Origin of the sequence: Rhodococcus sp. ARC_M5, assembly GCF_022810405.1 — a bacterium.
Classification (GTDB): domain Bacteria; phylum Actinomycetota; class Actinomycetes; order Mycobacteriales; family Mycobacteriaceae; genus Rhodococcoides; species Rhodococcoides navarretei.
In genome coordinates this window covers 1-56,541 of the sequence record NZ_JALGQE010000013.1, presented here as the reverse complement: position 1 = coordinate 56,541, position 56,541 = coordinate 1, and the positions used below count along the sequence as shown (strand labels likewise).

Here is a 56,541-nt window from a genome sequence, read left to right as displayed (position 1 = left end):
GGGCATACCGAGTACAGGGTTGCCCAGCACTACGTCCGCGAAGCACGCCGAGTCCGAGCCGCGTGTGCTCACGGTGTAGCCGCCCTGCTGGACGGGCTCACTCTCGGTCGAACGAAGAGCGCTGTCGACGTAGGTGAGTTCGACGTCGAGCATGGCCAGTGTGTCCTCGAACTTTGTCGAGGACACCATGAAGTGGCAGTGGTACGGATCCGAGGTGGGGTTCCATCGGTCCACCGTCCAGGTTGCGGGTAAGTGTTCGAGGACGCTGCACGGATCTTTCGTGGCCAGCGGAAGGTTGTACTTGGAATCGACGCGTAGGGGTGGGTCGGCCAGCAGGCCGAGGGCTGTCTCGGCGAGGGGTTTCGCCGCGGTGCACGCGTCGTCGTCAGCGCGAGACACGTCGATCATGGCGAAGCTGCGGCCCGACTCGGTGGGCCCTGAGGTGGGCGTGTCGAACTCGTCGCGGATAGGAAAGCTGATGCGACACAGTCCTTCCGAAATTTCGTCGAGATATACCTGCTCGCCGCCGATCGTGATCTGTTCGAGGTCGGCGTCGTCCTGCATCGGCCGAATTCCGTCCAGGTCGATCGTGACGGAGTCGGTGACGCTCGATCGCTCGGTGGCCAGGTCGGCGATGCACGTGCTCAACTCGCCATCGGGCCGCAGCTGCACCACTGTGCCCAGGGCGGCGAGATCGTCTTCGGTGAGAAAGCCGCAGGGGTCGAGGCTGCGTACGAACTCTGCCGAATCCGTGAGGTACCGGTCCGCCTCGGACATCTCGAACCCGTACCGGTTCTGCGGCGGAGAACCGCCCGCCGAGGACGCGTTACCCAGCAGGACCACCGCGCATCCACTCGTCGATACCGACATCGCCAGCGCAACCGCCGCGAACAACCAATTTCTACGCACCGTTTTCCCCCGAACTCGAATCAACCGATCATGGGGTTGGACGCGCGGGGACGGGAAAAGGTTTCAGTCTCCGTGGAGTTCGTTCTCGACGCGATCGGCGGCGATAGCGGGGTCCTCGTGTTCCCAGATGCGCACCACGCGCCAGCCCTCCGCGAGCAGCTTCTCGTCGGTATCACGATCGCGTGCGACGTTGGCCGCCAATTTGTCGGCCCACCACTGCGCGTTGTTGCGGGGTTTGGTGGCGTGCACCGGGCAGCTGTGCCAGAAGCAGCCGTCGACGTAGACCGCGACCTTGCGTTTGGGAAAGACCAGATCTGCCCGACGCCGCATGCCCTTCAGCGGCGCGCGATCGACGAAGTAGCGCAGGCCTCGTCGGTGCAGCGCTCGCCGCAGCGCCACCTCGGGTTTGGTGTCGCGACGTTTCTGCTTGCTCAACCGCGCACTGGTTCTGGCGTCGGTGGCGGGCCGGTCTGCGCTCACACCGGAACCCGATCGGCGTACCCGCCCATACGCTCGAGATGGGCGTCGAGGTCGTCGAGAAATCCTGGGGCGAAACGCAGGCTGCCGGCTCGGGTGCGCTTGAGGAAGCCGGCCGTCGCGCGTGCCGACAGCAGTTTCGAGTCGTCCAGAAAGCCGATCAGATCCTCGTAGGGCTCGTGCACCGGCATGGTCGACACGGCGACCCGGTAGCTGGTGCGATCACGGCCCCACGCCGCTGTCGGCCAGGCCTGCCCGGGAAGAAGAGCCGGATCGTTCGAGGCGTCGTACGGCTTGGGATCGTCGAGTGCGCTCGCCGCCCATGACGCCATCCGCACACTGACGGCGTTGCCGACGAGCTTCCACCGATGCCCACTGCGGACGCCCGGCTGCTGGACGGCGGGCAGTGTCCACTCGGGATCGAAGCCCTGCAGTCGCTCGGCCCCGATGATGCCGGGAGTGACGATCTCCCCGGACGGCAGCCGAACGGCCGGGGGACTGGCGATGCCCAGCGAGGATCCGCCCTTGAGGGTCGGGACCGCATTGACGGCCCAGCCGAGGCCGCGAATGCCCTCGGTCCAGTAGAAGCCGCACGGCTGGGTGCTCGGGTCGCCGTCGGGCAGCGGGCCTGCATCCTGCGCGAACAGCACCTCGCGCGGATCGTCGGTGCGCGAGGCCAGCATCACCACCCGCTGCCGACGCTGCGGCAAACCGAACGCACGGGCGTCGACGACGCGGTAGGCCCACATGTAGCCGAGGTCCTCCAGCGCGTCGGTGATGTGTCGCATGGCGGCCCCGCGGCCGAGCTGCAGCATGAACGGCACGTTCTCCATCAACAACCACCGCGGACCGCGTCGACGCGAGACCAGCCGAAACACCTCGTCCACCAACCCGGAACGGGCACCGGTGATACCTGCCGTGCGTCCGGCCTGGGAGAGGTCCTGGCACGGGAAGCCGGCGGCGACGAGTTCGGTGCCGGCGGGCAGGCTTCGGAGAGTGGTGATGTCGGTGTGCAGGGGTATCTCGGGCATCCGCGCTCGTAGGACGGCTCCGGCACCGGGATCGATCTCGCACAGCAACTGCGTCGTCCACCCCGCGTCGGCCAACCCCAGCTCGAGCCCGCCGATCCCCGCGAACAACCCGACCATCGACCGTGCGCTCACGTGTGCCCTTCTCTCGCCCGACGGTCCTACGGTACTCGAGAGTCGGTGCGCTGAGTGTCCACTATTTGTGCCCAGAAGCGGGATGCCGTGGGCGGGCCCGAATTGTGGACATCGACGGTAGTCGCGCTTGACCTCGACCGTGCTCGAGGTTTCACACTGGAATGCGAGGGCCGAAAAATCGGTTGGAAACTGAGCCTGTGCAATGAAATCATGCGAGCACAGCAATAAGGAGAAGAACCTGTGTCTACGGGTGTGCTCGATCCCGAAACCCGAACCCTCGATCAGTCGTACCCGGACACCGCGAAGCCGCCCAGCTCACTGCGTCGTTTCGCGCCGTTCCTGCTGCCGTACAAGTGGTTCTACATCGGCTCCATAGTGGTCTCGTTGATCGCGACCATGACCGGTCTGGTGATTCCGCTGGTGATGCAACGCGTCATCGACGGCCCCATCACCGATCGCAACTTCTCTGCCGTCTGGTGGCCCGCGGCGTTCGTCCTGCTACTCGGCACCATCGACGCAGTCGGCATCTGGGTTCGCCGCTATCTGGTCTCCCGCCCGTCGAGCCAATTCGAGATATCAGCGCGCGCAACGGTATTCGACAAGCTGCAGCGACTCTCGGTCTCGGCTCACGAGAGCTGGGAATCGGGTCAGCTGCTCTCGCGTGCCATCGCAGACCTCGGTTCGCTGCGGCGGTTCATGGCCTTCATCGGCCCGTTCATCATCATCAACTCGGTGACGCTCGTGGTGGGCATCGGCGTATTGCTGGTGCAGTCCTGGCAATTGGGGCTGATCATGCTGGTGACGTCGATACCGCTGCTGATCGCCTGCACAAAGTTCGAGACGCTGTATCGCGTGGTGGCCCGTGAGGCTCAAGATCAGGCGGGCGACGTCACGACGACGGTCGAGGAATCCATCCAGGGTATTCGTGTCCTCAAGGCCTTCGGGCGAAGTGCGCACCTGGGCAAGCAGTTTCTGCTGCAGGCTCGTACTCTGCGCGGGACCGAGCTGAAGAAGGTGCGCTACCTCGCGATCATCTGGGCCGTCATTGTCGGGCTGCAACCGATCACCATCGGCGCGATTCTGGCTGTGGGGACGTACTCGATCGTGCAGGGCACGATGACGGTCGGCACGTTGGTCGCGGCCATCGCCATCGTCGCCTTTCTGCTGTGGCCCATCGAATCGTTCGGCTACCTGCTGGCCGAGCTGAACAACGCACGTACGGCAGCAGATCGCTACTGGGAAATCATGGACACTCCCGAGACCGTGACCGATCCGGTCGACCCCGTCGAATTGCCCGAAAGAATCCGTGGCCGAGTGCAATTCGATCGCGTCGGATTCACCTTTCCCGACGCGTCCTCGCCGCTGCTCACCGGCGTCAGCTTCGTTGTCGAGCCGGGGGAGACCGTCGCACTCGTCGGCAATACCGGCAGTGGAAAGACTGCGCTGACGAACTTGGTACCCCGTCTGTTCGACGCCACCGAGGGATCCATCACCATCGACGGCATCGACGTGGCCTCGATGCGGTTGGCCGATCTCCGCTCGATCGTCACGGTGGCGTTCGAGGACCCGGTGTTGTTCTCGGCCAGTGCGCGCGAGAACATCGCGCTCGGTTCGCCCGGCGCATCCGATGCCGAGATCGCCGAGGCCTTGGAGATCGCGCACGCAACGGATTTCGTCGAGCAGCTGCCCTGGGGTCTGGCCACTCGCATCGGTGAGCAGGGCATGAGTCTGTCCGGCGGGCAGCGGCAGCGGCTCGCGCTGGCGCGGGCGGTGCTGGGCAAGCCTCGGGTATTGGTGCTCGACGACCCGCTGTCCGCGCTCGACGTGGACACCGAAGCAAAGGTGCAGAAGGAATTGCGGCGCGTGTTGGCGCACTCGACGACAGTGCTGGTGGCACACCGGCCGTCGACCGCTGCGTTGGCCGACCGCGTGCTCTATCTCGAGAACGGAACAATCGTGGAGCAGGGAACACACGAGGGACTGCTGGCGTCGTCGCCGCGGTACCGCGAGGTGATGGGGTCGGTCCATGGCTGAGCAGACCGCAGTTGCGGATTGGCGTGGCGTCGGCGGCGAGGAGACCGAGGTCGACGCCACCGGAAACCTGGTGCTGGCCGGACGTTCTCGTCGGTTGCTCGCCTCGCTGGTGCGCCCGTACAAGAAGCAGGCCCTGCTGTCTTTCCTGATCATTCTGGTCGACAACATCACGTACGTTGCCGGTCCGTTGTTCATCGCGTACGCGCTGGACAACGGCGTCGGCGCTGCGGAACAGGGTGATTGGGGTCCCATGCTGTGGGCTGTCGGCGGTTACACCGGCTTCGGTCTGCTCGGGATGTTGACCACCTACGCATTTCTCACCGTCTCCGGCCGACTGAGCCAGAACATCCTGTACGACCTGCGCGGACGGGTGTTCGACCATGCCCAGAAGCTGAGTCTGTCCTTCCACGAGAACTACACCTCGGGACGGCTGATCTCGCGACTGACCAGCGATGTCGAATCTCTGCAGACACTGCTCGAGAGCGCGCTCAACGATGCTCTGACGGCCATCCTGTCGATGGTGTCGATCGCGATCATCCTGGTGTACCTCGACGTGCCGATGGCGATGATCGTGCTGGCCGGATTCGTTCCGCTGGTGCTCGTCACGCGATGGTCGCAGCGGCGACAACGCCAGGGATACCGTCGAACACGGGTGGCGATCGCACGCGTCGTGGTGCACTTCGTCGAGTCCATGGGCGGCATCCGCGCGGTGCAGGTGTTCCGGCGCGAGGGCCGCAACGATGCCATTCTGAACACCGAGGATTCGGAGTATCGGGACGCCACCACCGCAGCGCTGCGCGGTATGGCGAGCTACACCGGCATCGTGCGGTGGATCGGCAACGTCACGCTCGCGATCATCCTGGTGTTCGGTAGCTGGCGAGTGATCAACGGCCACATGGACATCGGTGTACTCGCGGCCTACGTGCTGTATCTTCGCCGGTTCTACGGGCCACTCGACGAGCTGGCGATGGTGTTCAACGCCTACCAGTCGGCCGCGGCTGCGCTGGAGAAGATCTCCGGGGTACTCGAGGAAGAGCCGTCGGTGGTTGCCCCGAAGAACCCGGTATCGATCGGAACGGCGAAGGGCGACATCACGTTCGACGACGTCCACTTCTCCTACGGTTCGGAACGCGTCGTGCTGCCGGAATTCTCGCTGCACGTACCCGCAGGTCAGGTGGTCGCGATGGTCGGAGCCACCGGAGCAGGCAAGTCGACACTGGCAAAGCTGTTGGCGCGCTTCTACGATCCGACGGCCGGAGCCGTGCGCCTCGACGGCGTCGACATGCGGGAGATCGGTGACGAGGACCTGCGTCGCAATGTCGTGATGGTGACGCAGGAGTCGTTCCTGTTCTCCGGATCGGTGGCAGACAACATTCGACTCGGACGCCCCACGGCGACCGATGCAGAGGTGCAGGCAGCTGCGGACGCCGTCGGACTGACGGAATTCATCGCCTCGTTGCCGGAGGGAATCGACACCGACGTGCGCAAGCGCGGTGGCCGATTGTCCTCGGGCCAAAGGCAATTGGTGGCCTTCGCGCGGGTGTTCCTCGCGGCACCGTCGGTGATCGTGCTGGACGAGGCGACGTCGAGTCTGGACATCCCGAGCGAGCGGCTGGTGCAGCGCGCGCTCGAGACCATCCTGCAGGGGCGGACGGCGCTGATCATCGCGCACCGACTCTCGACGGTGGCGATTGCGGATCGGGTACTGGTCATGGCCGACGGCGACATCGTCGAGGACGGAACGCCCGAGGACCTCATCGCGGGCGAGGGACGCTTCGCGCACCTACACGAGGCGTGGGAAGACTCGCTCGTCTAAGTCCACGGGGTGATCGGCGGCTTGACCCACATGATCTTCTCGTCCGCGTGCTGGGGCGTCGCACCGTCGTGGCCTGGGTGCTCGGCTGCCCACGCGGTTTTGCGGTCGAGCAGCCCGGCCACGATGGTCCACGTTTCCATCGTGCTCGGTGGGTGCAGGTCGGCGGCGCGGGCCAGCTTCCTGCGGACGGCGTCGGTGAGGTCGAGCAGCTCGGCACCCGTGATGCCGCGATCCCACACGTAGCGCGCCAGAGCTGTCGCCTTGTCCTGTCGACTCTTCGCGGCCTGCTCGGAGTGCGCGAAATCGAACTGCCCGCCGCCGGTGTTCTCTGTCGTCACGGGCACAACCTTAATGAACTGCGAGAAAAGGCACGTCCGCTTGATCTTCTGGGGGCCTCGTCGCCTACCGTAGGTGGGTGATCACTCAAGCATCGGGTGCAGAGCATGTATCCATCCCCGCGACCGACTCCACAGACGCGAAAACCTGGCCGTCGATCCTGACGTGGCGAGCGCACGACGTTCCCCGCATGGAGTCCGTGCGGGTCCAGCTCGCGGGCAACCGCATCAAGGCTGCCGGGCGCATCATCGGTGCCGCGTGCAGCGATCACCCCGCTTTCAGCGCGTCCTACGACCTGGTGACCGACGAATACGGCGTCACCAAGCGGCTCTCGGTCCGCACCTCGCTGGCGTCCGGTGACCGGCAGGCCTCCGTCAGCCGCGACGACGAGGGCTACTGGATGGTCGAGAACAGCGCCAGCCACCAGCGCTCGACCTACAGCGGCGCGCTCGACGTCGACATGGTGCTCAGCCCGTTCTTCAACACCCTGCCGATCCGCCGATTCGGTCTGCACACCCAGGTCCAGGACCTCGAGGTGCCCACGGTGTACGTGAACCTGCTCGACCTCAGCATTCAGGAGGCCACGCTGACCTACAGCAGCGGTTCCGAGGGCATCCACGTCATCTCACCGGTGTCGACGTCGTCGGTCACGGTCGATGCCGACGGCTTCGTTCTCGACTACCCGGGACTTGCCGAGCGGATCTGACGTACGACGCCACCGCGTCGACCCGCGTCCTGCAGTTTTTCCCGCCACCCCGGCTCGCCCGGGGTGATGTCGTTGATCTCGAAGCGCTGATGCTGCTCGTACTGCAGGCGCGCTGCGTTCCCGGCGTCGACCAGGGTTTTCGTCGAGCCTTCGTTCAGTTCTTCCCGCGCGGCAGTGAGCGCGGCCAGTGCCTCGTCAAGCGCGGTGCGCAGAGCGGCGGCGTTGCCCTCGGTCATCGCCCGGACGAGATTCGGCGACGACGACGCCACCCGCGTCCCGTCCTTGAAGGAGCCCGCAGCCAGGCCCAACGCCAGCGGTCCGCCCGCCGCCCCGACTATCGCCAAGGCCTCGGCCAGCAGATGCGGAAGGTGCGAGATTCTGGCGACGGCTCGATCGTGCTCGACGCTCTCGGCCGGAACCACCACCGAACCGCAGTCGAGGGCGAGTTGGGCCACCCGGACCCACACGTCGGCGTCGACTCCGCGGTCGGTGGACACCACCCACACCGCGTCGGTGAACAGGGTGGGGTCGGTGGCCGACCACCCCGACTGATTGGTGCCTGCCATCGGATGCCCGCCGACGTAGCGAGCCTGTAGTCCGCGAGCAGTCACCGCGGCAGCGACCTCCGCCTTGACGCTGACGACATCGGTGAGCGGAGCAGTGGGTGCATGCTCGGCGATGGCTGCCAGAACCGAGTCGACGGCAGGCATCGGGACGGCGATGACGATCAGCGCATCTTCATCGGATGCCCTGGTCAAAGCAGCTTTCAGGTCGGTACCCACGTCGTAGCCGTCGGCTGTAGCACCGGCGATCGCGTCGGCCGATCGGTTCCAGCCCCACACCGGCCGGCCGGCATCGTGTGCTGCGCGCAGGATCGACCCACCGATCAGTCCGAGACCGAGAACGCACACCGAGGAAGAAGTCACCCGATCAGATTGGCACAGGTGGGCGCCGTCGATGGGAGGTGGACTTCGAATACCGGCCCCTACCGGACTACCGTTGCGCGCATGGCCGCACAGCGCGCGAACAACAACCGCGCATCCGCACCGGAATACGACGACCTCGAGGGATTCGGCGTTGCAGTTGTCCGAGAGGACGGCAAGTGGACCGTGACGCCGCTGTCCGACGACGCACTGACCAGCCTGTCGGCGGCAGAGACCGAATTGCGTGAACTGCGCAGCTCGGGAGCAGTGTTCGGACTGCTCGACGTGGACGAGGAATTCTTCGTCATTCTGCGTCCCGCACCGAACGGCACCCGCCTCCTGCTGTCCGACGCGGTCGCCGCCGTGGACTACGAAATTGCCGCGGACGTTCTCGACGCGTTGAACATCGAGATCCCGGACGTCGACCCCGACGAACTCGACGACATCGAACCCTACGAAGAAGGCGACCTCGCCCTGCTGGCCGACCTCGGACTACCCGAGGCCGTGCTCGGCATCATCGTCGCCGAGACCGACGACTACCCGGACGAGCAATTGCAGTCCATCGCCGAACGACTGGGCTTCGAAAGCGAGTTCGCCGCAGCGGTGAACAAGCTGCGGCGGTAACCGATGCCGGTGTCCGACGCGGACATGATCCGCGCAGCGCTGTCGGCCGCGGCCGAGGCATCGGATGCCGACGTCCCCGTCGGAGCCGTCGTGTTCGACGCCTCGGGACGTGAGATCGCCCGGGGCTGCAATGCGCGGGAGGCGTCGGGCGACCCCACCGGGCACGCTGAAGTGATCGCGTTGCGTCGAGCAGCGGCTGTCCACGGTGACGGCTGGCGACTCGAAGGCTGCACGCTGGCCGTCACGTTGGAACCCTGCACGATGTGCGCCGGGGCGTTGGTCCTCGCCCGCGTCGGAGCAGTGGTGTTCGGGGCTTGGGAGCCCAAGACCGGAGCCGTCGGCTCGCTGTGGGACGTCGTGCGAGACCGTCGACTCACCCATAGGCCTCAGGTTCGAGGCGGTGTCTTGGAAGCCGAATGCGCCGAAGTCCTGACGCAATTCTTCGCCCGCCAGAGATAACGATCTCGTCACATGCTGGCCGCGGACCGCGAATGTGTGGACTGTAGAAGGCGGGAGCGCAACGACGTGCTTCTACTTCTGTGAAGGAGAAAAGTATGGGCATCGGCGACAAGATCTCGAACAAGTCCGAAGACCTCGGCGGCAAGGCGAAAGAAGCCGCAGGTTCGGCCACCGGAGACAAGGACCTCGAAGCAGAGGGCAAGGGCGATCAGACCTCGGCTGCATTCAAGGACGGTGCCGAGAAGGTCAAGGACGCAGCCTCGAACATCAAGGACAAGCTCACCGGCAACTAGATTTGCGCGGGAGTGGAGCCTGCGAAACGACCCATTGGTCAGCTGAGCAGGCGATTTAGCCTCAGGCCGTCATTCCGGTACAGTCTTCTGCGGTGGCGTGTCCGAGCGGCCTAAGGAGCACGCCTCGAAAGCGTGTGAGGGTTCACCCCCTCCGAGGGTTCAAATCCCTCCGCCACCGCCACAGCTCCCCACCCGATCCGTCGGGTGGGGAGTTTTTTTGTGCGCGTGGGGTGGGGGCTGCGCCGGGCCAGGTTTCTTCGCAAACGCGCGCGCATTCGTCAGACGCGAGCAAGTTCGCTGCCTAGACCGCGAGCGTTTGGCAAATGCGCGCGCGTTTGCGGGATCACCGGGGCGGGATCACTGTGCGGAAGTGGGCGCACTGAGGAGTGCGCGGGTATCTGGTACACCGTTGCGGTTGGCGGTCCTCTGCGTCCAGGTTTCTTCGCAAACGCGCGCGCATTCGTCAGACGCGAGCAAGTTCGCTGCCTAGACCGCGAGCGTTTGGCAAATGCGCGCGCGTTTGCGGGATCACCGGGGCGGGATTGCCGGACCGGGCCCAGCCGGGCAGAACTCCAGCGACTCAGACGCTCAGCATTGCCCCGCACCGGCGGCGTCGAGGCCACGCAGAATTTCGTTCTGATCGCCGGGCGGTACGTCGTTCCAGCTGGGCGCGGTGGTCATTTCGGTGCGCAGACCCTCGACCGACTTGGCGCGATCGGAGATTCCGGTTTGCTCCAGCGCATCGATGGACGGCATGAACTGGGTACAGGTCTGCTGGTAGAGCGCTTCACCGGTGACCCCTGAGGTCGCATCCGTCGGAGCTGCAGGCTCGGCAGCAGGCGGCGGCTCGACGGCCGGAGCCGGGGCCGGTGCAGGAGCGGGTGCAGGCGCGTCGACCGTGGTGGTCTCGGCGACCGTCGTGGAGGCGGCGGCAGTGGTGGTCGTGGCGACAGTTGTAGTGGTCGACGCTTCCTCGCTCGACGGGTCGCTGCTACATCCGGCCACCGAGACGGCCATGATCAGCCCGAGCAATCCGGTCACGATTCTTCGTTTCATCGCAACTGTGTACCACCTGGACCTCAGAGCAGGGTCTGCGCCCGCCCCGTGATGGTGCTGAGCGTCGTCGACCAGGCCACGTTCTTCGGGTCGAGGAACGCGCCGTGTCCGGCTCCGGGCAGAACGACTAGCTCGGGGTCGGTGCTGCCCGCCTTCGTGGCGGCGTCGACGTAGACGCGGCTCTGGTTGACCGAGACGGTTCGGTCGGCGTCACCGTGCAGCGCGGTCAGCGGAACGTCGAGGGGGAGGTATTCGATGGGGGAGGCGATCTTGTAGCGCCCGGGCACTTCGTTGGGCATGCCGCCGAGAAAGGCGGGGACGAACTTGTCGCCGCCGATGTCGGCGGCTCGTTTCATGTCGAAGACGCCGGCCATGATGGTGGCGCTGCGTGGCCGGATTCTCGGTTCCGCTCCCGGCGCATCGACCGGCATCAGGTGTCGAGCGGCCACCCACGCGGCCAGCTGCCCACCGGCCGAGTGTCCGGCGATGTGGACGCGATCGAGATCGAGCCTCCCGCCTGCTGCGTCCTGTACGACGGTTGCCAGCGCCTCGGTGGCGTCGTCGACGTCGGAGAGCGTGTTGGCCCAGTTGTTCGGCCCACGCCGATACTCGACGTTCCAGACGGCGATGCCCTCGTCGGCGATGGCCGTCGCCATCTGCTGGAAGTACGACAGGTCTGGTTCTTCCTGCCACCCTCCGCCGTGGATCATCACCACCACCGGGAGGGAGATGGCGGTGTTGTCGGGGAGGTAGAGATCGCCGATGTTGTCCGGCTCGTACCCGTACTTCAATCTGAGTGGGTCGCTGGTCGGACTCGAAACCGGTTGCAGCGCTGCCGAATAGGTCTCTGCGGTGCTCGGTGAGGAGTCGGTGTCGGCCGAGCTGCAACCGACCAGTGCGACCGTCAGCACGCAGGAGAGGAAGTGGCGACGGTTCACGCGCGCCGAGCCGTCCACTCGAGCAGTTCGGCGAGCGGCCAGGTGTTGATCACGCGCTCAGCAGGGACGCCCTGTGCTTCGGCGCGGATGCAGCCGTAGCCCTGCCAGTCGAGTTGCCCGGGTGCGTGCGCGTCGGTGTCGATGGAGAACAGGCAGTCGCGTTCGAGGGCGATGTCGATCAGTCGCTCGGGGGGATCCTGGCGTTCGGGTCTGGCGTTGATCTCGACTGCGGTGCCGAATTGACGGCAGCCCTCGAACACCACGGGGGCGTCGAACGTCGATTCGGGTCGGGTGCCGCGTCCGCCCTCGACGAGCCGTCCGGTGCAGTGGCCGAGGACGTCGACATGAGGGTTGGCGATGGCGGTGACCATGCGTTTGGTCATGGTCTTGGAGTCGGCTCGCAGGTTGGAGTGCACGCTCGCCACCACCACGTCCAGCTCGGCGAGCAGTCCCTCGTCCTGGTCGAGCGAGCCGTCGTCGAGGATGTCCACCTCGATCCCGGTGAGGATGCGGAACGGTGCGAGCCGCTCGTTGAGTTCGGCGACGATGTCGAGCTGGGCGCGCAGACGCTCGGCGGTGAGGCCGTTCGCAACCTTCAGGCGTGGGGAATGATCGGTCAGCGCGCAGTACTCGTGACCAAGCCCCGCAGCCGTGCGCATCATCTCCTCGATGGGGCTGCCGCCGTCGGACCAGTTGGAATGGGTGTGCAGATCGCCTTTCAGTGCGGCGCGAAGATCGTTGTCGCCGATGGGCTCTGCGGCAGCCCGTTGCTCGAGCAGGTAATCAGGGACGTCCTGGGTCAGAGCCTGTCGAATGATCAGCGAGGTCTTGGCTCCGATGCCGGTCAGTGAGGACCAGGTGTCTGCCTTCTCGTGCTCGGATCGCTGTGCGGGACTGAGGGATTCGACCACATCGGCAGCCCTGCGGTATGCCTTGACGCGGTGGGTGTCCGAGCGTGATCGTTCGAGCCAGAAGCCGATCTCTCGAAGCGCGCCCACCGGATCCATGTGGACCATTGTGCCTGCCGGTACCGACACATGTTCACGGGGTAAACGGACAAAACTCTCAGGGAGTTGCCAGGCCGCTCGTTCCCCACCGGCTTGAAGCTGCAACTACCATCGGCAGTCATGACCAAGAAATGGTGGATCGTAGGAGTAGTTGTCGTCGCCGTCGTGGCGCTCGGGCTGTACTTCGGCCCCAAGATCTATGCGTCTCTGCAGGAAGACGACGCACCGGCAGCATCCGTGTCGACCTCCGGCGCGCAGGCCGCGAGCACCGAGAGCATCGACGGACGGTGGATCGTCACCCCGGGCGACGCTGCCAACACGACCGCCGCGGGCTATACCGTCGACGAGCTGCTCAACGGCTCCGACGTCACCGTGGTCGGATCGACGACCGAGGTGGCAGGCAATGTGGTCATAGCCGACGACACCCTCACCGAGGGCCAGGTGGTCGTGATGACCAACTCGATCAGCACCGACAGCGATCGTCGCGACGGCCAGTTCCGCGGCAACATCTTCGATACCGCCACCTACCCGACGGCGACGTTCAGCATCGACTCGCCGATCGATCTGTCCGACCTCCCTCGGGACGGAACCACCATGACCGTCACCGCGGAGGGCACGTTGACGCTCAAGGATCAGACGCGTCCGGTCTCGGTCGAGATGGAGGTACTGCAGTCCGGTGACACGCTCATCGCGTCGGGTGCCATTCCGACGACGTGGTCCGACTACGAGATCGAGCCGCCTTCACTCGGTTTCGTCACGGTCGATCCGTCCGGGACCATCGACTTCCTGATCAATCTGAATCAGCAGTAGCGCGTTCTCGGGGGCCGGCAGGCGTCCATCCCGGCGGTCCGACGAGATATCCGACGCGTTCCTTCCATGACCGCGATGCCGCAACATCTCGCGCGATGTTGCGGTATTCGTGTGTCTGGAGGGTCCAGATGTTGAACGTGTCGACCGGTTTCGTCAGGCCGTAGTTGGGGCGCTCGACCTCCTCGGCGTACGTGCCGAACAGGCGGTCCCAGATGATCAGGATGCCGCCGTAGTTCTTGTCCAGATACTGCGGATCGCGGCCGTGATGGACGCGATGATGTGAGGGCGTGTTGAAGACGAACTCGAACGGACGCGGCAGCCGGTCGATGCGCTCGGTGTGTACCCAGAATTGGTAGACGAGGTTGATCGAGAATCCGACGAACACCATCCACGGCGGCATTCCCAGCAGGGGGAGCGGAAGCCACATGATGACCTCGCCGCTGTTGTTCCACTTCTGACGCAGCGCCGCGGCGAAGTTGAAGTACTCGCTCGAGTGGTGGGCCTGATGCGTCGCCCAGATCAGTCGGGTTCGATGCGCGATGCGGTGATAGCCGTAGAACAGCAGGTCGACGCCCAGGATCAGGATCACCCACGTGTACCAGGCGTCGGCCGGGAGATGCCACGGCGCGACGTAGACGTAGATCGCCGTGTACCCGATCAGGGCGAGTGCCTTCCACGCCGTGGTGGTCGCGATCGACACCAGGCCCATGCTGAGGCTGGCCCGCGCATCCCTCGCGGAATAACTGCCCCGCGAACCGTCCTCGAGCTTTGCGGCTGCGATCCACTCGATCGCCAACAGCAGCGCGAATGCGGGAATGGCCAGCGCCACGGGATCGCGCAGCGGCTCGGGCAGTGCGTTCCACGCCGTACCGATCCACTCGTACATCGAACCTCCAGTGCGTGACAGCCAGGTGAAAAGTGTAACGCTGCCTGTCCAGCTTTCCTACGGCTCGTACCGTGGAAGGTGCGCACCTATCGGCAAAGAGAGCGGAGTCGGACTTGTTGCAGAAAATCGCGTCCACGGCCGGACAGGTAGTCGAGTCCGTGGTGGGTGTCGTCGGAATTCGGGTCGGCACCGAGGAACCACCGCACACGAGCCGGCGACTGACCGATGCGGTGGAGATTCGTCGCTACGAACCACGCATCGCGGCCCAGACCACCGTCGACGCCGATGAAGACGAGGCGCGCCAGGAGGGTTTTCGTCGCCTGGCCCGGTACATCTTCGGCGGAAACGGGGGTAAGCAGAAGGTCGCGATGACCGCTCCTGTCAGCCAGTCGTCCGCAGGCTCGCAGAAGATAGCGATGACGGCTCCCGTGTCGAGCACGTCCGGCAGCGACGGCTGGGTCGTTCGGTTCTTCATGCCGGCCGAGTGGACGATGGACACGCTGCCCACGCCCGACGACGACCGCGTGACGTTGACGGCGGTTCCGGCGGAGACAGTGGCCGTGCTGCGTTTCAGCGGTGGCCGCAGCCGGGACGCTGTCGAACCGAAGCTGGCGGCGTTGACCGACACTCTGCGCGCCCACGGCATCGAGATGGTGGGTGAGCCGATGACCTGGTTCTACGATCCGCCCTGGACCTTGGCACCTTTCCGTCGCAACGAGGTGGTCGTCGCGATACCGGACGGTTCCTGACAGCTCGGCTCACTGCGGCAACTGCTCGCCACATTCCTATCGGAATGATAGGAATTGAGCGTGCACATCACGGCCAAGGCGGACTACGCGGTCCGGACGCTCGTCGAACTCGCGGCCGTCGGCGGGCAGCGGCCGGCGAAGGCCGAGGCCCTGGCCGCCGCGCAGGGTATCCCGCACAAGTTTCTCGAATCGGTGCTCTCGGATCTCCGTCGCGCAGATCTGGTGTGCAGTAGACGGGGACCCGACGGCGGATACTGGCTGGCGCGGGAGGCGTCGGACATTTCTGTTGCCGACGTGATCAGGGCAGTCGAGGGGCCGCTGGCGTCGGTGCGCGGGCAGCGGCCCGAGGACGCGGAATATGCCGGCCCCGCCGAGCCGCTCACCCGGGTCTGGCTGGCGGTGCGCGTCAATCTTCGCGCGGTGCTCGAGGCGGTGTCGCTCGCGGATATCGTCGAGGACGATCTGCCGGGCTTTGTGAAAGAGCTGGTCAGCGAGCCGACCGCATGGGCGCGTCGATGACCTGAGTCACATCTGTTGCCAGCTGTGTCGGGATCGACAAAATTGCACTCCACTGCAAACTTGCAGAACCGTGCAAGTTCCGTAGGTTGGTAAGCGTGACTTCTCCGACGGGCCTTCGCGATCTGAAGAAGGCTGCCACCCGCGACGCCCTCGGCATGGCCGCCGTGCGTCTGGGCAAGGAGCACGGCTTCGAGGCGGTCACCGCCGACGCCATCGCGCACGAGGCGGGAGTGTCCACCCGCACGTTCCACAACTACTTCTCCAACAAGGAAGAAGCAGTTCTTCATCACATCGAGGTGTCTGCCCTCGAGTGGTTCGAGCTCCTGCGCGCCAGGCCGTCGACCGAACCGATCTGGGACTCGTTGCGGCACATCGCAATCAACCTCGTCGCGGACCCCGGCCGGGATCTGGACGACACCTTCGCGGCAGCACGGCTCATCGAAGCCAACCCCGCCCTGATGGCACGCAAACTCGAAATGCACCAATCGCTGACCCGCAAACTCGGCGAAGCCATCGCCGAGCGAACCGGCACCGATATCGACACCGACCTCTACCCGAACCTGCTCCAGATGGCCGTCGGTGGTGCCGTCACGGCAGCACTGAACATCTGGGTCACCGACTCCGCAGGCGCATCGACACCGAGGGCCCTCATCGAGGACGCCTTCGACCAACTGCGCGCCGGCCTGCCAGAACCCAAGGGTCGTTCCGCAGGCTCCACTCCTGACCCCGAACCTCACACCCCCACGTCCGAACACAACCGAGGAGCTTGACCGTGGCCACCTATCTCTACCGAATCGGAAGATTCGCGTACCGGCGTAAGGGCATGGTCCTCGGACTGTGGCTGGCGATTCTGGTTCTCGCCGGAGTGGGCGCAGCAACGCTGTCCGGCCCCACAGCAAACTCGTTCAACATCCCGGGCACACCGGCACAGGCCGCACTGGACCTGCAGGAGGAGCGCTTCGGCAACGCCGAGGATCCGCTCACCGCCGTCAACGCCGAGTACGTCTTCCAAGCCCCGGACGGGCAAACGCTGGACACCCCGCAGTACACCTCGGCCATCGATGCCACCATCGCCGAGATCGAGAAGATCGACGCCGCCAAGCCTGCGGAAGGTGCTCCGCCGCTGGCCAATCCGGTCGCTGCCAATCAGTCCACCATCGAGCGATACACCGAGGCAGCAGCGGAAGCAGGTACCCCGGCGGACGAGGTAGCAGCCGACGCCGCAGCCACATCACCGCTGAGCCCCAATGGCAACGTCGGAACGGTCACCGTGCCGATCGACGTCGAGCTCGCGGACGTCACCGACCAGATCCGCACCGAACTCGACGAGGCAGCACAGCCCGCGCGTGACGCCGGCCTGACCGTCCTGCTCGGCGGAACCGTCGCGCAGGACACCGCCCCGCCCGGCGGAACGTCGGAACTCGTCGGTCTGGCCGTGGCCGCCGTCGTGCTGCTCATCATGTTCGGATCCGCCGCGGCCGCCAGCCTGCCGCTCATCACCGCCATCGTCGGCATCGGCATCTCGAGCCTGGCGATCACCACGGCATCCGGCTTCGCCGATCTGTCGACGTTCACACCGGTGCTCGCCATCATGATCGGTCTGGCCGTCGCGATCGACTACTCCCTGTTCATCCTGGCTCGCTACAGACACGAGTTGACGCTCACCGACGACCGTGAGGAGGCCGTCGGCCGGTCGGTGGGAACCGCAGGCTCGGCCGTCGTGTTCGCCGGTGCCACCGTGCTCATCGCCCTCGTCGCGCTGCGCGTCGTCGGCATCCCGTTCCTGTCGCAAATGGGTCTGGCAGCCGGATTCGCGGTGTTCATCGCGGTACTCATCGCACTGACATTCCTGCCCGCCATGCTCGGCCTCTACAAGGGCAAGGCCTTCGCAGGCAAGCTCAAGTTCGTCAACACTGCCGACCCGGAATCTCCCGATGCCAAGCCCACCAACGGACTTCGGTGGGCCAGGTTCTTGGTCAAGCGTCCCGCGGTCGGCCTGATCGGCGGCATCGTCCTGCTCGGCGTCATCGCAGGACCGGCCACAGGTCTGTCGCTGGCTCTGCCGTCCATCGCCACGTCCGATCCGTCCACCCCCGCGCGTCAGGCCTATGACGTCGTCGACGAAGGGTTCGGTCCCGGACGCAACGGACCGCTCCTGGTCATCGCCGACGCGTCGAGCGTGACAGAGGCCGATCGGACTGCCTCGTTCGGCAAGGTCGTCGAGACGATCACCGAGCAGTCCGACGTCACGAACGCGCAGATCATCGCCGTCAACCCGGCCGGTGACACCGCGCAGATCCTGGTCACACCGTCATCCTCGCCCAACAGCGAGCAGACCAAGACCCTGGTGGCGAATCTGCGCGACGCCGAGCCGGGCGTGCAGGCCAGCGACGGCGTTTCCTACGGCGTCACCGGGCAGACGGCACTCGAGCTCGACGTCTCCGAACGGCTGCAGGACGCCTTGATTCCGTACCTGGCAGTGGTCGTCGGCCTGGCCTTCGTGCTGCTGATGCTGGTGTTCCGCTCCATCCTGGTGCCGCTGACTGCAACGCTCGGATTCCTGCTCAGCGTGCTCGCGACCTTCGGTGCCACCGTGTTCATCTTCCAAGAGGGCGGGCTCGGCCTGATCTCCAACCCGCAGCCGATCGTCAGCTTCATGCCGATCTTCCTCATCGGTGTCGTGTTCGGCCTCGCGATGGACTATCAGGTGTTCCTCGTCTCGCGCATGCGTGAGGAGTTCGTCCACGGTGCCGCCGCAAAGGATGCCGTCGTCAACGGCTTCAAGTACGGCGCACGAGTGGTCACCTCGGCCGCGGTCATCATGATCTCGGTGTTCGCCGCGTTCATCGCCGAGCCGGACTCGTTCATCAAGTCCATCGGCTTCGCGCTCGCGGCGGCCGTCTTCTTCGACGCGTTCGTCGTGCGCATGGTGCTGATTCCGTCGGTGATGGCGCTGCTGGGCGACAAGGCCTGGTGGCTGCCGAAGTGGCTGGACAAGATTTTGCCCAACGTCGACATCGAAGGTGCCAAGCTGAAGACGGCCCCGGAGAAGACTGCCTAGTTCCCGCCGGCCGGTCGGCCGAAGATTACCCGCAACACTCGAAAAACGGAGAGACTGTTATCCATGTGTACGAGTAATCTTCGGCCGTCATGCTGATCCCCCTGCTGCGCACGTATCTGGCTCCGTACAAGATGCCGATCGTCGCGCTGGTCCTGCTGCAACTCGTCGCGACCTTGGCGGCGCTGTTCCTGCCCAGCCTCAATGCCGACATCATCGACAACGGTGTGACCGTCGGCGACACGGGCTACATCGTGTCCGCCGGCGGAGTGATGCTGTTGGTGTCGGGAGTGCAGATCATCAGTTCTGCCGCAGCGGTGTTCCTCGGTGCTCGCACGGCCATGAGTGTCGGACGTGACCTGCGCGGGGCCATCCTGCACCGCGTCGGCACGTTCTCTGCTCGCGAGGTCGGCCAATTCGGCGCCCCGTCGCTGATCACCCGCAACACCAACGACGTGCAGCAGGTGCAGTTGTTGATCATCATGGGCTTCACCATCGTGGTGATGGCTCCCATCATGTGCATCGGCGGCATCGTGATGTCACTGCGTGAGGACATCAGCCTGTCGTGGATTCTGCTCATCGCAGTGCCCGGCCTCGCGATTGCAATGAGCTTGATCATCGTTCGGATGGTGCCGGCGTTCCGCTCCATGCAGAAGCGCATCGACGCGGTCAACCGCGTATTGCGCGAACAGATCACCGGGATTCGCGTCGTGCGGGCCTTCGTTCGCGAACAGTTCGAGGTCGACCGTTTCGGTGCGGCCAACACCTCGTTGACCGAGACGGCACTCAAGGTCGGTCGGTTGATGGCCTTGATGTTCCCGACAGTCATGCTCATCAGCAACGTCACCAGCGTCGCCGTCATCTGGTTCGGCGGTCACGCCATCGACAACGGCACGATGCAGATCGGTTCGCTCACTGCGCTTCTGAGCTACATCATGCTCATCCTGATGTCGGTGATGATGGCGTCGTTCATCGCGATGATGGTGCCGCGCGCATCGGTGTGTGCCGATCGCATCAGCGAGGTTCTGGCCACCGAATCCTCGGTGGTGCTGCCCGAGAATCCCCGGACGTTCGTGTCCTCACCGGGCACGGTCGAGCTCGTCGGGGCCGAATTCTCCTATCCCGGAGCCGAATACCCGGTGCTGTGCGGGGTGAATCTGACTGCCGAGGCAGGCAAGGTCACCGCCATCATCGGCGGCACCGGATCGGGTAAGTCGACTCTTGTCAATCTGATTCCACGGCTGATGGACGTCACCGGCGGTCAGGTGCGGGTCGGCGGTGTCGACATTCGCGAACTCGATCTGGACCTGCTGCGATCGGAGATCGGATTCGTGCCGCAGAAGCCGTACCTGTTCTCCGGCACCATCGCCAGCAATCTGCGGTACGGCAAGGCCGACGCCACCGACGCAGAATTGTGGGAGGCGCTCGAGATCGCCCAGGGTGCCGACTTCGTGCGCGCGATGCCCGACGGCCTCGAGACTGCCGTCGCGCAGGGCGGCACCACCGTATCGGGAGGTCAGCGCCAGCGGCTCGCCATTGCCCGGGCGCTGGTACGCAAGCCCAAGATCTACCTGTTCGACGACTCCTTCTCCGCTCTCGACCTCACCACCGACGCCAACCTTCGCGCGGCGCTGCGTCCGGTGACACGAGATGCATGCATGATCGTTGTGGCTCAACGAGTGTCGACCATCGTCGACGCCGACCAGATTCTCGTGCTCGACGACGGAAAGCCGGTGGGCGTGGGTAACCACGAGCAACTGATGGACACGTGCCCCACCTACGCCGAAATCGTCGACTCCCAGCGGCAAGTCGCAGGTGCACTGTGACCGACATCGACACCACCAAAGATTCCACAGCCGGCAAGGATTCCGCGGCCGAGCCTTCCACCGAGAAGAAGAAGGGCAGCCGCGTCGCGAAGGCGCTGCCGGCCACGAAAGCCAAGAACTTCAAGGGCTCGTTCAAACGCGTCGTCGGTTTGCTCGCTCCGGAACGATTCCTGCTGAGCCTGATGCTCGTGCTGGGAATTGTCAGCGTCGTCCTCAGCGTGGCTGCGCCGACCGTCCTCGGGCACGCCACCAACCTGATCTTCAACGGAGTCGTCGGCGGAGATCTCGAACCGGGTCAGACGAAAGAACAAGCGGTCGAGGGCCTTCGGGCCGCCGGTAACGACACCGTCGCCGATCTGGTCTCGGGCATGGACGTCACACCCGGTGCGGGAATCGATTTCGGTGCCGTCGGAACGGTCCTGCTCTGGGTGCTCGTACTCTATGTGGCGTCTGCACTGCTGGCGTGGGGGCAGGGCTACATCCTCAACATCGCGTTGCAACGTCGAATCCTGTTGCTGCGCGGCAGCGTAGAGGCCAAGGTGCATCGCCTGCCGCTGCAGTACTTCGACAACAATGCCCGAGGCGAGACGCTCAGCCGCGTCACCAACGACATCGACAACGTCTCGACAAGCCTGCAGCAGACACTGAGCCAGCTGATCACCGGCATTTTGACCGTGCTCGGCATCCTCGGCGTGATGATCTGGATCTCACCGTTGCTCGCTCTGGTTGCGCTGCTGACGATCCCGGCCTCGTTCCTGGTGACCGCGCTGATCGCCAAGAGGTCGCAGCCGCACTTCGTGGCGCAGTGGCAGCACACCGGCAAGCTCAACGCCCAGATCGAGGAAACCTACACCGGCCACGAGATCGTCAAGGCGTTCGGCCGCCAGGCGGAGGTGGAACGCGAGTTCGGTGACCGCAACGAGAAGCTCTTCCAAGCAGGCTTCCGGGCGCAGTTCATCTCCGGTCTGATCATGCCGATCATCATGTTCCTCGGAAATATCAACTACGTCGTCGTCGCCGTCGTGGGCGGTCTTCGCGTGGCGTCGGGAACACTGAGCCTGGGCGAAGTGCAGGCGTTCATTCAGTATTCGCGGCAGTTCACTCAGCCGCTGTCGCAGGTCGGCGCGATGATCAATCTGATTCAGTCCGGAGTCGCGTCCGCCGAACGCATCTTCGAGGTGCTCGACGCCGACGAGGAAGACCCGGACGTCGTGCCTGCGTCCAGCCCGACGGAGCGTCGCGGACGCGTCGAATTCGACAATGTCTCGTTCAGCTACTCGCCGGAGCAGCCGCTCATCCAGAATCTATCGCTCACCGCCGACCCGGGACATCTGGTGGCGATCGTCGGACCGACAGGAGCCGGCAAGACCACACTGGTCAACCTGATCATGCGGTTCTACGAGATCGATTCCGGCCGAATCACACTCGACGGTGTCGATACACGCCAGATGACGCGCAACCAGCTGCGCTCACGAACCGGCATGGTGTTGCAGGACACCTGGTTGTTCGGTGGCACTATCCGCGACAACATCGCCTACGGCGACCCGACCGTCAGCGAGGAAGAGATCCTCGAAGCAGCTCGGGTCAGCTATGTCGACAAATTCGTCCATTCGTTGCCCAACGGATACGACACGATCATCGACGAGGAGGGCAACAACGTCAGCGCCGGTGAGAAGCAGCTCATCACCATCGCCCGTGCCTTCCTGGCCAAGCCGCTGATCCTCATTCTCGACGAGGCCACCAGCTCGGTCGACACTCGCACCGAGCTGCTGGTGCAGAAGGCGACGGCAGCGCTGCGAAACGATCGCACCAGTTTTGTTATTGCGCATCGCCTCTCGACCATTCGTGATGCCGACACCATCGTCGTGATGGAGAACGGCAGCATCGTCGAGCAGGGCAATCACGAAGGATTGCTCGACGCCAAGGGTGCGTATTACCGGCTCTACAGCAGTTGAGTGCGCCTCCGCCGCAGTGGCGTGAATAAGTGCCGCAGAGGGCACTTAACCGCACCACTGCCGCGCAGCGGCATACTGACGCGGTGAGTTCCTCCAGTTTCGGCTTCGATATCGGCACCCGGCTCGACGGTGAGCTCGGCCGCACCGGCACCATCCACACCCCGCACGGTGACATCGCCACCCCCGCGTTCATCGCGGTGGGAACCAAGGCGACCGTCAAAGCGGTGCTGCCGGAGGCGATGAAGGAGCTCGGCGCGCAGGCTGTGCTCGCCAACGCGTACCACCTGTATCTGCAGCCGGGCTCGGACATCGTCGACGAGGCAGGCGGGCTGGGCAAGTTCATGAACTGGGACGGGCCGACGTTCACCGACAGCGGCGGATTCCAGGTCATGTCGCTCGGCGTCGGGTTCAAGAAGGTCATCTCGATGGACGCCACGCGCGTGCAATCCGACGACGTCATCGCCGAGGGCAAAGAACGTCTCGCGCACGTCGACGACGACGGAGTGACGTTCAAGTCCCACCTCGACGGCTCCAAGCATCGGTTCACCCCCGAGGTGTCGATGCAGATTCAGCATCGCCTCGGAGCCGACATCATGTTCGCGTTCGACGAATTGACGACGCTGATGAATACCCGCGGTTACCAAGAGAAGTCGGTCGATCGGACGCAGGCGTGGGCCAAGCGGTGCGTCCTCGAGCACGAACGTCTGACGGTCGAGCGTGCCGACAAGCCGTACCAGGCGTTGTTCGGAGTGGTGCAGGGCGCGCAGTACGAGGATCTACGACGCAAGGCCGCGCACGATCTGGAGACGATCACCGGAGAGACGGGACGCGGCTTCGACGGCTATGGCATCGGCGGCGCACTCGAGAAGCAGAACCTGGGCACCATCACCCGGTGGGTGAACGAGGAACTGCCCGAACACAAGCCGCGGCACATGCTCGGCATCAGCGAGCCGGACGATTTCTTCACCGCCATCGAGAACGGTGCCGACACGTTCGACTGCGTCAATCCCTCACGCGTGGCGCGCAATGCGGCGATCTACGTGCCGTCGGGACGTTTCAACATCAACACCGCCAAGCATCGACGCGACTTCACCCCGATCGACGAGAACTGCGACTGTTACACCTGCGCGCACTACACCCGCGCGTACATCCACCACCTGTTCAAGGCCAAGGAAATGCTTGCGTCGACGCTGTGCACCATCCACAACGAGCGTTTCACGGTCAAACTGGTCGACGACATCCGAGCCTCCATCGATCAGGGACGCTTCGCGGAATTCAAGACGGAGTTCCTGGGTCGCTTCTATGCATCGAAGACTGCGTGAGCTGATTCTCGAGCTCCGAAATGCGCTGTAGCAGTTCCTGTTCCCGTTCGGCTGCTTTGCGCTGGTAGACCTCGGAGAGGTCCGCGAGGTATGCCGCGTCGTAGCGGGGGATGATGCTGCGGGTGCAGTTCCAGTCGAATGCCTCGACGTCGATGACGACGCTGCGTTCACACGTGGCGGCGACGGTCGTGTCGCCGATCTTTCGCAGTCGGTCCAGCAGTTCGGGATCGTCGGTCTTCTCGACGGTACGTGCCCGTCCGTAGAGCTTGAGGCGTTGACGCAGAGGGTAATTCACCAAGAGCAGGGCGACGCGGTCGTCGTGATCGAGATTGGCGGCGGTGACGTACTGGTGGTTGCCGGCGAAGTCGGCGAAGCCCAACGTTCGGTCGTCGAGTACCTGCAGGAAGCCTTTCGGCCCACTTCGATACTGGATGTAGGGCCACCCGGTCTCGGCGACGGTGGCGATCTGGAACTGATCCAGCGCGCGAATCATGGCCTTCTCGCGAGTGTCGAGAGGCGTCGGGCCGTCATCGGGTCGCTCGGTCTGTGAGCCGTAGGCGGTGTAACTGCCGTCGACCTTCTGTCGCGCAATCGCAGCGGGACCGAACATCAGATGGTGATAGTGGTTGCTCTGCAGCACGGGTGTCACCTTAGGGCAATCCCCGTGTTGTGCGACTTCAGGCCGCTGCCGGGTGCCGGCGACACCTGGCCGCTGACTCGGCGAGGTAGCCTATTACTACCGAGTGTGTAGTAACAGAATCGCCGTGGGGGTCCACCATGAACGACGACGTCTTACCTGTGAGTTCGTCCCAGGCCGACATCTGGATTGCCCAACAGTTCATGCCGGACGTGCCCTTCACCATTGCGTACTACGTCGACATCATCGGCGCTGTGGACGTCGACGTGCTTGTCGAGTGCGGTAGTCGGGCGCATCGAGAGTTCTCGTCGTCGACGATGCGAATCATCGAGGTCGACGGCAGTCCGAGGCAGCGGTTCGAGCCTCGGGAGACCGAAAGGGTCGAGATCCTCGATCTCCGCGGACACGACCGTCCGGCCGATGCGGCCATGCAGTGCATGAACGACGATTGTCGGACGCCCTTCTCGATGGACGGGCAGCTGGTGCGGTTGCGGGTCCTCCGCGTCGGGGACGATCGCGTCTTCTGGTACACCAGAGCCCACCACATCGCGCTCGACGGTTATGCCTCGATGAAGGTGCTCGAGCGGGCCGCGGCCCTGTATGCCGCCGCGTCTGGTGGCGTCGAGCCTGCGGCCATCGATCCGACGACCCCGGCCGCGCTTGTCGCCGAGGACGAGCGCTACCGCACCTCCACCCGCGCACGACGCGATCGAGCGCATTGGGAGTCGACCGACCTGGGCTATGCCGAGCCTCTCGGGCGGACGGCTCGGCCTGCGTCGGTGCCGATCGTCGTCGGCGAGGATCGATCGGTTGCTCCGACCGCTTCGGGTCATGCGACGTCGACGGTGGTGATCGCGGCATTCGCCGCGTACCTGGCGCGTATGAACGACACCGACGACGTGGATTTGTCGTTGCCGGTCTCGGCGCGGCCGACAGCGATGTTGCGCCGGGCCGGGTCCTCGCTGTCGCATGTGGTGCCGTTGCGGTTGCCGGGCGTCGGAGCGGCGACGGTGAACAACGTGATCAAGGCCACCGAGGTGGCCATCGGTGGCGTGCTCCGGCATCAGCGCAGCAGGCCGCCGGTGTCCGAGAGTGGGAATTCCCTGCACGCAGGGCGTTTCGGTCCGACGATCAACGTGATGATGTTCGCGAACACCGTGGCCGTCGGGGACTTCGACGGCGAGATCAACATCCTGACCACAGGCCCCGTGTCGGATCTCGCCGTCAACATCTATCCCGGTCGAGGCGGAGCGCGTCCGCGCATCGACTTCGAGGCCAACCCTGCCGCGTACACACCGAGCGACCTCGCCCGACACCACGAACGGTTCCTGCACTTTCTCGACCGTTTTGCCGAATCCGGCTGCGGGGACACCGCGGTAGCAGACCTCGACCTGTTCCTGCCCGAGGAGCCACGAACGACGCCCGCGTCGGTGGGCGCGACCACGACGGAACAGGGATCACTGAACGAGGTGTTCTCGACGGCAATCACACAGCACAGCAATCGAATTGCACTCCAGGACGCCGACGTCTCGATCACCTACGGAGAACTGGCCGCACGAGTCTGCGCACTCGCATCCACCTTGACTGCCCGAGGGATCGGTACGGAGGACCGGGTCGGTGTGCGCATCGGCCGATCTATCGAGGGGGTCGTCGCGTTCTGGGCGATCGCACGCGTGGGTGCGGTGTACGTTCCGGTCGACCCGAATCATCCCCGCGAGCGGGCACACTTCGTGTTGCGTGACAGCGGGGCGGTGTTGGGTCTGTGCACGGGCGGCGGAGAGCTCGGTGAGGTGGAGTGGCTGAACCTCGATGATGTTCTCGCGGAGGGAGGCCCGGACGATGAAGCTGCGCCGACGACACCGCACCACGCGGCATACGTCATCTACACCTCCGGCTCCACCGGCACTCCCAAAGGCGTCGTCGTGACCCACGATGGCATCGCTGCTCTGGTGCAACAGATTCGGAGCAGCTACGACATCGACGCCGAGTCACGAGTCTGTCATCTCGCCTCACCCGGATTCGACACCGCCATCGTCGAAGTGCTTGCTGCAGCAACCGCGGGCGCGGCCGTGGTGATCGCACCGCCGGATAGCTACGGCGGCGCAGAACTGTCGGATGTGATTGCTCAGCAGGCAATTACCCATCTGCTGATCACGCCCTCGGCTCTGGCGACGTTGGATCCTGCGGCACTGGCAGGTGTCGGGACTGTCATCATCGGCGGTGAGGCGGCACCGCAGGACGCGGTCGACCGCTGGTCGGTGGGTCGACGACTGCTCAACGCCTACGGCCCCACGGAGACGACCTGCAGTGTCACGATGACCGAGCCACTGCATCCGGGCAGCGCGGACGGGATCGGACGAGCCATGGTGGCTGCGGTGATTCACCTTCTCGATCGCACTCTGCGGCCCGTTCCGTTGGGCGCGGTCGGCGAGATCTACATCGAGACTCCCGGCGTTGCGCGCGGATATCTCGGCCGCACCGCGGACACAGCGGCGCGTTTCGTCGCGAACCCGTTCGGCAGCAACGGGAGTCGGATGTTCCGCAGTGGAGATCGGGCGCGTCTGCGCGGCGACGGTACGCTCGAATTCCTCGGCCGCACCGACGATCAGATCAAGATCCGGGGAAATCGCGTCGAGTTGGGCGAGATCGACGCAGCGTTACGGGCGCATCCCGAGGTGGCTGCGGCGTCATCGGCATTGCGTCGCAGTCGGACTGGCGACCTGCGTATCGACGGTTACGTCGTTGCCGCGAGCAGCGAACACGTGCTCGACACCGAGCACATCCGCCGGGAGCTTGTGGGGCGATTGCCTGCGCACATGGTGCCGGCGACCCTCTCGATACTCGACGAGATTCCGCTGACGATCAATCGAAAGGTCGACCGCGGCGCACTCCCTCTTCCGGACCTCGCCCCGTCGACGACCGGTGCTCGAACCGAGCCGTCCGGTGCCACCGAGGAGATGGTGGCCGTAGCGTTCGCGCGCGTGCTCGGAACGGACGGCATCGATTGCGCTGCGTCGTTCTTCGACCTCGGCGGCGACTCGCTGGCGGCGACCAGAGTTGTCGCATCCGTGCGGGCCGAGGCCTCGGTGGACATCGGCGTGCGCGACCTCGCCGGTGCGCCCTCCGTTCAGTCCTTGGCTCGATGTATCGACGATCGTAGACGTATTGGGAGGCAGCAGAATTCGCGGCCCGAACGCGGAATAGCGGAGGGCGTAGTTGCAGTTCCGCTTGCGCCGCAGCAACGCCACATCGATCGAAGCGCACGGCTTCCGCTGTACAACCTGCCGTTCACGGTCACGATTTCCGGGGAGTTCCACGCAGCGGCAGCCTTGCAGGCGATGACCGACCTGATCGATCGGCACCACACCCTGCGGACGCTTTACCCGGATATCGACGGGGTTCCGGTGCAGATAGTCGAGCCTGATTCGTCGGGGGCGGCGGTACCGAACCTGGACGTTGTCGACTTCGATGACGCCGCGGTGGTGCACACGCTCGAGCACCCCTTCGACGTGCGCACCGAGTTTCCGATCCGAGCTCGCCTGTTCGCAGTAGCGCCCGATCACCACGTGCTCGCATGCGCTGTCCACCACAGTGCAGCGGACGGGTGGTCACTGGGGCTGTTGGCGTCGGATTTCGTACTGGCTTATCACGCCAGGATTGCCGGAACGGCACCGTCGTGGCCCGAATTACCCTTGCAATACGCCGATTACAGCGTCTGGGCCGCTGACCGCGATGTGTCGGCCGATCTCGACTTCTGGCGCGCGGAATTGGCGGACATACCCAGCTCCAGGGGCTTGCGGTTGGACCGCAGTCGCACGCAGGACTGGGACTTCTCCGGCGCTCGCACGTCGCTTCGGTTCGACGCAGACACCACCGAGAGAATGACCGATCTGGCACAGCGTTGCGGGACAGGACGATTCACCGTGCTGCGCGCAGCACTGTTGATTCTGCTCGCCCGGACGACGGAATCCACCGACATCGTCATCGGTACCCCGGTTGCCGGTCGCGACGACCCGAGACTCGAGCAACTCGTCGGAACCTTCACCAACACCGTCGCCATCCGGACGAAGATCGCCGCGGCCGCGACGGTCGGGGACGTTGTGCAGTTGGCCCGTGCGAGCGAACTACGGGCCTTCGACCATGCATCGGTGCCGTTCGAGGATGTCGTCGCCGATCTCGCTGCTGACTCGACGGATGGGCGGCACCCGATCTTTCAGGTGGCGCTGTCGTGGGACGTGTTCAATGCCGCGACTTTCGACGTCGGGGACGTGCGCTTCGAGATCACACCGCGGCCGATCGATATCGCCAAGTGCGACCTTCATTTTCACGTCACCGAACGTCGGGACGGCGAAGGGAAGACAGGAGTGGAGCCCGCGGAACGACCCAGGGGCGCTATCGGTACGGACATCGATATCGTCTATCCCACAGAATTGTTCGACGCGAATTCCGTTGTCGCACTGGGGCGACGTCTGGAGCAGATCTTGCATGCGATGGTTGCAGCACCCGACTCGGCATGGCGAGCCCTGGCAGCTCTCGAACCGTCGGCGCAACTACTACATGATGTGTAGCATGTGCGGTGCGTGAGGTGCACGCGACTTCGAATCAGCGGGAGAACGCATGTCCACCTTCAACGGTCTACCGGCCCACATTCTGCTCGTTCACTTCATCGTGGTGCTGGCACCGTTGACCGCGCTGCTCGCCATCGCGGCGAGTATCTGGTCCGGTGTGCGCAGCAGGCTCGTGTGGCTCATTGCGGCCCTGGCGGTGTTCACGTTGGTGTTGACGCCGCTGACGACCGAGGCCGGTGAGTGGCTGGAGAAGCGAGTGCCCGAGACCGCTGCGGTCGAACAGCACACCGAGATCGGCGACTGGATGATCTACTTCTCCGTCGGTCTGGTCGTCGTCGCCGCGGCACTCGTGTTCCTGCATCTGCGTGAGCGTCGCGGCAACGCGCCCGTGCGGTGGCAGTCGATCGCGGTGGTGGTCTTGGCAGTGGTGATCGGAGCGACCACAATCGTCCAGGTGTACAGAATCGGTGAGTCCGGCGCGCGCGCCGCGTGGGACGACGTATCGGTGACGGCCGGCGATGAGTGAGCCAGAGCCAAGCCTGCACGAGCACGAACCGCACGGAGATCTGTCCGGTCGGCTGAACTGGCTACGGGCCGGGGTGCTCGGTGCGAACGACGGCATCGTGTCCACCGCCGGTCTGGTCGTCGGTGTCGCAGCCGCCACCACCGACAAAGGATCGCTGCTGACCGCGGGCGTTGCCGGCCTCGTCGCAGGAGCCGTGTCCATGGCGCTCGGGGAGTACGTCTCGGTGAGCACACAACGTGACGCCGAGCGTTCGCTGTTGATCAAGGAACGCCGAGAACTCGACGAGCAACCCGAGCAGGAACTGGCCGAGCTCGCGGCACTGTACGAGGCCAAGGGCCTGTCGGCCGACACTGCGCAGACCGTCGCTCGCGAACTCACCGAACACGATCCGTTTGCCGCACACGTGGACGTCGAGCTGGGAATCGACCCGGATGCGCTGACCAATCCGTGGCAGGCGGCTGCGTCGTCGGCGGTGTCGTTCATCAGCGGGGCACTGCTCCCGTTGCTGTCCATCCTGTTGTTGCCTGCTTCGCTGCGTATCCCGGTGACGTTCGTCGTGGTGCTGCTGGCTCTGGCGTTGACCGGAACCATCAGCGCACGCCTCGGTGGAGCGCCGAGTCGCCCGGCGGTGACTCGCATCGTGATCGGTGGTGCGATCGCGATGGCCGTCACCTATGCGATCGGCCAACTCGCGGGCGTCGCGGGTATCTGAGATCAGCGGAAAATCGAGGTGGCGGCTTCTCCGGTTTCGGGTGCCACCACATCTTGGACCACGTCGAACAAGCCCACCGAGATGACGGTGAACGCAAGGATCAGAACCACTCCGGCGGCGAGGATTCCGCGGTCGGGCCGGTGCCGTGCTGGTTCGCTGAGGGCCTGCACGCGGCGAACGACGTCACCGCCGGTACTGGCGAGGGTGCGGGTCTCGTGGTCGAGATGAGCGCGAAGCAACGCAGTCCTGGCGATGGCAGACAACGTATCTCGACGGCCGAGAGTCGCTGCGCTCTCGTCGGCCTGACGCTCGGCGGCGTGCCGGACCTTCGACGGAACCGGCCGAAGAATCGGATCCAGTCGAGCCGCGATTTCGCACATCTGAATCCACACGCTGTGGCGATGCCGTAGGTGCGCACGCTCGTGTTCGACCACGGCGCGTAATTCGTTGTCCGACAGAGCTTCCGCGAGGCCGGTGGTGATCACGACGGCACCTCCGCCGGAGGGGACGGCAAAAGCGTCGGGAACGTCGGAGTCGACCACGACGATGCCGCCCGTCGCCCGCGCTTCGTCGCCGAACTCGGATGCGATCGACGCGCCGACGGCAACGCGTCGAACATGGCGGGCGACCTCGACCACACGCCAGACCATCCACGCGGAGATGATGATTCCCACCGCTATCCAGGCAAGCTCGCCTGACGCCAGCAGCACCGCGGCAACCGCGGCCAGAGATGCGGCGACTGCAAACGCGGTGACCATCGACAGGATGGGCAACAGGACGACGGCGGTCGACGGATTGAGTCGACGGTCGAGTTGATCGGCTCCGAACCCCAGCACCAGCGACAGCACCCACGGCAGGACGGCCACGACCAGGAGCAGGGTCATGGGTGGTGCTCGGCTGCATCCGACTTGGCCAGCAGCTCGCGCAGCGTCGCCTCGTCCTCCGGATCGAGTGCGGCCACGAAGTTGGCCAACACATCCGCTCGTTCGGCTCTCGTGTCGAGTTCGGTGCGCATTCGCATCGCGGCCCGAAGCGCGGGGATCTCGTCGACCGGGGCGTTGAGGGTGTAGACGAAGGACCGCCCACGCCGCTCGCGATCGACGAGGCCTTTGCCGTGCAGGCGCACCAACGCGGTCATGACCGTGGTGTGGGCGAGCTCGGAGTCCAGATGCTCGCGGGCCTGGGCCACCGAGAGTTCCGTGTGCTCGCCGAGCAGCTCGAGGATCGACTCCTCCAACTGTCCTGACGCTCTACGCACTTCGATTCCTCACTCGATCCGACTACGTCGAGGATAGTTCAGCGGGCGGCGGTATCGACACCCGAATCGAGGTCGACTACCGCGGAGTCCAGATCAGGGCGACTCGGCCGTGGTCCTCCAGTGCGTCTTCTAGGTAAGGAGGTCTGCGTGGTCGGTGCTACGGAGGAAGTCGATGACGGCATCGCGGCTTTTCTCGAGGCACACGATTCGGTTCTCCACCACCCGCAACTCACGCGCGAGCTCCTCTGCAGCCGCGCGACCACCCATCGCCGAATAGCGCTCCGGCTCAGGAGTTTCGATGTCGAGGACGATCTTGATCATTCGCGTGGAAAGACCTGCCTCGACGAGCGCGCGCACGTGGCGTGCGTGCTCGATCTGCTCGTCGGAGTAGTCGCGGTACCCGTTTGCCGACCGCGCAGCGTCGATGAGTCCCTGCTGCTCGTAGTACCGCAGCATCCGTGCCGGCGCTCCGATCGCATCCGCTGCCTCACTGATTTTCATGCCGGGGTCCTTCCGTCGGTGGCCACCGATTTGACCTTGACAGTGATGTCAACGTTTATGGTCGCAGACGTGTTCGGCACCCGATCCTCGGGGAGCCGAAGAAAGGAACACATGACCAACGACTGGAATGGCCCGTCACGGAAGATCCTCGTCATCGGAGCCGGTGAACTCGGCATGCCCGTCCTACGTAATGTCGTCCGTCGAGCCGCTGGCGTCGCGGAATCTGCCGTCGACGTCTTGCTCCGTGGGACCACCATAGACTCGACCGTCCCGGCCAAGCAGCACGACGTCGCGGAGATCCGCGAACTCGGGATAGGCATCGTTCGTGGTGACTTGGTCGAAAACACCGTCGATGACCTCGCTGCGGTCTTCGCCGACTACGACACCGTCATCGGCTGCACCGGGATCACCGCAGGACTGGACACTCCGATGAAAGTCGCGCAGGCGGCCTTGCAAGCGAAGCTTCCGCGATACTTCCCGTGGCAGTTCGGTGTCGACTTCGACGTCATCGGCCGGGGCAGCCCCCAGGACATCTTCGACTCCCAGCTCGACGTGCGGGATCTCCTCCGTTCACAGCACGACACCGAGTGGGTGATCATCTCCACCGGCATGTTCATGAACTACCTTTTCGATGCAGGCTCCGGGATGGTCGACCTCTCGAACGACACCGTCAATGCCCTCGGGACCGTCGACACCGCAGTGACCGTGACCACGCCGGAGGATATCGGCGCGCTCACCGCGGAGATCCTCTTCGCCGAGCCGCGCATCCGTGACGAGATCGTCTTCGTCGCCGGGGACACGATCACCTACGGCCAACTCGCCGAGACCCTCGAAGCAGTCCTCGGCCGTCCGTTCGCGCTCCAGGTGTGGTCGGAACCGCTCCTGATGGCAGAACTCGGTGCAGACCCGGACAACATGACCCGGAAGTATCGTGCCGTCTTCGCGCAGGGACGCGGTGTCTCATGGGACAAGGCCGATACGTTCAATGCCCGGCACGGGATCCCGACCACGACGCTCCGCGAGTGGATCGCACAGAACCTCGCCGAGCGCACCACCACCGTTGTCGACCGTTGATGGACGCGCCGATCGACTTACTTACGGATATCTAGCGGGCGGCACATATGTGTAATACGGTGGACTCACCAGCCCACCACCTCGAGGACGATCCATGAGCGTCGAAGCCAATACTCGCGCGATAGAAAAGACTGTCGTCACCGACTTCAGTGACCGCATGAGCTACGGCGCGTACCTGGACCTCGACACGTTGCTCAGCGCCCAGAAGCCGGTCAGCACCCCGGAGCATCACGACGAACTGCTGTTCATCATTCAGCACCAGACCACCGAACTGTGGCTCAAGCTGGTGCTGCACGAGACGCTGGCCGCGCGGGCGGCATTGGATGCCGACGACATCGGTACCGCGCTGAAATGCGTCGCCCGCGTCAAGCACATCCAGAAGACACTGACCGAGCAGTGGTCCGTCCTCGCCACGCTCACTCCGACGGAGTACTCCCAGTTCCGCGACTTCCTCGGCAACTCCTCGGGCTTCCAGTCGTACCAGTACCGGGCCGTGGAGTTCGTCCTCGGCAACAAGAACGCTGGCATGCTGACGGTCTTCGAGTCCGATCCCGCTGCGCACCAATTGCTTTCGGCTCTGTTGCACGAGCCGAGCCTGTACGACGCCTTCTGGCAGTCGTTGGCGCGGCAGGGGTACGAAGTACCGGCATCGGCCCTCGACCGTGACGTCACCGCGGCGTACACGTTCAACGAGGGCCTGATGCCGCTGATCAAGTTCGTCTACGAGAACCACACCGAACATTGGGCGGTGTACGAGGCCTTCGAGGAGCTCGTCGATCTCGAGGAGAACTTCCAGCTGTGGCGCTTCAGACACATGCGCACGGTGCTGCGAACCATCGGAATGAAGAGCGGGACGGGAGGCTCGAGTGGCGTCGGATTTTTGCAGAAGGCACTCGAACTCACCTTCTTTCCCGAATTGCTGGCTGTCAGAACGGAAATCGGACGATGACGGAACGTGCGCTAGAGCTCGACAACAAGGACCCGCTCCGGAGCTATCGCGAGAAGTTCCTCGGTAGTGACGACCCGTCGATCACCGCATATCTCGACGGAAACTCGCTGGGCCGGCCCACCAAGGCCAGCGTCGAACGCATCAATGCCTTCATGACCGACGCCTGGGGCGGACGGTTGATCCGCGGCTGGGACGAGCAGTGGTTCGACCTCCCCGTCACCATCGGCGATGCCCTGGCCGACGCCACCCTCGGGGCTGCGCCCGGCCAGACCACCATCGGCGATTCGACGACGGTACTGCTGTACAAGCTGGCGCGGGCGGCGATCGCCCTGCGGCCTGGCCGCACCGAGATCGTCATCGACCGGGACAACTTTCCGACCGACCGATACTTGCTCGAAGGTATTGCGGCAGAGTCGAATATGACTCTGCGATGGATCGAGACGGACCGCCGCGGTGGTATCGAACCGGAACAACTCGCCGAGGTGGTGGGGGAGAACACCGCCTTGGTGGTGATCACCCACGTCGCATACCGGTCCGGCTTCCTCGTCGACGTGGCCGAGACAACCCGTATCGCGCACGCAGCCGGCGCGCTGATGCTGTTGGACGTGTGTCATTCCGTCGGATCGGTACCGCTCGAACTCGATTCTTGGGGAGTGGATCTGGCCGTCGGGTGCACCTACAAGTACCTCAACGGAGGACCCGGATCGCCGGCCTTCGCGTACGTGCGCAGTGATCTTCTGGGCGATTTCGTTCAGCCGATCTGGGGGTGGATGGGCCGGGCCGATCCGTTCGAGATGGCGCAGGGTTACGTTCCGGCACAGGGTATTCGACGCGTCATCAGTGGCACACCGTCGGTGTTCGGGATGATCGCAATGCAGGACACTATCGAGATGATCGCCGAGGTGGGGATGGACGCGATACGCGCGAAGTCCGTCGCACTCACCGAATACGCCCTCGAACTGGTCCGCGAGATGCTGGTACCGCTCGGGGTGGAGATCGCCTCACCCGAGGACTCGAATCGACGCGGCGGTCACGTCACCATCGACCATCCCGAGTTCAAGGCGATCACCGCTCGCCTGTGGGAGCACGGCGTCATCCCGGATTACCGCGCGCCGCAGGGTATTCGACTGGGACTGAGCCCCCTGAGTACCTCGTACCGCGAGGTGTATCTGGGAATCGTGGCTATCCGTGACGAACTCCGCGCCTAGCACTGCCGGGGCCATCCTCGACGACTTCGACTCTCGTCCGGGCAGCGCCACCTCGTTGGTGCGTACCGTACTCGGGGCATACGTTCGCCCGCTCGGAGGCTGGTTCGCCATCGCCGACTTTGTCGTCTGGATGGACGCGCTCGGGGTGCCACCGGAGAGCACGCGCATCGCGGTGACCAGATTGAAGAAGAAGGGCGTCGTCGAATCGAGTAATCGAGACGGCCGCAGCGGCTATCTCATCACCGAGCAGGCTGACGCGATGTTCGCGCGCGGTGACGGACGGATCTTCGGCTTCCGGCGGATGGCCGACGGCGATCCGTTTCGGTTGATCTCGTTCACTATTCCCGAGGCTCAACGCGCCGCACGCCACCAGCTGAGGCGTCGGCTCACCGGAATAGGCTGCGGCACAGTCTCACCCGGTCTGTGGATCGCACCGGAATATCTCGCAGACGAGGCCGCTGCCATCGTCGAGGCGTTGGAGCTGTCGCAGTACGTCACGACCTTCGTTGCGTCCGAGATCGCGGCTCCCGCCACGCTGCGTGAGAGCGCCGAGCTGTGGTGGGATCTGGCCGGCATCGCCGATCGTCATCGGGCATTTCTCGAGGCCTTCGACGGCGGGTCCGCGGCTCGGAATCCCCGCGACGCGTTTGTCACGTTCGTCCCGTTGCTCGACGAATGGCGCGTCATTCCCTACGTCGACCCTGGCCTTCCGCCGTCCATGACGCCGGAAGACTGGCCGGGCACCCGGGCCGTCGCCACGTTCGAGACGGCCCGGGAGCGTTACTTCGACCTCAGTACGGAATGGGTCGCGTCCTAGCCATCCTGGTACGACGGTTCGCGCTTCTTGATGTACGCGATGACGCGGTAGGTGATGGGCAGGACGAGGACCTCGACGAGTGTCTTCCACAGGAATCCGACGACGACGTAGTTGATGAAGTCGGTCCATGTGCTGATGCCGATGACGCCTGCGGCGATGGCGCAGAAGATCAGCGTGTCGAAGAATTCGCCGACGACGGTCGAGCCGATCAGGCGCGCCCACAGGTGCTTTTCCTTGGTGCGTTCCTTGATCTTGACCAGGACGTAGGAGTTGAGCAGCTGGCCGACGGCAAAGCCGGCGAGGCCGGCGAGAACCAGTCGGGGCACGACACCGACGACGGTTTCGAGTGACTCTTGGTTCTCGTAGAACGAGGCGGCGGGAAGTTCGATGGCGATCCAGAAGCACACCGAGGTGAGGATCAGGGAGCCGAAACCGAGGTAGATCGCGCGGCGAGCTGCTTTGAAGCCGTAGACCTCGCTGAGGACGTCGCCGAGGATGTAGGCGAGGGGGAACAGGAAGAATGCGCCGTCGGTATTGATCGGCAGGATCTGCAGTGGTCCGAGCATGACGTCGGAGGAGGCGAAGAAGGCGACACCTTTGCTGGCGGCCACATTCGAGATCAGCAGCGTCGCGACGAAAAGCGCGACGATGGTGGGGTAGTAGCCCCGGCTGATGTGAGCGAACGTGGCCTGCCCAGACTCGGTGCCGCCGTTGGCGGCGGTGGGTTCGGTAGTAGTCACTGCTCGATCCAAGCACCGAGACGACGATGGGCGCGAATCCCCGGTGAGGGATGCGCGCCCATCGAGGCGGATTGCACGTCAGGCGACGCGGCCACCCACGGTGACGCGGTAGGCGTAGGTGCCGGCGATGATCGTGATCGGGATGGAGGCCAGCAGGCCGATGCCGAGCAGGAGTGCGCCGACAATGTTGATGCCGACCAGGGCGAGGGCCAGCACGAAAAGGGTTCCACCGTTCGAGGCAATCGCCTGAGCGCTTGCCTTGATGGCGGGAATCGGCTCGTCGCCGCGGTCGATGACGAACTGGAAGGTCCACCATGTGAAGAACGTGATGACGATGCCGGGGATGATCAGCAGGACGAAGCCGATGCTGGTGGCAATGCCGACGAGGACGCCGGCGATGATGACGGCGGCAACATTGCCGAACTGGAAAAAGGACCCGAATGCAGGCTTGATCCCGTCCACCTCGTGCAGAGCGCCGCGGACGAGTGCCGCCTGAATGAGGAGCGCGACGACGCCGACGACGACACTGAAGATCAGGCTGAAGACGACGTTGTCGGAGCTCAACACGACGTTCAAGACGCCCTGGATGATCGCGGCGACCAGGACGATGCCGACCCAGACGAGGGCGTTGTCCTTGAACTTGTTGAAGGCGTAGCCGATGGCCGTTCCCACGGACAGCTGCGTCGGCATAGGTGACTCACCGAACGCCGGAGGCGGTGGATAGTTGCCCTGCGGGGGCGGTGGGTAACCACCGGGTGGTGGGTAGCCGCCTTGCTGGGGGTAATCGCCGGGAGGAGGCGGGTAGCTGCCCGGAGGTGGGTAGTTGCCCTGCGCAGGGGGTGGGTAGTTGCCGGGTGGTGGGTAGCCGCCGCCCTGCGGCGGGGGATAACCACCGGGGTTCTGTGGATCCTTGTCGGGGTCGTAGCCGCCTGAGGTCATGGTGTCCTTCTCCCTCGGGATGAGTTGTCGCGGTCACTGTACGTCCGATTCGTGCGCAGTTGGGTCCTGTCGCGTTGCAACGTGATCTCGATCGGTCGGTAGGTCAGGTATTCGCGGGGTCGAACACCCACGGTTCGCGCGGTACCAGCGTCGGCTTCCACTGTTCGAGCAGTTCCTCGGCGTTCTTCGCATTCGGTTTGCCGAGCGAGGCGGTGATGAGCGACCACGCGTCGGGCCGCTCGCGCAGTGTCACCGCGCCGTCCCGCTTGGCCAGGCGCTTGCCCTCGACGTTCAGAGCCAGGGGCACATGAACGTACGTCGCGGGGGTCAGGCCCAGGAGTTGAGCGAGGTAGCCCTGCCGTGGCGCGGAGGTGAGAAGGTCGTCGCCGCGCACGATCTGGTCGACGCCTTGTGCGCCATCGTCGACGACGACGGCGAGGTTGTAGGCGGGTACACCGTCGGAGCGACGCAGGACGAAGTCGTCGACCTGACCACGGAACAGGCCGTGCAGCTGGTCGACGATGGTGAATTCGGTTACCTGCGAACGCAATCGGATGGCCGGTGGGCGGTCCTTCGCTGCTTTCTCGTCAGCGGTCAGGTTTCTGCAGGTGCCGGGATACGCGCCGTCGGGTGCGTGGGGCGCGGATGCGGCCTGCAGGATTTCCCGACGCGTGCAGAAACACTCGTACGTGAGCCCCGCGGCGGTGAGCGTGCGAATCGTGGCGTCGTAGATCTCCCGACGCTCGGATTGACGCATGATAGGCCCGTCCCAGTCGATGCCGATCGCGGCGAGGTCGTCGAGTTGACGTTGCTCGGAGCCGGCTTTCACGCGATCGAGATCTTCCACGCGCATCACGAACCGTCGTTCGGTGGAGCGGGCGAAGAGCCAGGCTAGTAAGCCGGTCCGGAGATTGCCGAGATGCAAGTCGCCGGAGGGACTGGGAGCGAAGCGTCCGGCGGGCATGGGGACAACTCTAGGTCGCGTGCTGCAGTAGTTGCTCGAGGTGGAGCAGAGAGGTCGCCTCAAGGTCCGGTGTGCTGAAGTGCTGCGGGTGGGTCCCAACCGTTGCTCAGGGTGATCAGCCGGATGTCGAGCGCGGCCAGTGCTCGGATGCCGTCAACTCAGAAGAGCGGGACCACGCTTGTGCTCCTATCGAGACCGAGGCTGTCGGCTGCGTTGTGTACCGTCCTGGCATGGCCAAGTTCCCCAAAGTTCGAGAGCAGCACATTGCCGTATTCGGCGAGAGCGGCTCGGGCAAGACCGTTCTTGTTTCATCGTTCTTCGGACCGACCCAGGAAGGGTCCTTCAAGAACGATCTGTGGGATCTCGTCGCTGATGACGTCGGACAAGGGGTTCGGCTCTACAAGAATTACCTCGGTATGCGGGACAAAGCATCTGCGCCGATACAAACCCGCTTCAGGAGCACGACCTACTACTTTTCGGTCAAACTTAGGGGCGGAGACAGCGACGCAGCCAAGAAAAGGCCGTTTGACGTCCTGCGTCTTGCGTGGCACGACTATCCCGGCGAGTGGTTCGAAGAGGAGCCCAGCAGCGGTGAAGAACGCGACCGACGTACCGACACTTTCCGTTCCCTGCTCAAGTCCGATGTCGCAATTCTTCTGGTAGACGGGCAGAAATTGCTCGATCATCGAGGCCAAGAACAGCTGTATCTGAAGTCGCTGATGTTCAACTTCCGTCAAGGGCTCCTCCGACTCAAGAACGACCTGCTGGAGGACGGTCCCATCGTCGAGTTCCCCCGAATCTGGATCCTGGCCCTGTCGAAAGCTGATCTGCTGCCGGATTGGAATGTCGACACATTTCGCGATTTGGTCATCCTTGAGGCGGCAGAGGACATCGAACACCTTCGATCAACCATCGCCGAATTCATCGATACTCCGGCCGCCTTGTCAATCGGTGAAGACTTCATGTTGCTCTCGTCCGCCAAGTTCGAGCTGAGGTCCAATGATCAGCAACCGATCGACATCGACCTGACGAAACGCGTTGGTCTCGATCTCGTACTCCCGGTTGCGTCTCTTCTTCCGCTGGAACGTCGCGTGCAGTGGCAGCAAAAGCACAATATTCCTTACAAAGTGCTCAAGTCGCTCGCTGACGGTGCCGAGCTGTTGGCGGCCGGCCTGGCAGATCAGAAATTCGCGCCGATCGAGAAGTTGCTGGCCAAAGCAGGCAACGCCGGCAAGGTCGCGGCCGTGGCGCTCCCGATGTTGAAAGAAGCAGTCAAGCTGGTAGGACCGAAACTCGAAGAAATGAACGAGCAGGCGCGCGCGAAGCATGACTACCTGCGAGCGACTCTGACGCAGTTCAAGCTCGATCTCGAGCATGGCGTCATCGATAAAGTGATCAGGAATGCGAAGTGAGTGACAGTACCGCACATCCGGAGAGCTTGATCTGGGCGACTCGGGGTCGGACCTGGGGCTTCCGGTTCCTTCTCGATGCCGGACTGAGCGATCCTCTGCTGGCCTACGAACAGGTCTTCGGTGACCTGTCAGACGCACCGAGCGCGTGGAACCGGCAAAACGGTCAAGTCGCGCTGCGAATTTCAGATCCGCTCGGGCGGCGCGATTCAGCACGTCGTGTAGTACCCCACGAGTTCGTCATCTTCGGCGACCTCGCCGCTGCTGTGGACTCCGTGGAGGACGGTCTAAACGAAGTGTGGCCGTTGGTGTCTGAGATGTACGCGCGCATTTGGGATTCCCCCAACCCACCTGTCGGCTGACGGCCAATTTCGGGCCGTCATGACACTTTGGACCCTGTACACGGCGTCCGAGGATCAGGTCATGACTTCCTGATAGCGAACATGAGTGGTGTGGTTCGGGCCCGTGCACCATCCGATTCGTGATCAACGAATCTCGTTGTCTCCATGTCGGATTAAACCTTAATTTTTAACCATTCGGTGGCTGTGTCGGTTGCCTTAGTCACCCGGCCGGCATCGCGGTTGAAGTTCTCAGTGACTCGCAGGCAGTCCCAGCTTGTCGAAAAACGCACGATTCCGTTGTGAGGCTCCGTTAACGAGACCATCAAAACTGATGACCTCGATGTACACGCGTCGCGCATCGTTGAACCCAAAGTATGAGAGACCGTCCTGGGCCGGACGCAAACTCGCCAATTCGCAACGGTCGATCATCTTAGGAGTGAGGTCCGCAATTATGTAACAGAATGCGGGTGCTTCCTCCGACCTCGGGATCAGTCGGCCTTCGCTCGTCTTGGCACCCCCTTCGCGGATCTGTTTCACGTAGCCCAAGCACTGATCGATCGGATTGTTTCCCTCCGAGGCATCGATCCGCATGGGGCGCTTGATCTCTACGACGACAATCGAACTGAGCGGGACCGTCTGGCGTTCGGCAGCAAGCACGGCGCTACCGGCGAGCCGCGTGGCGATGATGTCCGGCTCCTTCGTCGACTTCGAGTCTGTGATGGGCATGCTGTTGAACGTTTTGTCCGACGCGAGGTAGTCGTGAAAGGCCAGTCTCTCATCGATAATCCACAGGTTCGAGGCGTCTGTCCCGATCTCGTTGGAGTCCTTCCGCATCGGTATCAGCAGATTGTGAATCTCGTCCTCGCGGCAGTACTTGCCTTCTTCATTCGAGCGGATGAGCTTCTCGAGGACCTCGAGGATCACCCGCCGCCGTGCCACATATGCCGCAAGGTCAGACTGGTTAATGTCAGTGACCTTCGCCAGGTACCCGTCGAGTCGCGCCTGGTACTCTGCGGGCCGCTCGGCACCGTGCTCGGCGAAAATCTGTTGTGACTCAGCAAGGGTCTCGGCTTCGAGCTTCTGGAGTTCGCGGTGAAGGAGCACTTCCAGCTCAGTGTCCTTCATTGACGGGTCGACTGTTAGCCCTAACGATTCCATTCGCTTGAGGAGAGGCCGGTACCGCGGCGCACGATTGCTGACGTAGTGATTGATCCGCAACTTACCCTCGTCTTGGGCTGTCGCCAGAGCGCCCGCAAGCAGTACTTTTACCTCATCGAGCACGGCTGTTCGCACGTCATTGAGCGTAATCTCGCCCTCGATTGCTTCGCCGTCGATGGTCTCGTCAATGTCGAACGCCGTTCTGTCAGCGCGGACGTTCGCGTCAAGGTAGTCCGAGGAGAGATAGCAGACGTAGGTGAAGTCCGCACCGTTCTGGTCCGTGAGCCGACCGTAGAGCCCGGGGACCTTCCCGATGATGTTCTCCTCCGTCACTACGCGGCTAGCCGCGCACCAGAATATTCTCGGGGTCTGTTTACGAGTCGACGACTTCAGGCAGAGATTGACCATGTCGAACTTCTGGCCCTTGACCTCGACCGTCTTTGTCGGCATTTCCGAGAAGACGAACTCGTCCATCAGCTCTTTGAGTAGCACCACTTCGCCGTCGTCGATCACCCGTATCTCGGGCGCGCCACCAGGCCGCAAAAGTACCAAATACAGTGCTCGAATACCTCTCTGGCAATCGCCGCTGCTGTTTTGGGCGCGCTCTTCTGGTACGCGGGGCCGAAGCTGTCCAGCTCGACGGTCGTCCCCGAATCGTCCATCGTCTCGGCCCAGTCGATGGGCTCAACCTCTCGCTCGACCGAGAACCTGAACTGCCGACCGTGAAGGTTGCCGTGCTCGTCCTCGTAGGTGCTTTTCACCATCACCTTGCTGAACGCTTTGAGCCACAACAGGCGACCCACACCTCGGCATCCGGCGGCCGACTTATAGTCACTGTCCAGTGTCTCGAACGACTTCATGTTCTCCGCATTGAACCCCACACCGTTATCGGTGACTACGAATCCGACGATGGGCTCCAACGGAGCCCGCCCTGGGCCGGAAAATTCGAGGTCGAACCCCGCTTGTGGGCTGCGGACGATTTTCACGTCGAGACGACCTCGGGAGCTGTCGCCCACGAACCTCGCGTCGATAGCCTGTATGCCGTTGACGGCGGCTTCCAGTAGCGGGAGCAGCGCATGGCTCTTCGGCAGACCGGTGTTCTTGACTCGGCCCCGAAGAGACGTCGTCATCGCCGCCATGGTGTCCTTCTTCCCATCCTGATGCCGCTCACCGTACCGGTGACATCGGACAACCCTAGTCGGGCCACAGACACGGGATCGTTGAAAGAGGCAGGACGGCCGGGCCGTTGTTTAACGACATCGCCACCAAACTCAAGCTGGCGTGCCTCATCACGGACGCTTCAGTGCTGTTACTGACATCATTACGCCCTTCGTCAGGCCGGAAAGCGTTGGTGACGATCGATGAAGCAACGGCAGCACGAAGTCGCCGCCGTGAACGTGTCTGGTAATCGGTCGACTCCGAACCCTGATCACTGTGGTTCAGAGACGCCGCCAGGCATCCCAAGCTGACCAAGTAATGTTGCCGCTGCGAATGGCTGTCGACCATTCTTGACCTACAGTCAGCCTGCAACAACAAACCGCGCCCCACCCGGAATCTTCAATCCCGCTGCATCCCCTACCTTTACCGTAGATCCCGCCGCCAACTCCACTCTCACGGTCACCGAGCCCACCGTCACGTCAGCGATGCTACGAAATCCGGTAGGCCGCAGACCCGAAACAATCCCACGAATCCCGTTGTCATCCAACGTGATCAGCTCATGACGCACCAGCAACACGGCCGGCCCGGCCGGCAGAGTAACTCCTTCGACCTCCAGCTCCCCGAGATCGGAACGATGCACCCCAACCCCATCCCACTGTCCCTCGATTTCGTTCATCCCGCCCATCAGCCGCGAGACCGCCAATGTTCTCGGACGCGTGTAGGCCGTCGCGATATCGGAGTGATGCTCCAGGCGACCATCGATAAGCACGGCCACCGAATCGGCCAGCACCGCCGCCTCCTGCTGATCGTGGGTGACGAGCAACAGAGTCTGATCCAGCGTCGAACGCAATTCGCGAACCAGATCATGCATCTCGGTGCGCAACACTGGGTCCAGCGCACTGAAGGGCTCGTCCAACAACAACACTCGCGGTGAACCCGCAAGTGAACGTGCCAACGCCACCCGCTGCGCCTGCCCGCCGGACACCTCGGACACTGCTCGGCCCCCGATATCACCCAGATGCACCAGGTCGAGATACTCGCGGGCGCGTTCGCGCGAACGCTTGCGACTCTCCCCGGCAGCGCGGTAGGCGAAGCCAATGTTGTCGAGTACCGACATGTGCGGGAACAACATCGGGCGCTGAAACACCATCCCGACGCCGCGGTTCTCGGCCTCAACACCGTTGACCTCGCGACCGTCGATGCGCACCGTGCCGGCGGTGGGTGAATCCAGGCCCGCAATGAGCCGTAGTGCCGTGCTCTTGCCTGAGCCCGACGGCCCGAGAATCGCCGTACACGACCCCGGCGGCACGGTGAGATCCAACGAATTCAGAGCCGCAACCGATTGGCCGGCATGCACTTTGGTGAGCCCCTGGACGGACAATTCGACGCTCATCGTGCACTCCTACGACGTAGCCGGGCGAGCATGAGCACCAGCAACAACGGCGGTACGACGGCGGCGACCGACAGCGCAGCCACCACCGAATCATTACCGGTCCCGGCAGCGAACGAGGCGACAAGAATGGGCACGGTGACCAGTCTGCCTCCACCGATCAACAAGGTGATCACATAGTCGCTCCACGCCACGAGAAACGCGAGCAACGCCGCCCCCGCCAACGCCGGAGCCAGTAGGGGAATGCGAATCCGCCGCAGCACCATGGCACTCGACGCACCGAGTGTGCGAGCTTCTTCCTCGTAGCCGATGTCGTACGCGCCGAATGCCACTCGCATCAGGTAAGTCGTGTAGGGAATCGCCGCGACGGTCAGCAACGCGACCACTGCCACGGTGCTCGGAATGCGCGAGCGCAGCACCAGAACATCGAGTCCCAAGGCCACGGCGAACGGGGGCAGGGCCACAGGCGCGAAAAGAACACCGGCCACGACAGCGGGGAAGCGCACAGTGCCGTTCACCAGGGCGCGAGCGGCCAACGCGCCCAATGGTGTTGCGATGGCGGCCACAGCGAGAGCGAGCAGGGTAGACCGCACGAAAGCATCGACGCCCCCGGCATCGAGGGCGCTGCGGACACCGTCGAATCCCCATTCCTGGGGAACCGAACCGGGAAACGACCAGCGATTGCTGATGGCCCACAAGACAACCGGAATCAGCGGCAGCAGGAACCACACGACCAGAACGGACCTGCCGACAGCGGGAAGAACCCTATTCATTTCCACGCCGCCGATCTGCGCAGATAGTGCAGTGCCACCACAGCGACCACCACCGTCAGAGCGGTGGCGATCGTCGCGGCAGCGGCTGCCTGCGGACGCGTCTGGAGATCGATCGAGGTGAACAGGCGAATTGCCATCACCGACAACGGTTCCGGATACGGTCGCCCCAGGATGCGGGCCACCTCGTAGGAGCCGACGGTGTACGCGAACGCGATGGCCGCCGATGCGATCAGTGCGGGCCGAGCCAACGGCAGCGTGACCAAACGGAGCCGAGCCCACCGGCCGGCACCCAAGGTCGCGGCCGTCTCGTCGAATGCAGCTACGCGAGTGGCGAGCGTCCCGGCCACGACGACGGCCACGAAAGCCGATTCCTTCCAGGCATATTCGGCGACGACGGCGATCCACCACTTCCCACCGACCAACTCCGGCCAGCTACCGTCGGTCATACCGAGGATGCGGGGCAGCATCCCTGAATCTGCCAGCAACAGCGCCATCGCCGCCGCGCCGATCAGGTGCGGCACCGTGACGGTCACCCCAGCAGCGACCAACGCGGCGCGTCCACCCGACAACGCCGTCAGCGCCGCGGCCAACCCGACCACCGAGGCCAACGCCGTCGAGACCACGGCGATGGACAGCGTCAACGCCACCGAACGCCACAGATCACCGCCCAGAGCGGCGTACGCGTCGACCGATAGTTCGGGCGTTCCGACCAACGGCATCAGCCCCAGGCTCTGCAGCACCACAGTGCCGAGACCGCCGCCGACGACCAGAACGACCAAGACGACGGCGGGGAGTACCGCCGCTGTGCCGCGAAAGCTCTTCGTGGACGCGCTCACTGCCCGGCGAGCACGCTTCGTCGCCAACCCTCGTCGAGCGGGGTCACCCAGTCCGCCGAGAGTTCGGGATGCGCGTTTTCCGACAGCTCCTCGTAGGAGGGCAGAACCGTCGAGCTCGGCAGCGCCTCGAACTGCGAGCGGGCGTCATCGGGCAATCGGTCGATATCGAGAACGGTGAACTGCCCCCACACGTCCGGCGTCGCCTTCGCGAGTTGCTGCTCGGGCGACAACGCGAGATTGGCAACCACCTGCGCGGCGGCCGACTTCCCCGACGTCGACGGGATGGCAAGGAAACTGGCATTCCCGACGGTTCCCTCGTCGAGAGTGAGGACACGGGTCTCCGGGGGATAGGTGCCGTCGGCGACGAGCTGGGGGAGCGTCGCGGGGCCGTAGGTCATCGTCATGTCGACCTGGCCACCGGCGTAGAGGGTGTCGAGCTCGGAGGAAGACTGCGGATACGTCGTTCCCTCGCGCCACAGTGACGGGGCGAGCTCGTTCAACTGATCGAACAATGCCGGGGCCAGGCGATCGTAGGAGTCCTGATCGAACTGTGCCGGAACCTCGTCGACGCCGCCGGAGGCGTTGATCAAGGCCTCCCGCACGAATACCGAGCCGGTGAAGTCCGGGGGAGCGGGGTAGGTGAAGCGGCCCGGGTTCGCGCGGGCCCAGTCGAGCACGCCCTCGAACGTCGTCGGCGGATCCGGGATCGCGGCCGCGTTGTAAACCAAGGTGAATTGAGCTTTGTGCCAGGGTGATTCGCAATTCTCGACCGGGGTACCGAAGTCGTCGAGCAACAGCGGATCCTCGGGATCGGTGAATTCCATGTTCGGCAGATTCTGCGTCCAGCCGCACAGCCACGCCCCGGCTTGCTTACCGGTGCCGAAGTTCGCGCCGTTGACCCACACCAGATCCACTTCGCCGTCGGTGACCCCGGCCTGTCGCTCGGAGAGGATGCGATTGACGGCGTCGGTGGTCGATTCCACCGGCACCCGGCGCAGCGTGACGCCTTCTTCGGCGGCCGCGGGAGTGAGCACGTCGTCGACATAGGCATTGCCCTGCTCGTCGCCGCCGTACATCCACAGCGAGACGGTCTGCCCCTGTGCCTGCTCCTGGATCTCGCTCCAGGACAAGTCCTCGGCGCGCGGAGCCTCCGATGATGGTGCCGCGCAGGCCGTGAGCAGCAGCCCTGCGCTCGCCGCAATCGTCACTGCGCACCGTACTGATCGAATCACCGTGGGCCCTCCAGATCAACCGAAGCAGCCGTCGTCGACGCTGCCCTCACCACCGTAATCGGTCGAATGAGACAACCGCTGAACACGCGGGCGTACCGGTCGTGTGCACAATGGATCCTGACCGCCGGACGAGAGGTACACACCGTGACGCAGGACCGCCCGACGCGTAGTCGCCGAGGCACCACCCTGAAATTGCTCGCGGCTGCCGTGGTCGTCATCGCTCTGGTGGTCGTGCTCGGCACCGTCGACTTACCCGATCCGTCGTTCATCCGTGACCGAGTGGCATCGGCCGGGCCCTGGGGCATTGCGCTGTTCGTCGTGCTCTATGCCGTTCTGTCGGCCACTCCGTTCCCCGCCAGCACGTTGACCATTGCGTCGGGACTGCTGTTCGGGTTGGCGGTGGGCGCAACCGTCGTGGTGTTCGCCGCCACGATGGGGGCGTACCTCGGGTACTGGGGAGCGCGGGCGCTGGGACGCGGGCAGGTGGCCCGCACCGAATGGGACAGGCTCCGCCGACTCGACGCCATGCTCGGACGACGGGGATTGCTGTCGGTGCTGCTCGTGCGTTTGGTGCCGCTGCCGTTCTCCTTGGTCAACTACGCGGCCGGAGTCAGTGCGGTGGGGCAACGGGACTACGTGGTGGGCACCATGATCGGCATCGTGCCCGCGACCGTCGCGTACACCGCGCTCGGTGCGTATGGAACGTCCCCGCTGTCGTGGCCGTTCGCCATCGCACTGCTCGCCGTCCTGGCTATCGCGGCCGGGTCGGCCCTGTTGGCTCGCCGCCTGGGACTCACCGGTGCAGCCGAATGATCGACAGCTTTCTGCGCCGCCACCTCGAAGCGCCACTCGATCGCTGTGCCCGCGCCCTCGACCGCCCCGCGATCACCCCGGACCGGATCACCGCCGCAGGACTGGTGCTCGGCCTCGGTAGTGCACTGGCGGCGGGCCTGCAGTTCTGGTGGCTTGCGTTGGTGTTGTGGATCGTCTCCCGCATCGCCGACGGCCTGGACGGACCGCTGGCACGCAGGCGGGCGACAACAGCCGGGGCCGGCGGATTCTTCGACATCACAGCTGACTTCGTGGTCTACGGCACGACGGTGGTGGGCGTCGCGGTAGGTGCCTCGGCCGGATACGACGCCCCCTGGTGGCCGTTCCTGCTGGTGCTGCTGGCGTACTACATCAACGGCACCGCGTTTCTCGCGTTCTCCTCGATCGCCGAGCGCACCGGTCGCACCATCGACGACGGCCGCTCGCTGTCGTTCCTCGGCGGTTTGGCCGAGGGTGCCGAAACCATAGCGGTGCACAGTCTCTGGCTGCTGTTGCCGGGAATCTCGTGGCAGATCGCGGTGGTCTGGGCGGTGGTGGTCGCGGTGAGCTCCGGTCAACGGATCATCGCCGGGTATCGCGCCCTCTCCTGATCCATAGGCTCCGGCCTTTGGCCAAGGCCCCAACTGCTCGCGAGATCACCGGAGAACCCAACTGCGCCTTGACGTCCGCGATCGCCGCGTTCCACGGCCCGTCGTTGTACGTCGGATACGGGTGCGTGGCCCCGGCGAGATCGCGGGTGCGTAGCCCCTGCTCGACGGCCAGAATCAGCTCCCCGATCGTCTCGCCCGCACGTGGACCCACCACGCAGGCACCGACGATGCGTCGCTTGCCGTCGAGCACCAGCATCGTCGAACCGTTCGTAGTCCTCTCGGTTACGGCTCTGTCGACGTGATGGTGGTCCAGGTTCTGCAGCCGTAACCCTCGCTCCCTTGCGGTCCGCACATCGATTCCCGCCGAGGCTATCTCGGGATCGGTGAACGTCACCCGTGGAGTTCCCGTCGTGCTCACTTTTCGGTTCAGGCCCAGTGTGGCGTTGCTCGCAGCCAGGCTGCCGTGCACACCGGCAGTGTGGGTGAACTGAGGGTGACCGGTGAGATCTCCGGCCGCCCAGATGCGGGGATTGGTGGTGCGCAGATGCTCGTCGACCTTAACGAATCCGTTGTCGTCCACTTCCACACCGGCCAAATCCAACCCGAGGGACGCGGTCCGCGGAGTCCGTCCGGTGGCGACGAGCACCCAATCGAATTCGATCTCGACACCCGTGTCGGTGGTGGCCGAACCGTCGTCGATGCGCACGACCGCGGTGGAGGTCAGCACCCGCACGCCCTCGTCGGTCAGTGCCTGCGTCAGAATCGAGCTTGCCGACGCGTCCTCGCGGGGCAGGATCGTCGCAGACCGTCCGACGAGGGTGACGTCCGAACCGAGGCGCGAAAATGCCTGCGCCATTTCGCAACCCACCGACCCGGCACCGACGATCAGCAGTCGCTGCGGCAGGTCCTTCAGATCCCACAGGGTGTCGCTGGTCAGGTAGTCCACGTGCTCGATGCCGTCGATCGCCGGCACCGTGGGATGCGCGCCGGTGGTCACGATCGCCTGACCGAAGTGCAGCAGCCGTGTGCCGACGGAAACGGTGTTCGGACCGGTGAACACGGCGTCACCGCTGATCACATGTACTCCGGCCTCGGTGAGGGCCTCCGGTGAATCGATCGGCGCGATCTCGGCGATCGACCCGTGCACGTGCTGCATCACGCGCCCGAAATCCACGCGCGGTGGCTCGGTGTCGATGCCGAACCGGGACGCCGACCGGACCGTCGCTGCCACCGAAGCCGCCGCGAGCAGTGCTTTGGACGGCACGCATCCGGTCCACAGGCAGTCGCCGCCGGTGCGGTCGCGCTCGATCAATACGACGCGAACGCCGAAGCCCGCCGCGGTCTTCGCCGCCACGATGCCGGCGGTACCGCCGCCCACCACGACCACGTCGGCGCGGTTCTCGGGCACACTCGAAGACGAACGACGGATTCCCATGCCTCCCACTATGCCCGCGCCCTGGAGGGACCGAGATGAGACGACCGACGAAATATACGATGTCGGCCCGCCTGTACGACGTGATCTCCTTCGAATGGCCCGTGTATCGCGCCGGCCGGGAGGCGGCGTTCGAGCTGCTGAATCTGCTTGCCGGAAGCCATGTTCTGGATCTCGGCTGCGGGACGGGCTTGAACTTCGCCGGGTTGCAGCGGATGGTCGGACCCACCGGATCGATCACCGGAGTCGACGCCAGCCCGCAGATGCTCGAACAGGCCCGACGGCGAGCCGACCGGTCCGGCTGGAACAACGTCACGCTCGTTGCAGCCGACGCCACAGCCCTCACCGGCGCGGATCTGGGAGAGACCCCGTTCGATGCGGCTCTGAGCACCTACGCGCTGTCACTGATGTCGCCGTGGCAGGCGGCTCTCGACTCGATGATCGCGCACACTCGCAAGGGCGGAGTGGTGGCCGTCGTCGACATGCAGCGACCCGTCGGACGAGCCGCGGCCTGGACTCCGCTCGCGAAGCTTGCGTGTCGACTCGGTGGATCGGACATCGAGGCTCACCCGTGGACGGCGATGACGCCACCACTCGAGCTGCTGCACTCCGCGTCGGTACGGGGCGGACACATTCAGGTTCGCGTGGGATCTGTGTCGAGCTGAGGATTCACTTCTTCTGGCGTCGACTTCCACCGTGCCAGTCCTGCTGCACGCCCGCCTCGTCTTCTTGTACCCCGAGGGCCTTCAACTGGGGAAGCTCGCGCAGGCTGCGCTTCATCTCGGCGAAGCCGGGGAAGCGAGCGAGACCGATGACGTTGTCCCACAGCGGCACTGCCTCCTCGTCGCTGGGTAGACGGCTGATCACCGGACCGAAGAAGGCAACGCCGTCCGGCGGCTCGAAGGCGATGATCGGTGTGCCGACGTCCTTGCCGGTCAGCGACAGCGCATGATCGGTTTCGGCTCGGATCTCCTCGTCGAGAGTCGAATCATCCAGTGCCGCAGTGTGATGGGTGGGTAGACCGAGTTCTTCGAGGATCGGCCCCAGGAACGCGGCGGTGCCGCGATGTCCGTGGCTCGCAGCGTCGTCGGGCACCACCTCGGTGTCGAAGATGTGGGTTCCGAGTGCCTCGTACAGTGGTCCGATCGCGGCCGACCCGTGCTCACGGCGAACAGCGGCCGCCGCCCGCAACAGTCGCAGACCTGCGGTGTGCCCGGCCTCGTATTCGGGTGGGAAGTGCGAGTCGTAATCGATATGGGAATTGAGCAGTCGTAGCGAGATGAACCGCCAGTCGACGCTGTAGTCGCGCTGGGCCTGGACCTTGCGGACCCATTTGCTGGTCATCCAGGCGAACGGGCACACCGGATCGAAATAGAAGTCGATATCGGCCATGGGGATGCTCCTTCTCGGACGACGGTTCCTTGTTCTCGACGGTATACGCCGCAGCGATGTCAGTTCTCGCCCAGCAGAGCAGCGCGCTGCTCGTCGACCACGGCGCGAATCGCGTCCACCACCGCCGAGACCTCCGGCCGTCGCAGTGTTTCGCTCCGGGTGACGAGCCAGTAGGTCAGTTTCACGGCGATGGCGTCGGGCAGGATTCGTTGGAGGTCGGAGTGACGGTCGGCCATGAAGCACGGCAGCAGTCCGATACCCGCGGACGCGCGGGTGGCCTCGACGTGGACGAACACGTTGGTGGAGGTCACCGATTCGCGCATCGTCGGGGTGAAGTTAGGGGCCAGGTCGAGATCGTCGACGTGCAGCATCGAGTCGATGAAGTAGATGAACGGGTGCGCGGCCAGGTCGGCCGGGACCTGTGGCGTTCCGTGCTCGTCCAGGTAGGTCTCCGATGCGTACAGGCCGAGCCGGTAGTCCCCGAGCCGGATCGCCTCGGCGCGGTGCACCTGCGGTTGGCCGACGACGATCTCGATGTCCAGACCCGATCGCTGCTGAGACGCACGCCGGGTTACGGCGACGATCTCCACCGACACCCGAGGATGCGTTCGCTGCACCCGCGCGGCTGCCGGGGCGGCGATATAGGCACTGAAGCCGTCGGTCGCCGAAATGCGCACCACACCCTCCAGCGCACCGGCGTCGGTCGAGACCAACGTGCGCAAGGCGTCCTCGACGGCCTCGGCCGCGGTCAATGCGCCGCGGCCCAGCTGCGTGAGCTCCCAGCCTCCGCCGGCGCGGGTCAGCACTCGCCCGCCGAGCGTGTCCTCGAGCGCGGCGATGCGTCGGGAAATGGTCGTGTGGTTGATGCCCAGGTCGTCGGCCGCGGAACTGTAGCGACCGGTTCGGCTCACAGCGAGGAGCACAAGTAGGTCGTCTGCACTGGGGATCTTCGCACCACCGAGCGTCATGTCTGCAGTTTTGCAGATCCGACCTGCGTTCATGGCTCTTGCGTCGACAAAGATCTGCACCAATACTCAGAGCAACCCGCCGATGTGTGGTCTGTCACAAGCATGAACCCGAAGTGCCGAGTAACACAGGAGAGTCAATGAGCGTCGATCAGCCGCTGGCAGGACGGTCCGAACCGGACCCCGATGCCACCCCCGCAGGCCTCAAGAAGGTAGTCGGGGCATCGATGGCGGGCACCATCGTCGAGTGGTACGAGTTCTTTCTCTACGGAACCGCCGCGACGCTGGTGTTCAGCAAGATCTTCTTCGCCGCCGGAACCAGTGAGCTCGACGCCATCCTCGCGGCCTTCGTCACCTACGCCGTCGGCTTCGTCGCGCGTCCGTTGGGCGGCATCGTCTTCGGCCACTACGGCGACAAATACGGCCGAAAGAAGTTGCTGCAGTTCAGCCTCGTCCTCGTCGGCGGAGCCACGTTCCTCATGGGCTGCCTACCGACCTTCGAGGCGATCGGCTACTGGGCGCCGGCACTGCTGGTGACCCTGCGATTCATCCAGGGCTTCGCCGTCGGCGGCGAATGGGGCGGTGCGGTTCTCCTTGTCGCAGAACACAGCCCGAACAAGTCCCGCGGATTCTGGGCCAGTTGGCCGCAGGCAGGCGTGCCCGCAGGCAACCTGCTCGCCACCGTCGCGCTGCTGGTGCTGACGACCACCCTGTCCGACGAGGCCTTCCTCAGCTGGGGCTGGCGAGTCGCGTTCTGGCTCTCTGCCGTCATCGTCTTCGTCGGCTACTACATCCGCACCAAGGTCTCCGACGCCCCGATCTTCCTCGAGGCCCACAAGCAGGCCGAGGTCATCAAGGCCGCGTCGTACGGCGTTTTCGAGGTCGTCAAGCGTTACCCCCGCGGCGTCTTCACCGCGATGGGTCTGCGCTTCGGTGAGAACGTCATGTACTACCTCGTCGTCACCTTCTCGATCACCTACCTCTCGGTGGAAGTGGGCACCGACACCTCCACGATCCTGTGGTGGATGCTCATCGCCCACGCGATCCACTTCTGCACAATTCCGTTGGTGGGCAAGCTCGCCGACCGCGTCGGTCGTCGCCCGGTCTACTTCGCCGGTGCCGTCACCGCGGCCACGTGGGGCTTCTTCGCCTTCCCGATGATGAACAGCGGCCACAACGTCGTCATCATGCTGGCCATCATCATCGGCCTGATGTTCCACGCCTTCATGTACGCCACGCAGCCGGCCATCATGGCCGAGATGTTCCCGACGCGGATGCGGTACTCCGGTGTGTCCCTCGGTTACCAGGTCACCTCGATCGTCGCCGGTTCGCTGGCCCCGATCATCGCGGTCAAGCTGCTCGACATCTACGGCTCGTCCGTACCGATCGCGGTGTACCTGGCCGTGGCCTGCGCGATCACCGTCGTGGCCGTCGTCGTCGCTCGGGAGACCAAGGGACTGGCGCTGGAAAGCATCGACATCGCCGACGCCAAGAACCTGGCCACCGAGGCCGAGCTGGCGAAGGCTGGCCTGCTCGACAAGACTGCACAGCGATGACCGACCTGAACGGACGCTCCGCCCTCGTCACCGGGGGAGCGTCCGGCATCGGGGCCGCGTGTGCACGCGAGCTCGCCGGACGCGGTGCACGCGTCACCGTCGCCGACGTGAACGACGTTGCCGCAAAGGAATTGGCGTCGGAGATCGGTGGTGAGGTGTGGTCGGTCGATCTGCTCGACACCACCGCGCTGGACGATCTCCGGTTGGACGTCGACATCCTCGTCAACAATGCGGGTATCCAAACGGTGGCACCGATCGTCGACTTCGACCCCGGTGCGTTCCGTCGCATTCAGACGCTGATGGTGGAGGCTCCGTTCCTGTTGATTCGTGCGGCGCTGCCTGGGATGTATGCCCGCCGGTTCGGCCGGGTCGTCAACCTTTCTTCGGTGCACGGGCTGCGCGCGTCGGAGTTCAAGGTCGCCTACGTCACCGCCAAACATGCACTGGAAGGACTGTCGAAAGTGACGGCCCTCGAAGGTGCCACCCACGGTGTGACGAGCAACTGCGTCAACCCGGGATACGTCCGTACCCCGCTGGTCGAAAAGCAGATCGCCGACCAGGCCAAGGCACACGACATCCCTGAGAACGAGGTACTGGAGAAGGTCCTGCTCACCGAGGCGGCCATCAAGAGACTCGTCGAACCGGCCGAAGTCGCCTCACTGGTCGGCTGGTTGACCTCCGAGAACGCAGGCATGGTCACTGGAGCGTCCTACACCATGGATGGTGGTTGGTCGGCTCGTTAGGTTCGCTTCACCCCGTTCCGCGTCAATGGTCCACTGCACACGTCTGTGCGCGTCAATGTGCCATCGACGCGGAATCGTGAACTGCGTGAATGGACCGCTGCATACGTCTGACCGGTGCAAGGGTCCATTGACGCGAACGGGGTGCGCGCGAACCAAGGCAGACGGGTGAACAACCCCGAACAGCAAGAAGCCCCCGTGACATGTCACGGGGGCTTCTCTGGCGGAGGATAGGGGATTTGAACCCCTGAGGGCGTTAACCCAACCCGCGTTCCAGGCGAGCGCCATAGGCCACTAGGCGAATCCTCCGTGGGGGAGCTTACCCGGTTACCCCCACCATCTCCCAAATCGGGAGGCGTGAAGGGTGGTGATGCGTTGCCCGACGGGAGGCGGCTACACTTGCCAACGGATCCCGCGCGGCGCGCATCCTGTGAACTCCCCCAGGGCCGGAAGGCAGCAAGGGTCAATGGGCTCTGCCGGGTGCGCGGGGTCCCCTTTACTTCAGTGACATCTGAATTGTCCGGGGAACCCAGTCACCGAGAGGCCGCTCCGCATGCCAGCGCAAACCCAGTTGGGTCTGATGAATCATGAGGAGCTTGCCTCCGAGCACGAGCGGCAGAGCGCGAAGTACACGCAGCTCAAGACCGAGAATCTGAAGCTGGATCTGACGCGCGGCAAGCCGTCACCCGAGCAGCTCGATCTCGCCGCCGAGCTGTTGACGCTCCCGGGCGCGGACTACAAGGACGGCAACGGCACCGATTGCCGCAACTACGGCGGCCTCGCGGGCCTGCCGGAACTGCGTGCCATCTTCGGTGAGCTGCTCGGCATTCCGGTGCAGAATCTGCTGGCCGGCAACAACGCCAGCCTCGAAATCATGCAGGACCTCGTCGTCTGGGCGCTGCTGCACGGTCTGCCCGATTCGCCGCGAGCCTGGTCGGCCGAGCCGAACGTGCGCTTCCTGTGCCCGGCTCCCGGCTACGACCGACACTTCGCCATCACCGAGAGCTTCGGCATCGAGATGATTCCGGTTCCGATGGGACCCGACGGCCCCGATGTGCACGAGATCGCCAACTTGGTGGCGTCGGATCCGCAGATCAAGGGCATGTGGGTGGTGCCGAACTACGCGAACCCCACCGGAGCGGTCTACTCGGAAGAAGTTGTTCGCGCGCTGGCCACCATGCCCGCGGCTGCGCCCGACTTCCGCCTGTTCTGGGACAACGCCTACGCGGTACATCCATTGACCGAGGAATTCGCGCCGTCGTACGACGTGTTGGGCATGGCCACCGAGGCCGGGTTCGCCAACCGTCCGTTCGTGTTCGCGTCGACCTCGAAGGTCACGTTCGCCGGTGCCGGGGTCAGCTTCTTTGGAAGCTCCGAGGAGAACCTCGCCTGGTATCAGAAGCACCTCGGCAAGAAGAGCATCGGCCCGGACAAGCTGAACCAGCTGCGTCATCTGCGTTTCTTCGGCGACGCCGAGGGGGTGCGGGCTCACATGGCCAAGCATCGCGAGATTCTCCGGCCCAAGTTCGCACTGGTGCAGCAGATCCTCGAGGACCGGCTCGGTGCGTCGAAGATCGCGTCCTGGACCGAACCCAAGGGCGGTTACTTCATCAGTCTCGATGTGCTCGAGGGCACGGCTGCGCGCTCGATCGCGCTGGCCAAGGACGCCGGAATTGCTCTGACGGCCGCCGGCTCGGCCTTCCCGTACGGAAAAGATCCGGAAGACAAGAACATTCGCCTCGCTCCGAGCTTCCCGTCGCTCGATGAGCTGGAGAAGTCGATGGACGGTGTCGCGACCTGCGTGTTGCTGGCCGCGACCGAAAAGCTGCTCGAAGGCTAGAGCCTGCGGCATGTGAGCGGAACTTCGTGACGGGTTCACGTGGTCGTCGCAACGAGCAGTCGTTTGTTGTACTCCTCGAGGGGAGTATCCCATCCCAGGGTTTTTCTGGGGCGGTTGTTCAGTAGCGCGGCGACCTCGT

53 protein-coding genes, 2 tRNA genes and 1 other RNA gene (1 of these 56 only partly in view) are annotated in these 56,541 nt (G+C 64.4%); 30 read left to right on the top strand and 26 right to left on the bottom strand.

The annotated features are described in order from the left end of the window. From MTX34_RS18945 to MTX34_RS18935, 3 genes are all read right to left on the bottom strand, one after another. Positions 1 to 909: the 5' portion of a hypothetical protein gene (locus tag MTX34_RS18945; RefSeq protein ID WP_243610405.1), read on the bottom strand. It extends 120 nt beyond the left edge of the window; 909 of the gene's 1,029 nt are visible here — the first part of the coding sequence; the start codon lies at positions 907 to 909; its stop codon lies off the left edge, out of view. Positions 910 to 972: 63 nt separating this feature from the next. Continuing rightward, positions 973 to 1,389 carry a very short patch repair endonuclease gene (locus MTX34_RS18940; RefSeq protein ID WP_243610404.1) on the bottom strand — a complete coding sequence of 139 codons (417 nt, stop codon included), beginning with the start codon at positions 1,387 to 1,389 and terminating at the stop codon, positions 973 to 975. Continuing rightward, positions 1,386 to 2,534, bottom strand: coding sequence for a DNA cytosine methyltransferase (locus MTX34_RS18935; protein ID WP_243610468.1), 1,149 nt, complete (start codon positions 2,532 to 2,534; stop codon positions 1,386 to 1,388). Before MTX34_RS18935 ends, MTX34_RS18940 begins: the two co-directional genes overlap by 4 nt. A gap of 255 nt (positions 2,535 to 2,789) precedes the next feature. Here MTX34_RS18935 and MTX34_RS18930 point away from each other — a divergent pair, with 255 nt between their 5' ends. Beyond that, positions 2,790 to 4,583: an ABC transporter ATP-binding protein gene (locus MTX34_RS18930; RefSeq protein WP_243610403.1), complete on the top strand. Its 1,794-nt coding sequence runs from the start codon at positions 2,790 to 2,792 to the stop codon at positions 4,581 to 4,583. After that, positions 4,576 to 6,399, top strand: coding sequence for an ABC transporter ATP-binding protein (locus tag MTX34_RS18925; RefSeq protein ID WP_243610402.1), 1,824 nt, complete (start codon positions 4,576 to 4,578; stop codon positions 6,397 to 6,399). Before MTX34_RS18930 ends, MTX34_RS18925 begins: the two co-directional genes overlap by 8 nt. Here MTX34_RS18925 and MTX34_RS18920 read toward each other — a convergent pair. Next, positions 6,396 to 6,737 (bottom strand): hypothetical protein, encoded by a 342-nt coding sequence (locus MTX34_RS18920; RefSeq protein ID WP_243610401.1) that lies wholly within the window; start codon positions 6,735 to 6,737, stop codon positions 6,396 to 6,398. The two genes, MTX34_RS18925 and MTX34_RS18920, sit on opposite strands and share 4 nt — an antisense overlap. A 188-nt stretch (positions 6,738 to 6,925) precedes the next feature. Between MTX34_RS18920 and MTX34_RS18915 the strand changes: the two genes are divergently transcribed. Beyond that, on the top strand, positions 6,926 to 7,441 hold the full coding sequence (locus tag MTX34_RS18915) for a putative glycolipid-binding domain-containing protein (protein ID WP_243594438.1): 516 nt from the start codon (positions 6,926 to 6,928) through the stop codon (positions 7,439 to 7,441). Here the strand turns inward: MTX34_RS18915 and MTX34_RS18910 are convergent. Then, complete coding sequence (locus MTX34_RS18910; protein WP_279393494.1) at positions 7,414 to 8,385, bottom strand: prephenate dehydrogenase; 972 nt, start codon at positions 8,383 to 8,385, stop codon at positions 7,414 to 7,416. The genes MTX34_RS18915 and MTX34_RS18910 overlap by 28 nt on opposite strands. Before the next feature lie 63 nt (positions 8,386 to 8,448). On the opposite strand from MTX34_RS18910, the gene MTX34_RS18905 reads away from it, so the two are divergent. From MTX34_RS18905 to MTX34_RS18890, 4 genes are all read left to right on the top strand, one after another. Then, a complete protein-coding gene (locus MTX34_RS18905; RefSeq protein ID WP_243594312.1) occupies positions 8,449 to 8,988 on the top strand; it encodes a tRNA adenosine deaminase-associated protein in 540 nt (179 codons plus the stop codon). 3 nt (positions 8,989 to 8,991) lie between these two features. After that, positions 8,992 to 9,447, top strand: coding sequence for a nucleoside deaminase (locus tag MTX34_RS18900; RefSeq protein WP_243610399.1), 456 nt, complete (start codon positions 8,992 to 8,994; stop codon positions 9,445 to 9,447). 95 nt (positions 9,448 to 9,542) lie between these two features. Further along, complete coding sequence (locus MTX34_RS18895; protein ID WP_243594310.1) at positions 9,543 to 9,740, top strand: CsbD family protein; 198 nt, start codon at positions 9,543 to 9,545, stop codon at positions 9,738 to 9,740. Between the two features lie 91 nt (positions 9,741 to 9,831). Then, a tRNA-Ser gene (locus MTX34_RS18890) sits at positions 9,832 to 9,921 on the top strand. Between the two features lie 407 nt (positions 9,922 to 10,328). Here MTX34_RS18890 and MTX34_RS18885 read toward each other — a convergent pair. From MTX34_RS18885 to MTX34_RS18875, 3 genes are read right to left on the bottom strand one after another with little or no spacing between them, the layout of a single operon-like run. Further along, entirely contained in the window at positions 10,329 to 10,796 is a 468-nt protein-coding gene (locus MTX34_RS18885; protein ID WP_243610398.1) for a hypothetical protein, read from the bottom strand. A 23-nt stretch (positions 10,797 to 10,819) separates the two neighbouring features. After that, positions 10,820 to 11,734: a S9 family peptidase gene (locus MTX34_RS18880; RefSeq protein WP_243610397.1), complete on the bottom strand. Its 915-nt coding sequence runs from the start codon at positions 11,732 to 11,734 to the stop codon at positions 10,820 to 10,822. Then, positions 11,731 to 12,741 (bottom strand): PHP domain-containing protein, encoded by a 1,011-nt coding sequence (locus tag MTX34_RS18875; RefSeq protein ID WP_243610396.1) that lies wholly within the window; start codon positions 12,739 to 12,741, stop codon positions 11,731 to 11,733. Before MTX34_RS18875 ends, MTX34_RS18880 begins: the two co-directional genes overlap by 4 nt. 120 nt (positions 12,742 to 12,861) lie before the next feature. Here MTX34_RS18875 and MTX34_RS18870 point away from each other — a divergent pair, with 120 nt between their 5' ends. After that, positions 12,862 to 13,551 carry a YceI family protein gene (locus tag MTX34_RS18870; RefSeq protein ID WP_243594306.1) on the top strand — a complete coding sequence of 230 codons (690 nt, stop codon included), beginning with the start codon at positions 12,862 to 12,864 and terminating at the stop codon, positions 13,549 to 13,551. On the opposite strand, the gene MTX34_RS18865 is transcribed toward MTX34_RS18870, so the two are convergent. Next, entirely contained in the window at positions 13,532 to 14,437 is a 906-nt protein-coding gene (locus MTX34_RS18865) for a sterol desaturase family protein (protein ID WP_243610395.1), read from the bottom strand. The two genes, MTX34_RS18870 and MTX34_RS18865, sit on opposite strands and share 20 nt — an antisense overlap. 113 nt (positions 14,438 to 14,550) lie before the next feature. On the opposite strand from MTX34_RS18865, the gene MTX34_RS18860 reads away from it, so the two are divergent. From MTX34_RS18860 to tgt, 7 genes are all read left to right on the top strand, one after another. Further along, complete coding sequence (locus MTX34_RS18860; RefSeq protein ID WP_243610394.1) at positions 14,551 to 15,186, top strand: heme-binding protein; 636 nt, start codon at positions 14,551 to 14,553, stop codon at positions 15,184 to 15,186. Between the two features lie 60 nt (positions 15,187 to 15,246). Further along, on the top strand, positions 15,247 to 15,705 hold the full coding sequence (locus MTX34_RS18855; protein ID WP_243594437.1) for an Rrf2 family transcriptional regulator: 459 nt from the start codon (positions 15,247 to 15,249) through the stop codon (positions 15,703 to 15,705). A gap of 86 nt (positions 15,706 to 15,791) precedes the next feature. Continuing rightward, entirely contained in the window at positions 15,792 to 16,475 is a 684-nt protein-coding gene (locus MTX34_RS18850) for a TetR/AcrR family transcriptional regulator (RefSeq protein WP_243610393.1), read from the top strand. Positions 16,476 to 16,477: 2 nt separating this feature from the next. Next, positions 16,478 to 18,766 (top strand): MMPL family transporter, encoded by a 2,289-nt coding sequence (locus tag MTX34_RS18845; RefSeq protein ID WP_243610392.1) that lies wholly within the window; start codon positions 16,478 to 16,480, stop codon positions 18,764 to 18,766. 89 nt (positions 18,767 to 18,855) lie between these two features. Then, positions 18,856 to 20,589, top strand: a complete 1,734-nt coding sequence (locus MTX34_RS18840) for an ABC transporter ATP-binding protein (RefSeq protein ID WP_243594301.1) — start codon at positions 18,856 to 18,858, stop codon at positions 20,587 to 20,589. 95 nt (positions 20,590 to 20,684) lie between these two features. Continuing rightward, a complete protein-coding gene (locus tag MTX34_RS18835; protein ID WP_243610467.1) occupies positions 20,685 to 22,544 on the top strand; it encodes an ABC transporter ATP-binding protein in 1,860 nt (619 codons plus the stop codon). 83 nt (positions 22,545 to 22,627) lie between these two features. Then, positions 22,628 to 23,866, top strand: coding sequence for a tRNA guanosine(34) transglycosylase Tgt (gene tgt / locus MTX34_RS18830; RefSeq protein WP_243610391.1), 1,239 nt, complete (start codon positions 22,628 to 22,630; stop codon positions 23,864 to 23,866). On the opposite strand, the gene MTX34_RS18825 is transcribed toward tgt, so the two are convergent. Beyond that, on the bottom strand, positions 23,820 to 24,506 hold the full coding sequence (locus tag MTX34_RS18825; protein ID WP_243610390.1) for a pyridoxamine 5'-phosphate oxidase family protein: 687 nt from the start codon (positions 24,504 to 24,506) through the stop codon (positions 23,820 to 23,822). The two genes, tgt and MTX34_RS18825, sit on opposite strands and share 47 nt — an antisense overlap. A gap of 137 nt (positions 24,507 to 24,643) precedes the next feature. Between MTX34_RS18825 and MTX34_RS18820 the strand changes: the two genes are divergently transcribed. The 3 genes from MTX34_RS18820 to MTX34_RS18810 are packed head-to-tail and all read left to right on the top strand — an operon-like array spanning position 24,644 to position 30,309. Then, on the top strand, positions 24,644 to 29,071 hold the full coding sequence (locus MTX34_RS18820) for an amino acid adenylation domain-containing protein (protein ID WP_279393483.1): 4,428 nt from the start codon (positions 24,644 to 24,646) through the stop codon (positions 29,069 to 29,071). 49 nt (positions 29,072 to 29,120) lie between these two features. Then, a complete protein-coding gene (locus tag MTX34_RS18815) occupies positions 29,121 to 29,597 on the top strand; it encodes a DUF2231 domain-containing protein (RefSeq protein WP_243594297.1) in 477 nt (158 codons plus the stop codon). After that, positions 29,590 to 30,309 carry a VIT family protein gene (locus MTX34_RS18810; protein WP_243594296.1) on the top strand — a complete coding sequence of 240 codons (720 nt, stop codon included), beginning with the start codon at positions 29,590 to 29,592 and terminating at the stop codon, positions 30,307 to 30,309. The genes MTX34_RS18815 and MTX34_RS18810 overlap by 8 nt, the downstream gene beginning before the upstream one ends. Positions 30,310 to 30,311: 2 nt before the next feature. Here the strand turns inward: MTX34_RS18810 and MTX34_RS18805 are convergent, their stop codons facing one another. The 3 genes from MTX34_RS18805 to MTX34_RS18795 form a co-directional block, all read right to left on the bottom strand. Continuing rightward, positions 30,312 to 31,193: a M56 family metallopeptidase gene (locus MTX34_RS18805; RefSeq protein ID WP_243594295.1), complete on the bottom strand. Its 882-nt coding sequence runs from the start codon at positions 31,191 to 31,193 to the stop codon at positions 30,312 to 30,314. Next, positions 31,190 to 31,567, bottom strand: coding sequence for a BlaI/MecI/CopY family transcriptional regulator (locus tag MTX34_RS18800; RefSeq protein ID WP_243594294.1), 378 nt, complete (start codon positions 31,565 to 31,567; stop codon positions 31,190 to 31,192). Before MTX34_RS18800 ends, MTX34_RS18805 begins: the two co-directional genes overlap by 4 nt. A gap of 129 nt (positions 31,568 to 31,696) precedes the next feature. Then, the gene (locus MTX34_RS18795; RefSeq protein ID WP_243610388.1) at positions 31,697 to 32,068 is read right to left on the bottom strand and encodes a MerR family transcriptional regulator; all 372 of its coding nucleotides are present in this window, start codon (positions 32,066 to 32,068) and stop codon (positions 31,697 to 31,699) included. Positions 32,069 to 32,179: 111 nt separating this feature from the next. On the opposite strand from MTX34_RS18795, the gene MTX34_RS18790 reads away from it, so the two are divergent. The 4 genes from MTX34_RS18790 (at position 32,180) to MTX34_RS18775 (ending at position 36,116) form a co-directional block, all read left to right on the top strand. Further along, positions 32,180 to 33,142 carry an aromatic alcohol reductase gene (locus MTX34_RS18790; protein WP_243610387.1) on the top strand — a complete coding sequence of 321 codons (963 nt, stop codon included), beginning with the start codon at positions 32,180 to 32,182 and terminating at the stop codon, positions 33,140 to 33,142. 94 nt (positions 33,143 to 33,236) lie between these two features. Beyond that, the gene (locus MTX34_RS18785; protein WP_243610386.1) at positions 33,237 to 34,091 is read left to right on the top strand and encodes a tryptophan 2,3-dioxygenase; all 855 of its coding nucleotides are present in this window, start codon (positions 33,237 to 33,239) and stop codon (positions 34,089 to 34,091) included. Next, complete coding sequence (gene kynU, locus MTX34_RS18780; RefSeq protein ID WP_243610385.1) at positions 34,088 to 35,299, top strand: kynureninase; 1,212 nt, start codon at positions 34,088 to 34,090, stop codon at positions 35,297 to 35,299. The genes MTX34_RS18785 and kynU overlap by 4 nt, the downstream gene beginning before the upstream one ends. Then, positions 35,280 to 36,116, top strand: coding sequence for a PaaX family transcriptional regulator C-terminal domain-containing protein (locus tag MTX34_RS18775; RefSeq protein ID WP_243610384.1), 837 nt, complete (start codon positions 35,280 to 35,282; stop codon positions 36,114 to 36,116). The genes kynU and MTX34_RS18775 overlap by 20 nt, the downstream gene beginning before the upstream one ends. On the opposite strand, the gene MTX34_RS18770 is transcribed toward MTX34_RS18775, so the two are convergent. The 3 genes from MTX34_RS18770 to gluQRS form a co-directional block, all read right to left on the bottom strand. Continuing rightward, positions 36,113 to 36,856, bottom strand: a complete 744-nt coding sequence (locus tag MTX34_RS18770; protein WP_243594288.1) for a queuosine precursor transporter — start codon at positions 36,854 to 36,856, stop codon at positions 36,113 to 36,115. The genes MTX34_RS18775 and MTX34_RS18770 overlap by 4 nt on opposite strands. Before the next feature lie 78 nt (positions 36,857 to 36,934). After that, positions 36,935 to 37,795 carry a hypothetical protein gene (locus MTX34_RS18765; protein ID WP_243610383.1) on the bottom strand — a complete coding sequence of 287 codons (861 nt, stop codon included), beginning with the start codon at positions 37,793 to 37,795 and terminating at the stop codon, positions 36,935 to 36,937. Positions 37,796 to 37,898: 103 nt separating this feature from the next. Continuing rightward, a complete protein-coding gene (gluQRS, locus tag MTX34_RS18760) occupies positions 37,899 to 38,759 on the bottom strand; it encodes a tRNA glutamyl-Q(34) synthetase GluQRS (protein ID WP_243610382.1) in 861 nt (286 codons plus the stop codon). 230 nt (positions 38,760 to 38,989) lie between these two features. Here gluQRS and MTX34_RS18755 point away from each other — a divergent pair, with 230 nt between their 5' ends. Continuing rightward, on the top strand, positions 38,990 to 40,171 hold the full coding sequence (locus tag MTX34_RS18755) for an ATP/GTP-binding protein (protein WP_243610381.1): 1,182 nt from the start codon (positions 38,990 to 38,992) through the stop codon (positions 40,169 to 40,171). A 587-nt stretch (positions 40,172 to 40,758) separates the two neighbouring features. On the opposite strand, the gene MTX34_RS18750 is transcribed toward MTX34_RS18755, so the two are convergent. The 6 genes from MTX34_RS18750 to MTX34_RS18725 form a co-directional block, all read right to left on the bottom strand. After that, complete coding sequence (locus MTX34_RS18750; RefSeq protein ID WP_243610380.1) at positions 40,759 to 42,180, bottom strand: hypothetical protein; 1,422 nt, start codon at positions 42,178 to 42,180, stop codon at positions 40,759 to 40,761. Beyond that, positions 42,177 to 42,806, bottom strand: a complete 630-nt coding sequence (locus MTX34_RS18745; RefSeq protein ID WP_243610379.1) for a hypothetical protein — start codon at positions 42,804 to 42,806, stop codon at positions 42,177 to 42,179. The genes MTX34_RS18750 and MTX34_RS18745 overlap by 4 nt, the downstream gene beginning before the upstream one ends. A 380-nt stretch (positions 42,807 to 43,186) precedes the next feature. Beyond that, positions 43,187 to 44,218 (bottom strand): ABC transporter ATP-binding protein, encoded by a 1,032-nt coding sequence (locus MTX34_RS18740; RefSeq protein ID WP_243610378.1) that lies wholly within the window; start codon positions 44,216 to 44,218, stop codon positions 43,187 to 43,189. Then, the gene (locus MTX34_RS18735; protein WP_243610377.1) at positions 44,215 to 44,988 is read right to left on the bottom strand and encodes an ABC transporter permease; all 774 of its coding nucleotides are present in this window, start codon (positions 44,986 to 44,988) and stop codon (positions 44,215 to 44,217) included. Before MTX34_RS18735 ends, MTX34_RS18740 begins: the two co-directional genes overlap by 4 nt. Then, positions 44,985 to 45,824 carry an ABC transporter permease gene (locus tag MTX34_RS18730; RefSeq protein WP_243610376.1) on the bottom strand — a complete coding sequence of 280 codons (840 nt, stop codon included), beginning with the start codon at positions 45,822 to 45,824 and terminating at the stop codon, positions 44,985 to 44,987. Before MTX34_RS18730 ends, MTX34_RS18735 begins: the two co-directional genes overlap by 4 nt. Beyond that, entirely contained in the window at positions 45,821 to 47,032 is a 1,212-nt protein-coding gene (locus MTX34_RS18725; protein ID WP_243610375.1) for an ABC transporter substrate-binding protein, read from the bottom strand. The genes MTX34_RS18730 and MTX34_RS18725 overlap by 4 nt, the downstream gene beginning before the upstream one ends. A 168-nt stretch (positions 47,033 to 47,200) precedes the next feature. On the opposite strand from MTX34_RS18725, the gene MTX34_RS18720 reads away from it, so the two are divergent. Both MTX34_RS18720 and MTX34_RS18715 read left to right on the top strand, forming a co-directional pair. Further along, positions 47,201 to 47,869 (top strand): TVP38/TMEM64 family protein, encoded by a 669-nt coding sequence (locus tag MTX34_RS18720; protein WP_243594271.1) that lies wholly within the window; start codon positions 47,201 to 47,203, stop codon positions 47,867 to 47,869. Further along, positions 47,866 to 48,477: a CDP-alcohol phosphatidyltransferase family protein gene (locus MTX34_RS18715; protein ID WP_243610374.1), complete on the top strand. Its 612-nt coding sequence runs from the start codon at positions 47,866 to 47,868 to the stop codon at positions 48,475 to 48,477. Before MTX34_RS18720 ends, MTX34_RS18715 begins: the two co-directional genes overlap by 4 nt. Here the strand turns inward: MTX34_RS18715 and MTX34_RS18710 are convergent. After that, entirely contained in the window at positions 48,449 to 49,912 is a 1,464-nt protein-coding gene (locus tag MTX34_RS18710; protein ID WP_243610373.1) for an NAD(P)/FAD-dependent oxidoreductase, read from the bottom strand. The two genes, MTX34_RS18715 and MTX34_RS18710, sit on opposite strands and share 29 nt — an antisense overlap. Before the next feature lie 59 nt (positions 49,913 to 49,971). Between MTX34_RS18710 and MTX34_RS18705 the strand changes: the two genes are divergently transcribed. Next, positions 49,972 to 50,574, top strand: a complete 603-nt coding sequence (locus MTX34_RS18705; protein WP_243610372.1) for a class I SAM-dependent methyltransferase — start codon at positions 49,972 to 49,974, stop codon at positions 50,572 to 50,574. Between the two features lie 4 nt (positions 50,575 to 50,578). Here MTX34_RS18705 and MTX34_RS18700 read toward each other — a convergent pair whose 3' ends face one another. Both MTX34_RS18700 and MTX34_RS18695 read right to left on the bottom strand, forming a co-directional pair. After that, positions 50,579 to 51,301, bottom strand: coding sequence for a hypothetical protein (locus MTX34_RS18700; RefSeq protein WP_243610371.1), 723 nt, complete (start codon positions 51,299 to 51,301; stop codon positions 50,579 to 50,581). Between the two features lie 59 nt (positions 51,302 to 51,360). After that, a complete protein-coding gene (locus MTX34_RS18695) occupies positions 51,361 to 52,269 on the bottom strand; it encodes a LysR family transcriptional regulator (protein WP_243610370.1) in 909 nt (302 codons plus the stop codon). Positions 52,270 to 52,406: 137 nt separating this feature from the next. Here MTX34_RS18695 and MTX34_RS18690 point away from each other — a divergent pair, with 137 nt between their 5' ends. Continuing rightward, entirely contained in the window at positions 52,407 to 53,822 is a 1,416-nt protein-coding gene (locus MTX34_RS18690; RefSeq protein ID WP_243610369.1) for an MFS transporter, read from the top strand. Beyond that, on the top strand, positions 53,819 to 54,565 hold the full coding sequence (locus MTX34_RS18685; RefSeq protein WP_243610368.1) for a 3-hydroxybutyrate dehydrogenase: 747 nt from the start codon (positions 53,819 to 53,821) through the stop codon (positions 54,563 to 54,565). Before MTX34_RS18690 ends, MTX34_RS18685 begins: the two co-directional genes overlap by 4 nt. Before the next feature lie 218 nt (positions 54,566 to 54,783). Here the strand turns inward: MTX34_RS18685 and MTX34_RS18680 are convergent. Next, positions 54,784 to 54,871: transfer RNA gene (locus MTX34_RS18680), tRNA-Ser, on the bottom strand. A 95-nt stretch (positions 54,872 to 54,966) separates the two neighbouring features. Between MTX34_RS18680 and ffs the strand changes: the two genes are divergently transcribed. Further along, positions 54,967 to 55,061, top strand: an RNA gene (gene ffs, locus MTX34_RS18675) — signal recognition particle sRNA small type. A 54-nt stretch (positions 55,062 to 55,115) separates the two neighbouring features. Next, positions 55,116 to 56,402 (top strand): aminotransferase class I/II-fold pyridoxal phosphate-dependent enzyme, encoded by a 1,287-nt coding sequence (locus MTX34_RS18670; RefSeq protein ID WP_243594263.1) that lies wholly within the window; start codon positions 55,116 to 55,118, stop codon positions 56,400 to 56,402. Positions 56,403 to 56,541: the final 139 nt, after the last annotated feature.

Excerpts from the sequence above, each read along its gene's own strand:
- MTX34_RS18935 (WP_243610468.1), bottom strand. The coding sequence starts at position 2,534 with ATGGTCGGGTTGTTCGCGGGGATCGGCGGGCTCGAGCTGGGGTTGGCC.
- MTX34_RS18925 (WP_243610402.1), top strand. The coding sequence starts at position 4,576 with ATGGCTGAGCAGACCGCAGTTGCGGATTGGCGTGGCGTCGGCGGCGAG.
- MTX34_RS18915 (WP_243594438.1), top strand. The coding sequence starts at position 6,926 with ATGGAGTCCGTGCGGGTCCAGCTCGCGGGCAACCGCATCAAGGCTGCC.
- MTX34_RS18905 (WP_243594312.1), top strand. The coding sequence starts at position 8,449 with ATGGCCGCACAGCGCGCGAACAACAACCGCGCATCCGCACCGGAATAC.
- MTX34_RS18900 (WP_243610399.1), top strand. The coding sequence starts at position 8,992 with ATGCCGGTGTCCGACGCGGACATGATCCGCGCAGCGCTGTCGGCCGCG.
- MTX34_RS18895 (WP_243594310.1), top strand. The coding sequence starts at position 9,543 with ATGGGCATCGGCGACAAGATCTCGAACAAGTCCGAAGACCTCGGCGGC.
- MTX34_RS18885 (WP_243610398.1), bottom strand. The coding sequence starts at position 10,796 with ATGAAACGAAGAATCGTGACCGGATTGCTCGGGCTGATCATGGCCGTC.
- MTX34_RS18875 (WP_243610396.1), bottom strand. The coding sequence starts at position 12,741 with ATGGATCCGGTGGGCGCGCTTCGAGAGATCGGCTTCTGGCTCGAACGA.
- MTX34_RS18870 (WP_243594306.1), top strand. The coding sequence starts at position 12,862 with ATGACCAAGAAATGGTGGATCGTAGGAGTAGTTGTCGTCGCCGTCGTG.
- MTX34_RS18865 (WP_243610395.1), bottom strand. The coding sequence starts at position 14,437 with ATGTACGAGTGGATCGGTACGGCGTGGAACGCACTGCCCGAGCCGCTG.
- MTX34_RS18840 (WP_243594301.1), top strand. The coding sequence starts at position 18,856 with ATGCTGATCCCCCTGCTGCGCACGTATCTGGCTCCGTACAAGATGCCG.
- MTX34_RS18820 (WP_279393483.1), top strand. The coding sequence starts at position 24,644 with ATGAACGACGACGTCTTACCTGTGAGTTCGTCCCAGGCCGACATCTGG.
- MTX34_RS18815 (WP_243594297.1), top strand. The coding sequence starts at position 29,121 with ATGTCCACCTTCAACGGTCTACCGGCCCACATTCTGCTCGTTCACTTC.
- MTX34_RS18810 (WP_243594296.1), top strand. The coding sequence starts at position 29,590 with ATGAGTGAGCCAGAGCCAAGCCTGCACGAGCACGAACCGCACGGAGAT.
- MTX34_RS18805 (WP_243594295.1), bottom strand. The coding sequence starts at position 31,193 with ATGACCCTGCTCCTGGTCGTGGCCGTCCTGCCGTGGGTGCTGTCGCTG.
- MTX34_RS18795 (WP_243610388.1), bottom strand. The coding sequence starts at position 32,068 with ATGAAAATCAGTGAGGCAGCGGATGCGATCGGAGCGCCGGCACGGATG.
- MTX34_RS18790 (WP_243610387.1), top strand. The coding sequence starts at position 32,180 with ATGACCAACGACTGGAATGGCCCGTCACGGAAGATCCTCGTCATCGGA.
- MTX34_RS18785 (WP_243610386.1), top strand. The coding sequence starts at position 33,237 with ATGAGCGTCGAAGCCAATACTCGCGCGATAGAAAAGACTGTCGTCACC.
- kynU (WP_243610385.1), top strand. The coding sequence starts at position 34,088 with ATGACGGAACGTGCGCTAGAGCTCGACAACAAGGACCCGCTCCGGAGC.
- MTX34_RS18765 (WP_243610383.1), bottom strand. The coding sequence starts at position 37,795 with ATGACCTCAGGCGGCTACGACCCCGACAAGGATCCACAGAACCCCGGT.
- gluQRS (WP_243610382.1), bottom strand. The coding sequence starts at position 38,759 with ATGCCCGCCGGACGCTTCGCTCCCAGTCCCTCCGGCGACTTGCATCTC.
- MTX34_RS18755 (WP_243610381.1), top strand. The coding sequence starts at position 38,990 with ATGGCCAAGTTCCCCAAAGTTCGAGAGCAGCACATTGCCGTATTCGGC.
- MTX34_RS18745 (WP_243610379.1), bottom strand. The coding sequence starts at position 42,806 with ATGGCGGCGATGACGACGTCTCTTCGGGGCCGAGTCAAGAACACCGGT.
- MTX34_RS18740 (WP_243610378.1), bottom strand. The coding sequence starts at position 44,218 with ATGAGCGTCGAATTGTCCGTCCAGGGGCTCACCAAAGTGCATGCCGGC.
- MTX34_RS18735 (WP_243610377.1), bottom strand. The coding sequence starts at position 44,988 with ATGAATAGGGTTCTTCCCGCTGTCGGCAGGTCCGTTCTGGTCGTGTGG.
- MTX34_RS18715 (WP_243610374.1), top strand. The coding sequence starts at position 47,866 with ATGATCGACAGCTTTCTGCGCCGCCACCTCGAAGCGCCACTCGATCGC.
- MTX34_RS18710 (WP_243610373.1), bottom strand. The coding sequence starts at position 49,912 with ATGGGAATCCGTCGTTCGTCTTCGAGTGTGCCCGAGAACCGCGCCGAC.
- MTX34_RS18705 (WP_243610372.1), top strand. The coding sequence starts at position 49,972 with ATGTCGGCCCGCCTGTACGACGTGATCTCCTTCGAATGGCCCGTGTAT.
- MTX34_RS18700 (WP_243610371.1), bottom strand. The coding sequence starts at position 51,301 with ATGGCCGATATCGACTTCTATTTCGATCCGGTGTGCCCGTTCGCCTGG.
- MTX34_RS18695 (WP_243610370.1), bottom strand. The coding sequence starts at position 52,269 with ATGACGCTCGGTGGTGCGAAGATCCCCAGTGCAGACGACCTACTTGTG.
- MTX34_RS18690 (WP_243610369.1), top strand. The coding sequence starts at position 52,407 with ATGAGCGTCGATCAGCCGCTGGCAGGACGGTCCGAACCGGACCCCGAT.
- MTX34_RS18685 (WP_243610368.1), top strand. The coding sequence starts at position 53,819 with ATGACCGACCTGAACGGACGCTCCGCCCTCGTCACCGGGGGAGCGTCC.
- MTX34_RS18670 (WP_243594263.1), top strand. The coding sequence starts at position 55,116 with ATGCCAGCGCAAACCCAGTTGGGTCTGATGAATCATGAGGAGCTTGCC.